General features: G+C 71.2%; 52 protein-coding genes and 2 pseudogenes (1 of these 54 running past the window's edge). 30 read left to right on the forward strand and 24 right to left on the reverse strand.

The window, feature by feature from the left end:
- Positions 1-185: 185 nt before the first annotated feature.
- Positions 186-308, forward strand: a pseudogene (locus tag ACF09J_RS31320) (IS110 family transposase); the annotation flags it as partial.
- Between the two features lie 698 nt (positions 309-1,006).
- On the opposite strand, the gene ACF09J_RS31325 reads toward ACF09J_RS31320, so the two are convergent.
- Entirely contained in the window at positions 1,007-1,813 is an 807-nt protein-coding gene (locus tag ACF09J_RS31325; protein ID WP_392308836.1) for an SDR family NAD(P)-dependent oxidoreductase, read from the reverse strand.
- Between the two features lie 48 nt (positions 1,814-1,861).
- Here ACF09J_RS31325 and ACF09J_RS31330 point away from each other — a divergent pair, with 48 nt between their 5' ends.
- The 3 genes from ACF09J_RS31330 (at position 1,862) to ACF09J_RS31340 (ending at position 5,121) form a co-directional block, all read left to right on the forward strand.
- On the forward strand, positions 1,862-2,914 hold the full coding sequence (locus ACF09J_RS31330) for an alcohol dehydrogenase catalytic domain-containing protein (protein WP_392308837.1): 1,053 nt from the start codon (positions 1,862-1,864) through the stop codon (positions 2,912-2,914).
- A 192-nt stretch (positions 2,915-3,106) separates the two neighbouring features.
- Entirely contained in the window at positions 3,107-4,072 is a 966-nt protein-coding gene (locus ACF09J_RS31335; protein ID WP_392308838.1) for an alpha/beta hydrolase, read from the forward strand.
- A gap of 53 nt (positions 4,073-4,125) precedes the next feature.
- Positions 4,126-5,121, forward strand: coding sequence for a hypothetical protein (locus ACF09J_RS31340; RefSeq protein WP_392308839.1), 996 nt, complete (start codon positions 4,126-4,128; stop codon positions 5,119-5,121).
- 315 nt (positions 5,122-5,436) lie between these two features.
- Here the strand turns inward: ACF09J_RS31340 and ACF09J_RS31345 are convergent, their stop codons facing one another.
- Complete coding sequence (locus ACF09J_RS31345; RefSeq protein WP_392308840.1) at positions 5,437-6,207, reverse strand: IclR family transcriptional regulator; 771 nt, start codon at positions 6,205-6,207, stop codon at positions 5,437-5,439.
- 71 nt (positions 6,208-6,278) lie between these two features.
- On the opposite strand from ACF09J_RS31345, the gene ACF09J_RS31350 reads away from it, so the two are divergent.
- The 5 genes from ACF09J_RS31350 to ACF09J_RS31370 are packed head-to-tail and all read left to right on the forward strand — an operon-like array spanning position 6,279 to position 11,161.
- A complete protein-coding gene (locus tag ACF09J_RS31350; RefSeq protein ID WP_392308841.1) occupies positions 6,279-7,439 on the forward strand; it encodes a cupin domain-containing protein in 1,161 nt (386 codons plus the stop codon).
- A gap of 2 nt (positions 7,440-7,441) precedes the next feature.
- The gene (locus ACF09J_RS31355) at positions 7,442-8,269 is read left to right on the forward strand and encodes a fumarylacetoacetate hydrolase family protein (protein WP_392308842.1); all 828 of its coding nucleotides are present in this window, start codon (positions 7,442-7,444) and stop codon (positions 8,267-8,269) included.
- Positions 8,266-8,898, forward strand: a complete 633-nt coding sequence (locus ACF09J_RS31360) for a maleylpyruvate isomerase N-terminal domain-containing protein (protein WP_392308843.1) — start codon at positions 8,266-8,268, stop codon at positions 8,896-8,898. The genes ACF09J_RS31355 and ACF09J_RS31360 overlap by 4 nt, the downstream gene beginning before the upstream one ends.
- 12 nt (positions 8,899-8,910) lie before the next feature.
- Complete coding sequence (locus ACF09J_RS31365) at positions 8,911-10,179, forward strand: FAD-dependent oxidoreductase (RefSeq protein WP_392308844.1); 1,269 nt, start codon at positions 8,911-8,913, stop codon at positions 10,177-10,179.
- Complete coding sequence (locus tag ACF09J_RS31370; RefSeq protein WP_392308845.1) at positions 10,166-11,161, forward strand: hypothetical protein; 996 nt, start codon at positions 10,166-10,168, stop codon at positions 11,159-11,161. Before ACF09J_RS31365 ends, ACF09J_RS31370 begins: the two co-directional genes overlap by 14 nt.
- A gap of 315 nt (positions 11,162-11,476) precedes the next feature.
- On the opposite strand, the gene ACF09J_RS31375 is transcribed toward ACF09J_RS31370, so the two are convergent.
- From ACF09J_RS31375 to ACF09J_RS31405, 7 genes are all read right to left on the reverse strand, one after another.
- A complete protein-coding gene (locus ACF09J_RS31375; protein WP_392308846.1) occupies positions 11,477-12,430 on the reverse strand; it encodes an MBL fold metallo-hydrolase in 954 nt (317 codons plus the stop codon).
- Between the two features lie 319 nt (positions 12,431-12,749).
- On the reverse strand, positions 12,750-13,769 hold the full coding sequence (dmpG, locus tag ACF09J_RS31380; protein WP_392308847.1) for a 4-hydroxy-2-oxovalerate aldolase: 1,020 nt from the start codon (positions 13,767-13,769) through the stop codon (positions 12,750-12,752).
- Positions 13,766-14,749 carry an acetaldehyde dehydrogenase (acetylating) gene (locus tag ACF09J_RS31385; protein ID WP_392308848.1) on the reverse strand — a complete coding sequence of 328 codons (984 nt, stop codon included), beginning with the start codon at positions 14,747-14,749 and terminating at the stop codon, positions 13,766-13,768. The genes dmpG and ACF09J_RS31385 overlap by 4 nt, the downstream gene beginning before the upstream one ends.
- Positions 14,746-15,609, reverse strand: a complete 864-nt coding sequence (locus ACF09J_RS31390; RefSeq protein ID WP_392308849.1) for a 2-keto-4-pentenoate hydratase — start codon at positions 15,607-15,609, stop codon at positions 14,746-14,748. Before ACF09J_RS31390 ends, ACF09J_RS31385 begins: the two co-directional genes overlap by 4 nt.
- Positions 15,602-16,459: an alpha/beta fold hydrolase gene (locus tag ACF09J_RS31395; RefSeq protein WP_392308850.1), complete on the reverse strand. Its 858-nt coding sequence runs from the start codon at positions 16,457-16,459 to the stop codon at positions 15,602-15,604. The genes ACF09J_RS31390 and ACF09J_RS31395 overlap by 8 nt, the downstream gene beginning before the upstream one ends.
- Entirely contained in the window at positions 16,459-17,409 is a 951-nt protein-coding gene (locus ACF09J_RS31400; protein ID WP_392308851.1) for a VOC family protein, read from the reverse strand. The genes ACF09J_RS31395 and ACF09J_RS31400 overlap by 1 nt, the downstream gene beginning before the upstream one ends.
- Before the next feature lie 35 nt (positions 17,410-17,444).
- On the reverse strand, positions 17,445-18,992 hold the full coding sequence (locus ACF09J_RS31405) for a bifunctional 3-(3-hydroxy-phenyl)propionate/3-hydroxycinnamic acid hydroxylase (protein WP_392308852.1): 1,548 nt from the start codon (positions 18,990-18,992) through the stop codon (positions 17,445-17,447).
- Between the two features lie 187 nt (positions 18,993-19,179).
- Here ACF09J_RS31405 and ACF09J_RS31410 point away from each other — a divergent pair, with 187 nt between their 5' ends.
- The 6 genes from ACF09J_RS31410 (at position 19,180) to ACF09J_RS31435 (ending at position 24,043) form a co-directional block, all read left to right on the forward strand.
- Complete coding sequence (locus tag ACF09J_RS31410) at positions 19,180-19,839, forward strand: TetR/AcrR family transcriptional regulator (protein ID WP_392308853.1); 660 nt, start codon at positions 19,180-19,182, stop codon at positions 19,837-19,839.
- A gap of 76 nt (positions 19,840-19,915) precedes the next feature.
- A complete protein-coding gene (locus ACF09J_RS31415; protein WP_392308854.1) occupies positions 19,916-20,308 on the forward strand; it encodes a tyrosine-type recombinase/integrase in 393 nt (130 codons plus the stop codon).
- 390 nt (positions 20,309-20,698) lie between these two features.
- The gene (locus tag ACF09J_RS31420; RefSeq protein WP_392308855.1) at positions 20,699-21,994 is read left to right on the forward strand and encodes an alpha/beta fold hydrolase; all 1,296 of its coding nucleotides are present in this window, start codon (positions 20,699-20,701) and stop codon (positions 21,992-21,994) included.
- A gap of 55 nt (positions 21,995-22,049) precedes the next feature.
- Entirely contained in the window at positions 22,050-22,685 is a 636-nt protein-coding gene (locus tag ACF09J_RS31425; RefSeq protein ID WP_392308856.1) for an MBL fold metallo-hydrolase, read from the forward strand.
- A 58-nt stretch (positions 22,686-22,743) separates the two neighbouring features.
- Positions 22,744-23,526: an exodeoxyribonuclease III gene (locus ACF09J_RS31430; RefSeq protein WP_392308857.1), complete on the forward strand. Its 783-nt coding sequence runs from the start codon at positions 22,744-22,746 to the stop codon at positions 23,524-23,526.
- 67 nt (positions 23,527-23,593) lie between these two features.
- On the forward strand, positions 23,594-24,043 hold the full coding sequence (locus tag ACF09J_RS31435; protein ID WP_392308858.1) for a DUF6278 family protein: 450 nt from the start codon (positions 23,594-23,596) through the stop codon (positions 24,041-24,043).
- A 405-nt stretch (positions 24,044-24,448) separates the two neighbouring features.
- On the opposite strand, the gene ACF09J_RS31440 is transcribed toward ACF09J_RS31435, so the two are convergent.
- Positions 24,449-25,210 carry a hypothetical protein gene (locus tag ACF09J_RS31440; RefSeq protein ID WP_392308859.1) on the reverse strand — a complete coding sequence of 254 codons (762 nt, stop codon included), beginning with the start codon at positions 25,208-25,210 and terminating at the stop codon, positions 24,449-24,451.
- Positions 25,211-25,345: 135 nt separating this feature from the next.
- Here ACF09J_RS31440 and ggt point away from each other — a divergent pair, with 135 nt between their 5' ends.
- A complete protein-coding gene (gene ggt / locus ACF09J_RS31445; protein ID WP_392308860.1) occupies positions 25,346-27,157 on the forward strand; it encodes a gamma-glutamyltransferase in 1,812 nt (603 codons plus the stop codon).
- Positions 27,158-27,217: 60 nt separating this feature from the next.
- Here the strand turns inward: ggt and ACF09J_RS31450 are convergent, their stop codons facing one another.
- Positions 27,218-29,806, reverse strand: coding sequence for an ATP-dependent Clp protease ATP-binding subunit (locus tag ACF09J_RS31450; protein WP_392308861.1), 2,589 nt, complete (start codon positions 29,804-29,806; stop codon positions 27,218-27,220).
- A 155-nt stretch (positions 29,807-29,961) separates the two neighbouring features.
- Positions 29,962-30,729 carry a type I methionyl aminopeptidase gene (gene map / locus ACF09J_RS31455; protein WP_392308862.1) on the reverse strand — a complete coding sequence of 256 codons (768 nt, stop codon included), beginning with the start codon at positions 30,727-30,729 and terminating at the stop codon, positions 29,962-29,964.
- A 43-nt stretch (positions 30,730-30,772) separates the two neighbouring features.
- On the opposite strand from map, the gene ACF09J_RS31460 reads away from it, so the two are divergent.
- Entirely contained in the window at positions 30,773-31,024 is a 252-nt protein-coding gene (locus ACF09J_RS31460; RefSeq protein ID WP_392308863.1) for a helix-turn-helix domain-containing protein, read from the forward strand.
- Between the two features lie 199 nt (positions 31,025-31,223).
- On the opposite strand, the gene ACF09J_RS31465 is transcribed toward ACF09J_RS31460, so the two are convergent.
- Both ACF09J_RS31465 and ACF09J_RS31470 read right to left on the reverse strand, forming a co-directional pair.
- Positions 31,224-32,006, reverse strand: coding sequence for an HAD family hydrolase (locus tag ACF09J_RS31465; RefSeq protein ID WP_392308864.1), 783 nt, complete (start codon positions 32,004-32,006; stop codon positions 31,224-31,226).
- 268 nt (positions 32,007-32,274) lie between these two features.
- Complete coding sequence (locus ACF09J_RS31470; RefSeq protein ID WP_392308865.1) at positions 32,275-33,225, reverse strand: ScbA/BarX family gamma-butyrolactone biosynthesis protein; 951 nt, start codon at positions 33,223-33,225, stop codon at positions 32,275-32,277.
- A gap of 110 nt (positions 33,226-33,335) precedes the next feature.
- Between ACF09J_RS31470 and ACF09J_RS31475 the strand changes: the two genes are divergently transcribed.
- The 8 genes from ACF09J_RS31475 to ACF09J_RS31510 all read left to right on the forward strand — a co-directional run bounded on the left by ACF09J_RS31475 (position 33,336) and on the right by ACF09J_RS31510 (position 43,053).
- Positions 33,336-33,971, forward strand: coding sequence for a ScbR family autoregulator-binding transcription factor (locus ACF09J_RS31475; protein WP_392308866.1), 636 nt, complete (start codon positions 33,336-33,338; stop codon positions 33,969-33,971).
- Between the two features lie 160 nt (positions 33,972-34,131).
- Positions 34,132-34,974, forward strand: a complete 843-nt coding sequence (locus ACF09J_RS31480; protein ID WP_392308867.1) for a nitrilase-related carbon-nitrogen hydrolase — start codon at positions 34,132-34,134, stop codon at positions 34,972-34,974.
- Entirely contained in the window at positions 34,971-36,254 is a 1,284-nt protein-coding gene (locus ACF09J_RS31485) for an aspartate aminotransferase family protein (RefSeq protein WP_392308868.1), read from the forward strand. The genes ACF09J_RS31480 and ACF09J_RS31485 overlap by 4 nt, the downstream gene beginning before the upstream one ends.
- A 92-nt stretch (positions 36,255-36,346) precedes the next feature.
- Entirely contained in the window at positions 36,347-37,933 is a 1,587-nt protein-coding gene (locus tag ACF09J_RS31490) for a PucR family transcriptional regulator (protein WP_392308869.1), read from the forward strand.
- A 155-nt stretch (positions 37,934-38,088) separates the two neighbouring features.
- Positions 38,089-38,931, forward strand: a complete 843-nt coding sequence (locus ACF09J_RS31495; protein ID WP_392308870.1) for a nitrilase-related carbon-nitrogen hydrolase — start codon at positions 38,089-38,091, stop codon at positions 38,929-38,931.
- A 49-nt stretch (positions 38,932-38,980) separates the two neighbouring features.
- Entirely contained in the window at positions 38,981-40,381 is a 1,401-nt protein-coding gene (gene hydA / locus ACF09J_RS31500; RefSeq protein WP_392308871.1) for a dihydropyrimidinase, read from the forward strand.
- An 11-nt stretch (positions 40,382-40,392) separates the two neighbouring features.
- The gene (locus ACF09J_RS31505) at positions 40,393-41,412 is read left to right on the forward strand and encodes a TIGR03842 family LLM class F420-dependent oxidoreductase (RefSeq protein ID WP_392308872.1); all 1,020 of its coding nucleotides are present in this window, start codon (positions 40,393-40,395) and stop codon (positions 41,410-41,412) included.
- A 111-nt stretch (positions 41,413-41,523) separates the two neighbouring features.
- A complete protein-coding gene (locus ACF09J_RS31510) occupies positions 41,524-43,053 on the forward strand; it encodes an NCS1 family nucleobase:cation symporter-1 (RefSeq protein WP_392308873.1) in 1,530 nt (509 codons plus the stop codon).
- Between the two features lie 46 nt (positions 43,054-43,099).
- Here ACF09J_RS31510 and ACF09J_RS31515 read toward each other — a convergent pair whose 3' ends face one another.
- From ACF09J_RS31515 to ACF09J_RS31540, 6 genes and pseudogenes are all read right to left on the reverse strand, one after another.
- Positions 43,100-43,792 carry a hypothetical protein gene (locus tag ACF09J_RS31515; protein ID WP_392308874.1) on the reverse strand — a complete coding sequence of 231 codons (693 nt, stop codon included), beginning with the start codon at positions 43,790-43,792 and terminating at the stop codon, positions 43,100-43,102.
- Between the two features lie 260 nt (positions 43,793-44,052).
- Positions 44,053-45,117, reverse strand: coding sequence for a biotin/lipoate A/B protein ligase family protein (locus tag ACF09J_RS31520; protein WP_392308875.1), 1,065 nt, complete (start codon positions 45,115-45,117; stop codon positions 44,053-44,055).
- 82 nt (positions 45,118-45,199) lie between these two features.
- A complete protein-coding gene (locus tag ACF09J_RS31525; protein ID WP_392308876.1) occupies positions 45,200-46,351 on the reverse strand; it encodes a DUF4190 domain-containing protein in 1,152 nt (383 codons plus the stop codon).
- A gap of 126 nt (positions 46,352-46,477) precedes the next feature.
- The gene (locus ACF09J_RS31530; protein ID WP_392308877.1) at positions 46,478-46,699 is read right to left on the reverse strand and encodes a DUF397 domain-containing protein; all 222 of its coding nucleotides are present in this window, start codon (positions 46,697-46,699) and stop codon (positions 46,478-46,480) included.
- Positions 46,683-46,823: pseudogene (locus tag ACF09J_RS31535) on the reverse strand (Scr1 family TA system antitoxin-like transcriptional regulator); the annotation flags it as partial. The gene ACF09J_RS31530 and the pseudogene ACF09J_RS31535, both read right to left, overlap by 17 nt.
- 124 nt (positions 46,824-46,947) lie before the next feature.
- On the reverse strand, positions 46,948-47,457 hold the full coding sequence (locus ACF09J_RS31540; protein WP_392308878.1) for a hypothetical protein: 510 nt from the start codon (positions 47,455-47,457) through the stop codon (positions 46,948-46,950).
- Positions 47,458-47,931: 474 nt separating this feature from the next.
- Here ACF09J_RS31540 and ACF09J_RS31545 point away from each other — a divergent pair, with 474 nt between their 5' ends.
- From ACF09J_RS31545 to ACF09J_RS31565, 5 genes are all read left to right on the forward strand, one after another.
- Positions 47,932-49,758 (forward strand): gamma-glutamyltransferase family protein, encoded by a 1,827-nt coding sequence (locus tag ACF09J_RS31545; RefSeq protein WP_392308879.1) that lies wholly within the window; start codon positions 47,932-47,934, stop codon positions 49,756-49,758.
- A gap of 134 nt (positions 49,759-49,892) precedes the next feature.
- The gene (locus tag ACF09J_RS31550; protein WP_392308880.1) at positions 49,893-50,762 is read left to right on the forward strand and encodes an inositol monophosphatase family protein; all 870 of its coding nucleotides are present in this window, start codon (positions 49,893-49,895) and stop codon (positions 50,760-50,762) included.
- A 224-nt stretch (positions 50,763-50,986) separates the two neighbouring features.
- Entirely contained in the window at positions 50,987-52,396 is a 1,410-nt protein-coding gene (locus tag ACF09J_RS31555; protein WP_392308881.1) for a phytoene desaturase family protein, read from the forward strand.
- Between the two features lie 2 nt (positions 52,397-52,398).
- Positions 52,399-52,920 (forward strand): O-acetyl-ADP-ribose deacetylase, encoded by a 522-nt coding sequence (locus ACF09J_RS31560; RefSeq protein ID WP_392308939.1) that lies wholly within the window; start codon positions 52,399-52,401, stop codon positions 52,918-52,920.
- A gap of 128 nt (positions 52,921-53,048) precedes the next feature.
- Positions 53,049-53,588 carry a manganese efflux pump MntP family protein gene (locus tag ACF09J_RS31565; RefSeq protein ID WP_392308882.1) on the forward strand — a complete coding sequence of 180 codons (540 nt, stop codon included), beginning with the start codon at positions 53,049-53,051 and terminating at the stop codon, positions 53,586-53,588.
- A 163-nt stretch (positions 53,589-53,751) separates the two neighbouring features.
- Here ACF09J_RS31565 and pqqE read toward each other — a convergent pair whose 3' ends face one another.
- The 4 genes in view from pqqE to pqqB are tightly spaced (at most 5 nt apart) and all read right to left on the reverse strand, a layout consistent with a single transcriptional unit that may run on beyond the window.
- The gene (pqqE, locus tag ACF09J_RS31570) at positions 53,752-54,864 is read right to left on the reverse strand and encodes a pyrroloquinoline quinone biosynthesis protein PqqE (RefSeq protein WP_392308883.1); all 1,113 of its coding nucleotides are present in this window, start codon (positions 54,862-54,864) and stop codon (positions 53,752-53,754) included.
- A complete protein-coding gene (gene pqqD, locus ACF09J_RS31575) occupies positions 54,857-55,180 on the reverse strand; it encodes a pyrroloquinoline quinone biosynthesis peptide chaperone PqqD (RefSeq protein ID WP_392308884.1) in 324 nt (107 codons plus the stop codon). Before pqqD ends, pqqE begins: the two co-directional genes overlap by 8 nt.
- 5 nt (positions 55,181-55,185) lie before the next feature.
- Complete coding sequence (gene pqqC / locus ACF09J_RS31580; RefSeq protein ID WP_392308885.1) at positions 55,186-55,911, reverse strand: pyrroloquinoline-quinone synthase PqqC; 726 nt, start codon at positions 55,909-55,911, stop codon at positions 55,186-55,188.
- A 4-nt stretch (positions 55,912-55,915) separates the two neighbouring features.
- On the reverse strand, positions 55,916-56,390 hold the 3' portion of the coding sequence (gene pqqB / locus ACF09J_RS31585; protein ID WP_392308886.1) for a pyrroloquinoline quinone biosynthesis protein PqqB. The gene runs 413 nt beyond the window's last position; 475 of the gene's 888 nt are visible here — the last part of the coding sequence; its start codon lies beyond the right edge, outside the window — the gene reads right to left on this strand; its stop codon occupies positions 55,916-55,918.

The raw sequence follows: 56,390 nt of genomic DNA on the forward strand, positions 1-56,390 counted from the left end.
GCGTGCTCGAAGACGGTCATGTTGCGGCCGATCTCACCCAGGCCGCCCAGGGCGATGACCCGCAGCCCTCCTTCGGGAAGAGGCGGGGCGGCTTTTAGTTCGGGGTGCGGATGACTCATACCCTGACGGTACCTGGAGAGCGGGACAGGGTGATCCATCGCCTGTGTGATCCAACGAGGGGCCGGCCCCGCCGGGCGTCCTCGGGAAGTCGGCGGTACCGGCGTCTCAACCGTGGCGGCGACCGGCAGGCCGACGCCGCCCTGCACCGGATCGTGCGGACTCGCCTGCGCGTCGACGCACGCACCCGGCCCGCAAAGTCATGCCCCACATGGTGGGCAGTCGTGAGAGATGAGAGGGTCTGACGGGTGAGCGAGACACCACCGAACACCCTGCAATACCGCTTTGACGGGCCAGAAGACGCACCTGTCCTGATCCTGGGTCCCTCCCTGGGCACCACATGGCACAGGTTGTAGAGACCGTCCAGGGACGTCCAGCGCTTCCAGGGCAGGCACGAATCTGCAGGTCAGGGCCTTTTAGTTTGAGAGGGTCCGCCGAGTTCGTGACAGCTGTGTGATAGCGGGTGGTACGGCGAAGCCCTGCCAGGGACCATCTTTCGGGGGAACCTCTTTGCGGAGCCGTGTGACGACGAAGCCGCACCGGAGCGTTCCGGTGCGGCTTCGTCGTGAGATGGGCTGCGCTGGCCCGGGCAATCGGTCAGCGCCTCATGCAGTCCGGGTCCCAGTGACGATTCAGGGTGCGCCTGATTTGCGATCGCACGCGCTCACTCGTTCGTAGGGATCCGCGCTCATGGCGCGCCCCGGCCACGCCTGGGTGGAGCATGACTGACCGGATCGTCCAGCTGCGCAGGTCTGCTCAGTGCCCAGCCTGGACAGTTGCTCGGCTCCAGGAGCGACCACCGCCTGTGACGGGGACGACATCGCACGGGACCGACATCGTCGGAGAGGCGCTCCAGCACGACTTGCCCGCTCTCCGCGGACCGGGTGCACTACGACGAGACCGGATTCCTGCCTTCCAGCAGCATTCGTGCTGCCGCGTCCGGTCCGTGCCGGCCGTCGAACTCACGGAACGCTCGCTCGATCTCGGCGTGTACGCGGCTGACGAGCGGCTCGAAGTCGCGATGGGTGACGATCAGGAACTGCCGTTCCCGCATGGCTTCGAGCACTTGCGCACCGACACGGTCCGGATCGGCTCCCTGAGCGAGCACCGCGTTGTTCGCAGCCACTACCCCGGACTTCACGTCCTGCCCGAGCAGTCTCGCCTCGGCCTTCGCGGCGGTGGCATTGATACGGGTGGCCATCGTGCCCGGCACGAGCAGGGATACTCCTACGCCGGTTCCCCGAAGCTCGTCCCTGAGCACCATCGAGAACCCGACGCTGGCGAACTTCGACGAGGCGTAGGCACCCACGTGGATCACCGGCACGATCCCCGCCATCGAGGCGGTGTTCACGATGTGCGCTCGACGGCCGCGCTGCTTGAATCGCGGGAGGAATGTCGAGACCCCGGTGAACTGCCCCTCGATGTTGACCGAGAACACCCAACGCCACACCTGGAGCGGTGTCTCGTCGATCGGTCCGCCCCCGTTCACGCCCGCGTTGTTGCACAGGATCCATCGCGTGACGACACCGCCGTTCGCGGCGCATGCCGACCGCTCGACCCGCCGTTCACGCGCTTGGCGCGGAGGCCCTGGCCCTACCCCGGCTCTCGACGGAAGTACGGCGCGCGGATGGCGGGGGAACTGCCCGACATCTGCCCTGCGCGGCGGTGCCACCGGCCTGTTCTCCCGTCGAACCATTGCCGGAGCTCGCCCGGACGTGCACGTGACAGATACCGAAGGAGAAACATGAAGGCAGCACGGTTCTACGGCAAGGAAGACATCCGCATCGAGGAGGTGCCGGAGCCCAGCCCAGGCCCGGGGCAGGTGAAGCTGCGCAACGCGTTCGCCGGTATCTGCGGCTCCGATCTCCATTTCTTCTTCTATCCCGAGTCGCTGCCGTTCTCCCTGGACGAGCCGCACCCCCTGACTGGGGCCACTTTGCCGCAGATCCTGGGGCACGAGTTCTCCGGCACCGTCGTCGAGATCGGTGACGGCGTGGCGGATGTGCAGGTCGGTGACCGCTGTGCCGTCTTTCCCTTGGCGGTGTCCTGCGGCACGTGTGCGGCCTGCCGCCGGGGGCTGCCCTTCTCGTGCCGGCTGATGGGCTCGCTGGGGTCGAACGTGGAGGGCGGTGGTCTGTCGGAGTTCACCGTGTGCGACGCGTCGAAGGTGCACGTGCTGCCGGACGGTGTGGATTTGCGGATGGGTGCGCTCGTCGAGCCGATGGCGGTGGGCTGGCACGCTGTCGCGCGCAGCGGTGTGGAAGCGGGTGGCAGCGCGCTGGTGGCGGGGGCCGGGCCGATCGGTATCGGTGCCTGGTTCGCGTTCAAGGCCCGTGGGGTGGAGAAGGTGCTGGTGTCCGAGCCGAGCGCGGACCGACGCGCGATCATGGCGGCGCTGGGTGCGCGTGTCATCGACCCGGTGAACCAGGATCTCGCGGATGCCATTGCCTTGCTCACCGATGGTGACGGTGTGGACGCGGCGGTGGACGCCGCCGGCGCGGGCGCGGCGGTCACCTCCGTCATGGCGGGTCTGGTGCCCGGCGGTCGACTGGTGGTCGCAGCGCTGCACGAGCACACCATGGACTTCCAGCCCACCGGGCTGATGATGGGCGAGACCGAGGTCGTGGGCGCGGTGGGCTATCGCCGCGAGGAGTTCGACGAGGTCATCGCGGCCATGGCGGACGGGTTCTACGACACGACCGGCTGGGTGCGGGAGCTTCCGCTGGACGGCGTCATCGATGCCCTGCACACACTGCGCCAGGGCATCGGCGGGAAGACGCTCCTGCGCCTCGGCTGAGCGTCCCGAACGCCCCGGTACGGACGGCCTGCGGGCTGGTCCGTACCGGGGCTGGGCCCTTCCGGCGGGCCAGGCGCGCGTACGGCGGAGGACGTCGCCCGAGACTGCGGCGTTCGGCGGTTCCTCACGCGGTGGCTCGCCCAGAACGATTGATCCGCACCGCGATCACGCGGTGCGGAAGAAGGAGTCCCCATGTCCATCAGCATTCCGCGCCCCCCGTTCGACCCGGAGCTTGAGGCCGTACTCGCGGTCCTCGGGGATCAGATACCGCCGACCATGACCGCGGAGATGATCCCCGACATGCGTCGTGCAGCACCGGCAGAGGTCACCGGCGAGATGCTCAAGGCTTCCGGTCTGACCCGGCGCGACGTCCAGGTTCCGGGGTATTTGGGCGACGAGATCACCGTCTCGGTGATCGCCCGGGAGGATCACCGGGGACTCGGGCCGGGGATCTACCACACGCACGGCGGTGGCATGGTCTCCGGTGATCAGTTCTCGGGTCTGGTCCAGGCCCTGCCGTGGGTCGTCGAGCACGACGCCGTCCTGGTCACCGTCGACTACCGGCTGGCACCCGAGCACCCCGATCCCTACCCGGTCGAGGACTGCTACGCCGGTCTGCTCTGGACGGCTGACCACGCCCGAGAGCTCGGAATGGACCCCGACAGGCTGATCATCGCCGGGCAGAGCGCCGGGGGCGGTCTCGCCGCCGGTATCGCGCTGATGGCACGAGACCGGCAGGGACCTGCCTTGATCGGTCAGGTCCTCATGTATCCGATGCTCGACGACAGGGACCGGACGCTCTCCTCGGCGCAGTTCGACGCTGTCGGCGTGTGGGACCGCGGGAGCAACGTCATGGGCTGGACCGCGCTCCTGCAAGAACGGCGCGGCACCGACGACGTCTCCGTCTACGCCGCGCCCGCCCGCGCGACCGATCTCACGGGGCTGCCGCCAGCGTTCATCGACTGCGGTTCGGCCGAGGTGTTCCGGGACGAGGACGTCGCGTACGCGACCGCCCTCTGGCACGCGGGCGTGCAGGCCGAGCTGCACGTCTGGCCCGGCGGATTCCACGGCTTCGACCTGACCGCGCCGCACACCGCGCTCGCACACGCCATGACGGCCGCTCGCAACGCCTGGGTGGCCCGCACCCTGGGATCCTGAGGACCCCCCTCCCCAGCGCCCGATACACTCCCAGAAGGAGCAAAGGAAAGCAATTGCACCATTTGGTCGGTCGGCTGAGCGCACTCGACCCGGAGGCGAGCGAAAGCCTGCGGATCGTGTCGTACTTCGACGTCCTCATCACCCGGGGCGCCGGACTCGACGGGCTCCTGCGGGGTGCCGCGGTCCTTTCCGGCACGGTCGCGGGCGCCGAGATCCGAGGACGCGTGAGCCGACGCGACCCCGATGGGCATGCGGTCACCAAACCTGTCGAAGTCCGGCGTTTCCCAAAGATGTCCCACGGCGACTGGACGGTGTGGCTCGAGAGAGACGAGGAACCGGAACCCCACGACGCGATGATCATGGAGCGCCTCGCGCTGGGAGTCGAGCTGCTCGAGGGGCGCCGCCGTCCCGACGGCGGCCTCGACGCGGTCATCGACCCAGCCCGTCCGATCGCCGAGCGGGTGCCACACCTCGCCAGGCACCGGATCGATCCGGCAACGCCGGTGCGGATCCTGGCCACCGCCGCGGACACCGCCGAGATCGGCGCGCCCTCCGCGATCGTGCCGACCCGGTACGGGCTGCTGAGGGCTACACTCGATGTCTTCGGCAAGCTCGATCCTCCAAAGCCGGTCGGGTTCGGAACCTGGGTGCGCGCCGACCGTGCTCCCGATTCCTGGGACGCGGCGATCATCGCCCTCCGGCTGACGGACGACTCCGCACCGATCGTCGACGCGACCGACCTTGGAGCGATGGTCCTGCTCGCCCAGGCATACGACCCGCAGAATCCGCACGAGGACGTGCGCGCCCTCGCCGGGCTCGACACGCGTTCCGCGGACGTACTCCGCACGCTGGTGGAAGCCGACAGCATCCGCTCCGCCGCCGCCGCACTGGGCATGCACCACTCCACCGTGCAAGCACGCCACGAGGCACTGACACAAACCCTGGGCTACGACCCGCGCACCAACGTCGGCCAGATGCGATACATCGCCGCGGCACTGCTGCTACGCCTCACCGACCCGATCATCCCGGCGCGCTCCAAGCCGGCGTAACCGGTCCCGCGACGAAGGTACGGACAGAACGCGCGCCGGGCTCACGGCTCGGATCGCCCGTGACCGCTGTGGCGTAATCACGATAGTTCGTCAGTAGGGAGAAGGAGCCTTTGAAGGAGACCACTCGGTCGCCGCATGATCACTGACTCGTTCAGTCCATCGTCGTGCGCCTGCGCTCCTGACTGCGCCAGCTTGGCCAAGTCGACGCGTTCGCGAACGTGTCGCTCGTTTCCGAGGCAACCTCTGCCGGTGCCCACTGCCGCCACGACGAGGTGCTGCGTCCTCCCGGCCGAAGGCCGTCGACTTGATCGCGCTTCAGAACTGGTCGGCCAAGTCTTCCTCGAGGGCCTGCACTGCCGCCTCCAGCGTGGCGACCAGCGACTGCAAACGCTTCGGGTCGTAGCGCACGCTGGGCATCGACACCGACAGACCGGCCAGCGCGGTGCGGTCCCGGTCACGCACCGGGACGCCAACGGCGATCAAACCCCGCTCGGAGCGCTCCTTGTTGACGGCGAACCCGTTGCGGCGCAGCCGCCTCAGCTCGGTCCGCAGCCGGGGGAGGTCCGGCCGCTCGGCCGGGCGGTCGTGGTAGCGCTCCGGCGCGTACACCTCGTCCAGCTCCTCGTCGGTGAGGTCCGCGAGCAGCAGCAGCCCCGCCGTCGTGCGGTGGGCCGGGAACACCATGCCCTCCCGGGAGCCGACCCTGAGCGCCTGCCGGCACTCGACGCTGGCGATGAACCGGGCCGTGTCCCCGGTGCGCACGATCAGGTTCGTCGTCTCGTCCAGCAGGTCGACGACCCGATGCAGATGCGGCAGGGCCGCCGCGCGCAGCCGCGACACCAGGGACTGGGAGTGCGCGGCCAGCACCGGCCCGGCGCGGTAGACGCGGTCCTCGTCCTGCACGGCGAAGTCCCGGTAGACGAGCATCGCCAGGAGCCGGTGGGCGGTCGACCTGGCGACGCCCAGTCGCTCGGCGATTTGCGACACGGTCGCGCCGCCCTCCATCTGCAGGATGGTCGCCGCCCGAAGCGCGTGGTCCACGCTGGCGATGGGGTAGGGCGGCGGTGTCTTGAGCGGATTGTCCATGGCGTGCCCTTCCCGTTCTGTTCTCCAGAATCTACATGTCCTCCAGGAAGACAGGGTGCACGCTGAGGTCTGTGACTCAGTCCTCCATCGCCCAAGACATCGCCACCGGTTCCCCGGTCCGGCTCCAGGCCGTTTCCGCGGAGGGGCAACCCGAGGTCACCCCGGCGCTCGAAGAGCTGTACCGGGGCTTCGAGCAGGAGTTGCTCGTTCCGCTGTGGACCGAGATCGGCGACCTGATGCCGGCCCATCCGCGCTCGCGTGCCGTGCCGCACCTGTGGCGCTGGGAGCGACTGCGGGAGCTGGCGGACCGGGCCGGTGACCTCGTCCCCGTCGGCCGCGGCGGTGAGCGTCGGGCCATCGCGCTGGCCAACCCCTCCCTCGGCGGCAGGCCCTTCGCCACGCCGACCCTGTGGGCCGCCATCCAGTACCTCATGCCGGGTGAGGACGCCCCCGAGCACCGCCACACCCAGCACGCCTTCCGCTTCGTCGTCGAGGGCTCGGGTGTGTGGACGGTCGTCGGCGGCGACCCGGTGCCGATGAACCGCGGTGACTTCCTCCCGCAGGCCGGCTGGAACTGGCACGCCCACCACAACGCCAGCGCCGAGCCGATGGCCTGGATCGACGGCCTGGACATCCCCTTCCAGTACGTCACCGAGGCGCAGTTCTTCGAGTTCGGCCGCGACGAGATCAACGACGCCGAGCGGATCACGCCGCAGCGGTCACGCTCCGAGCGCCTGTGGGGCCACCCGGGCCTGCGCCCGCTGTCGGCCGTCCCGGCCACGCCGGGCAGCCCGCTGCTGTCCTACAAGTGGGAGTACACCAACGCCGCCCTGGGCGACCAGCTGCTGCTGGAGAAGGAGGGTTTCGGCGGCACCGTCGAGCCCGGCCACGCCGCGGTGCGCTACTCCAACCCGCATGACGGCTCCGACGTCCTGCCGACCGTTCGCGCCGAGTTCCACCGAATCGCCCGCGGCGCCGAGACCGCGCCGGTGCGTGAGACCGGCTCCTCCGTCTACCAGGTCTTCGACGGTTCCGGTGTGGTGACCGTCGGCGAGAAGTCCTGGACGGTCAGCCGCGGCGACCTGTTCGTCGTCCCGTCCTGGGAGCCGTTCTCCGTCAGGTCCCAGGCCGGCGCGACCGACTCCGACGAGGGCGCCCTCGACCTCTTCCGCTTCTCCGACGCGCCCGTCTTCGAGGCGCTCAAGCTCGACCGCACCCAGAAGGACGCCTGAACATGAAGCTCGCCACCCTCCGCACCGCCGACGGGACCCGGGCGGTCCGCCTCGACGGCGACGTCCTCGTCGACCTCGGACACGCCGACCTGGGCGAGCTGTTCGCCGAGGACGGCTGGCGCGAACGGGCCGCCGTCGCGACCGGCACCACGTACCCACTGGACGGTGCGGACTTCGCGCCGGTCGTCCCGAACCCTTCCAAGGTCGTCTGCGTCGGCCACAACTACACCAACCACATCAAGGAGATGGGCCGCGACCTGCCGAACTACCCGACACTCTTCCCGAAGTTCGCCGAGACCCTGCTCGGCGCGCACGACGCCATCGTCAGGCCCGCCGAGACCGAGGCGTTCGACTGGGAGGTCGAGCTGGCCGTCGTCATCGGCAAGCGGGTGCGCCGCGCCGACGAACGGCAGGCCGCCGAGGCCATTGCCGGCTTCACCGTCATGAACGACATCTCGGTGCGGGACTGGCAGTTCCGCACCATCGAGTGGACCCAGGGCAAGATCTGGGAGGCCACCACCCCCGTCGGCCCCTACGTCGTCACCCCCGACGAGGTCGGCGGCGTCCGCCCCTCGCTCGAAGTGAAGACGACCGTCGACGGCCAGGTCATGCAGCGCGACGACACGGGCACGCTGCTGTTCGACCCGGTCTTCCTCGTCCAGTACATCTCGACCGTCATCACCCTGCGCCCGGGCGACATCATCGCCACCGGCACCCCGGCCGGCGTGGGCAACGCCCGCGATCCCAAGGTCTTCCTGGTCCCCGGCCAGACCGTGGTCACCGAGATCACCGGCCTGGGCGCCTGCACCAACAAGGTGGTCGAGGCATGACGGACGGCACGCAGACGCCCGCCGACGCCTGCGCCTGGGCCCGCATCGGCACCGAGCTGATGCTCAATGCCGTCGCGGGCTTCGACGAGGCCGGCTTCTCGGCCCCCAGCGTGCTGCCGGACTGGACGCGCAAGCACCTCGTGGCGCACGTCGCCGCCAACGCCGACGGCCTGCACAACCTGGTGCACTGGGCGGCCACCAGCGAACCCACGCCGATGTACGCCTCCCCCGAGGAGCGCGCCGCCGGTATCGCCAGGGGCCCCTCCCTGTCGGCCGGCGAGCTGCGCTCCTGGCTGACCGGCTCGTCCGAGAAGCTCGCCGTGGCCCTGGACCGGCTGACCGGCGAGCAGTGGCACCGCGAGGTCGTCACCGCCCAGGGCCGCACCGTCCCCGCCACCGAGCTGCCGTGGATGCGCGCCCGCGAGGTCTGCGTCCACGCCGTCGACCTCGGCACCGGCGTCACCTTCGCCGACCTGCCGGACGGCTTCCTCGCCGCCCTGGCCGACGAGATCCGCGACCGGCGCCAACTGACCGAGCTGCCCGACGGACCGCTGCCCGAGGTCACCGCCTGGCTGGCCGGCCGCCCCCACTCGCTCGCCGACGCCCCCGAACTCGCTCCCTGGCTCTGAGAGGTGAGTCCCATGTCCCAACCTGATGTGATCGTCGTCGGAGGCGGCATAGGCGGCCTCGGCGCGGCGTACTCGCTGACCCGCCAGGGCCTGAGCGTCCGCCTGCTGGAGAGCGCCCCCGCCTTCGGCGAGGTCGGCGCCGGCATCCAGCTCGCCCCCAACTGCACCCGCATCCTCGACGACTACGGCCTGCTGGACGAGGCCAAGAGCCTCGGCATGGTCCCCGACGCGATGGTCATGCGCGACGCCGTCGACGGCAGCGAGCTGACCCGGCTCGACCTGCGCGACCTGGAGAAGCGCTACGGCTACCCGTACCTGGTCATCCACCGCAGCGATCTGCACGGCCTGCTGCTGCGCGCCGGCGAGCGCGCCGGCGTAGAGCTGATCACCGACGCCCAGGTGGACGCGTACGAGAACACCGGGGGCGGCGCCCGCGCGACCCTCGCGTCCGGCGCCACCCACGAGGCCGCGCTCGTGATCGCGGCCGACGGCCTGCACTCCGCCGCCCGCAAGCTGCTCGTCGACGACGAACCGGTCTCCTCCGCGTACGTCGCCTACCGCGGCACCGTATCCGCCGAGTCGCCCCGCGTGGCCCCCGTCGACCTCGGTGAGGTCGCCGTCTACGTCGGCCCCGGCTGTCACTTCGTCCACTACGGCCTGCGCGGCGGGAAACTGCTCAACCAGGTCGCGGTCTTCGAGTCCCCCAAGGCCCTGGCTGGACAGGAGGACTGGGGCACGCCCGACGAGCTCGACGCCGCCTTCGCCGAGACCTGCGACTTCGTCCGGGACGGGCTGCCGTTCATGTGGCGGGACAAGTGGTGGCGGATGTTCGACCGCGACCCGATCATGACCTGGGTCGACGACCGGATAGTGCTCCTCGGCGACTCCGCGCACCCGCCGCTGCAGTACATCGCGCAGGGCGCGATCATGGCCATCGAGGACGGCTGGGTGCTGGGCGAGCACGTCGCCCGCAACCGCGCCGAGGACGGCACGATCGACTGGGACGCCGCCCTCGCCGCCTACGAGGCCGTCCGCCCGGAGCACTGCCGCCGCGTGCTGACCACCTCCCGCAAGTGGGGCGAGCTGTGGCACCTCGACGGTCTCGCCCGCGAGCAGCGCAACGCCCTGCTGCGCGCCCGCGACACCTACGACTACGCGTTCACCGACTGGCTGTACGGGCCGACCGCGCTGACGCCGGACCAGGAACCGGAGATGTTCACGCCGGTCCCGCTGTCCTCGGCGGCCGTCGGGGAAGCGGTGCTCACGGGTGGGACGGCATGAGCAACGCCTGCCTCTAGCGGCGGCCCGCACCCCGTTCGGCCGGTTCGGCGGGGCTCTGGCCGACGTACGCCCCGACGACCTCGCCACGCCGCAGGCGAACTCGACGTCGTCCTGGACGAGAAGCTGCCGGCTGACCGGGTGGCCGTCGGCACTGGACCGCAAGGACGCCGTCACCGCCGGTGCACCCGAGAAGATCGCCGCCCGCGGCGCCCGTGTCGTCCTCGACCACGTCGGCATCGAGGACGACGAGCACCTCACCGACGCCGAGCGCGCCGCCTTGGTCGCCGACCTCGTGCCAACCGGACACACCGACCGGATCCTGCTCCCCGTCTGCGCGACAGGGGTGGCCAAGTGGCACCCCGCGAACGACCTGCCGTACAGCCATGCATCTACCGTGCCGCCGCCGCGCCGCGTTCGCCACAGGCGTGCCGATCCCGTGCTTCTTCCGCGGCGCGCATCGCGATCGGGTCTAGCGGCCCCGCGCCACCGTGGCCAGGTGCCCTTCGACATCGCCGCCCTGTGCCCGAACGGCACCTGGGCGCCCACCACCAGGGCCAGGGCTCGAACTCCGCCGTCGAGGCCGCCGACGCGCTCGCCGACGCATCCAAGTCGCTGTCGGCGAAGACCGGCCCACCTCGCCGCCTGCACCGGCTTCGTCGGTGGCGACAAGCCGCAGCAGGTGGGTCTTCGTACCGCGGCCGATGGTTGTCTCCACCCTGCCGCACTCCGCCCGCGCCGACGTCGACTATCACGGCGCGCACGCCCTGTGAGCCGCGGCGACTTCATCGAGTTCCTGCTCGGCGTGCTGCCCGAGGGCATGATGCGGCTCGGCCACCGGCTGGAGTGCGTCGAGGACAAGGACGACACCTCGGTCCTGCCCCGGCGAACACGCCTACCGCGCCGTCATCTCCGTGGACGACCCAACGGCATGGTCACTCCCCCTATACGATTCCGGCGTGGGGCACTGTTGAATCCCCGCTGATCGTCCGGCGGAAGGGGACCGCACCTCCGCGACCTGAAAGTCATCGTGGACATCGACAAGAAGTTCATCGGGGTGCAGCTCATCGACCTGGTCGCCGAAAACGGCACGGTCGTCCCGGTAAAGGGCGTCGGACCAGCACCGGTCCTGCCACCGGGTGCCGGTCCGACGACCCTCACGCCCTCTGATGTCCACGCTGACAGGCGTCTGCTCGGACGCCGGCAGTGCGTCCCATGCAGAGTCGGTGCAGAGCGTGTTCTGGCCGGCTTCACGGCCTGGCCGATCCCCCGTCGACGAAGAAGAGCGCGCCAGTAACCCCTACTTCACGGTGAGGTATTGCAGGTCGGAGCCGACGACGACTTCGCCGTCGTAGCCCTGTTTGGCCCAGCGTCGCCATTGCGGCGCGTCGAGGGAGTCGTGGGCGAAGTCGACGAGGTGACTGAGAACGAGCCGCTTCGCACCGGCCTCGTGGGCTACGGCGCCCACTTTCTGCACCTCGACATGCGATTCGAGCATGTGGTTGTGCAGGGCGGGCGAGAGCTGGGCACCCTGCAGGTTGATCGCTTCGTGCACGAGCAGGTCGGTGTTCTTGGCGAGGGCAGGGATGTTGGGGGTATGGGTGGTGTCGCCGGAGAAGGTGACCGACCCGTACTCGGTGTCGAAGCGGAACGCGAAGGAGGGGAACACCGGTCCGTGTGGCACGAGGACCGCGCTGACCTTCACCTTGTCGTCGCTCATCACCGGAAATGGCTGCATCAGGGGGGCGGTGTTCGTGAAGTCGGCCCCGACTTCGGGGAGTTCGATCTCCCGGACTTCCAGCAGCGTGTTCGGATCTCTCACGCCGGAGTCGCGTATGAAGACGTTGCTGGAGTAGGCGACGGCCTCGGTCCACTTCTGTGTCAGCGTACGCGTGCCCGGCGTCGGGTCCGAGGGAGCTACCACCGGTGCTGCGCCCCCGCCGAACTTCGGTGGAAGCCCGCCCGCAGGTCCAGGTCCATAGACCTGGACCGGGCCACGGCTGCCCAGCCCGCCGTTGACCTCGGCTCCGCCCAGGACGATGTAGTTGTAGTAGTCGGCGATGTGGTCGATGTGCAGGTGGGTGAGGAAGATCGACCGGATTGCGGAGAAATCGAGGCCCGCCCTGGCGAACTGGGTGACCGAGGAGCGGCCGCAGTCGATCAGGTAGATGTGGCCGTCGACCAGCAACGCCGTGGAAATCCCGGCGCGATCCGGCGTCGGTGGCGGCCCGGCCTGAGTCCCGAGCAGCACCACCTGGAGCTTCGCTTTCCGCTCGTTCGCGACGGGGCGCGCAGGGATGGCGGCCGCGGGCGCGCCCGGTGATCCGCAGGCAGCCAGCCCGAAGGCGAGTCCCGCTCCTCCCATGGCCGTCAGCAGACCACGCCGCCCGATTGCGGAGCGATCCCCGGCGCCCTCGGTAGGTCCACACGATAGGCACATACTGGGCCTCCTTGATTGTTCTTGGCCGTCGTATCGGACTTGCCGGTCGTCTCGAAGTCCTGGACTGGTCGTTGAGTTCAGAGGGCAGCCGGTGGGAGGGCGGTGTGGTTGCCGGCAGCGATTGACCGCCTGGTCAGCCGGCCGCGCAGCGGCCGGCCAGGGTGAGGGCCACGTCGACGATCATGTCCTCCTGGCCGCCTACCAGGCCCCGTCGGCCGCACTCCAGCAGGATGGCGCGGACGTCGACGCCGTAGCGGTCGGAGGCGATCTCCGCGTGGCGCAGGAAGGAGGAATAGACGCCGGCGTAGCCCAGCGTGAGGGTTTCGCGGTCCACGCGGACCGGGCGGTCCTGGAGCGGGCGGATCAGGTCGTCGGCGGCGTCCTGCAACTGGAACAGGTCGCAACCATGCTGGAGGCCCGAGAGGTTCGCCACCGCGATGAACGCCTCCAGGGGGCAGTTGCCCGCGCCCGCGCCGTGGCCCGCCAGGGAGGCGTCGACACGGCGCACCCCGTGTTCCACGGCGACGATGCTGTTGGCCACCGACAGCGAGAGGTTCTCGTGGGCGTGGATGCCGATCTCGGTGCCGTCGTCCAGGACGTCGCGATAGGCCCGGACCCGGTCGGCGACGTCCTTCATGGTGAGTCGGCCGCCGGAGTCGGTGACGTAGACGCAGTGCGCGCCGTAGGACTCCATCAGCCGGGCCTGCTCGGCGAGTCGGGCCGGTTCGGCGCGGTGGGAGAGCATCAGGAAGCCGGAGACGTCCATACCCAGTTCGCGGGCCGCGGCGATGTGCTGTGCGGAGATGTCCGCCTCGGTGCAGTGGGTGGCCACCCGGACCGAGCGCACCCCCAGGTCGTAGGCGGTCTTCAGGTCGTGGATGGTGCCCACGCCCGGCAGCAGCAGGGTGGTCAGCCGTGCCCGCTCCAGCACCGAGGCTGCCGCCTCGATCCACGCCCAGTCGGTGTGGGAGCCGGGGCCGTAGTTGAGCGAGCCGCCCGCCAGCCCGTCGCCGTGGGCGACCTCGATGGCGTCGACGCCGGCGGCGTCCAGTGCCCTTACGATCCGTTGCACGTCCGCCGGGGTGATCCGGTGCCGGACGGCGTGCATCCCGTCCCGCAGGGTCACGTCCTGGACGAAGATGCTGCTGCTCATGCTGTCACCTCGCAGGCACCGGCCGTACGGGCCGCGATCCGCTCGGCCACCCTGAGTGCGGCCGAGGTCATGATGTCGAGGTTGCCCGCGTAGGCCGGGAGGTAGTGGGCCGCGCCCTCGACCTCCAGGAACACGGACACCTGGTGGGTCGGTAGGCCGGCCGCGCCCTCGGCCAGCAGGGTCTGTACCGGCTGGTCCCCGGGGACCGGGGTGATCTGCACCTGCTGCTTCAGCCGGTAGCCGGGGACGTAGGCCGCCACCTCGGCCACCATCGCGGCGACGCTCTCCTGGATCGCGGCGTGCCGGGTGGTGTCGGGCGCCTCCACCAGGCAGAGCACGGTGTCCCGCATGATCAGCGGCGGCTCGGCCGGGTTGAGGATGATGATCGCCTTGCCGCGGTCCGCGCCGCCCACCTCGACCAGCGCCCGGGACGTGGTCTCGGTGAACTCGTCGATGTTGGCGCGGGTGCCCGGACCGGCCGACTTGGAGGCGATCGAGGCGACGATCTCCGCGTAGTGGACCGGGACCACCCGGGAGATCGCGGCAACCACCGGGATGGTGGCCTGGCCGCCGCAGGTGACCATGTTCACGTTCGGGGCGTCCAGGTGTTCCTCCATGTTGACCGCCGGGACGACGTACGGGCCGATCGCCGCCGGGGTCAGGTCGATCAGCCGCTTGCCCAGCGGTGTCAGTTTCGCCGCGTTGGCCTGGTGGGCCCCCGCCGAGGTGGCGTCGAAGACGATGTCGATCTCGTCGAAGCCGGGCAGGGCGATCAGCCCGTCCACGCCCTCGTGCGTGGTGGCCACGTTCAGGCGCCTGGCACGCGCCAGGCCGTCGGATGCCGGGTCGATGCCGACCAGGGCGCCCATCTCCAGGTGTTGGGCGGTGCGCAGCACCTTGATCATGAGATCGGTACCGATGTTGCCCGAGCCGATGATCGCGACCTTGGTGCGCGGCGCACCGTCTGCGCGCGTTGTCATACCGTTCCTTCCCCGATGGCGGTGGTGACCGTGCCGAGCCCGCCGATCACCGCGGTGACCTGTGCGCCCGGTGCGAGCGGGCTCATCGGACCGAGCGCACCGGAGAGCACCACATGGCCGGCCCGCAGCGGATCGTCCAGGTCACGTGCGGTGCGGGCCAGCCAGAGCACCGCGGCGAGCGGGTCGCCCAGACAGTCCGCGCCGGTGCCCTCGGACACGGTCCGGCCGTCGACGGACATCTCCATCACGGCCGTCCGCGGTTCGAACTCGGCGAGGCTGTGGCGCTCCCGGCCGAGCACGAAGGCGCCCGCAGAGGCGTTGTCGGCGACCGTGTCGGACAGGGTGATGTCCCAGCCCGCGACACGGCTGCCGCAGATCTCCAGGGCGGCCACGGCATGGTCGACCGCGGCCCGCACCCGGGCCAGGTCCAGCTGGCCTTCGGCCAGGTCCGCGCCCAGCACGAACGCGATCTCGGCCTCGACCCGGGGCTGGAGCACGGACGCGTACGGCACGGTGTCGCCGTCCGCGTATCCCATGTCGTCAAGCAGCACTCCGAAGTCCGGCTGGTCCACGCCGAGTTGACGCTGCACAGCGGGCGAGGTCAGCCCGATCTTGTGGCCCACGACGCGTGCGCCACGCGCCAGGCGCGCCGCCGTGACCCGCTGCTGCACGGCGTACGCGGCACCGGTGTCGGCGGTGCCGATCAGATCCCGCACCGGCGCGCACGGAACGCGGGTGGCGTCAGCCTCCAGCAGCCGAGCGGCCGCCTCCGCGACCCCCTGCGGCACCTGCCGGGCGCCGGCCTCCTGCGGCACATCCTGGGCAGCAGCCGCCCGCTGCACCCGCCTGGTGTCATTCATCGCCGGGATTCCCCCGGACGAAGTCGATGACCAGCCGGTTGAACTCCTCGGCGTGCTCGATCATCGCCCAGTGACCGCAGCGGTTGAGCAGGACCAGCCGGGAGTCGGGGATGTTCGCCAGCAGGAACAGGGAGCTCTCGAAGGAGACCACACGGTCGTCGCGGCCGTGGATGAGAAGGGTGGGCACCGCGATGTCGCGCAGCCGGGCCGGGTCCACCCAGCGCGGCAGCGGCGCCCCGTGCGGCAACCCCGCCACATAGTTGGCCAGGTGCTCGGGCCGGGCGAGGGCCGCCTGCGAACGGGCCTCGCACAGCTCCGGCGTCGCAAAGCGCGCCTTGTCGTAGCACATGATCTCGACCAGCCGGCGCATGTTCTGCGGGCTCGGGTCCTGGTAGGCCTCGATGAGGACCTTCAGCCCCTCGGACGGCCCGTCACCGGCCCCGAACAGGCTGGGCATGCGCCCCACCGGCGGCCCCATGGTCACCAGGTGGCTGATCCGCCCGGGGTGCTCGGTGGCCAGCCGGAGCGAGGTCTGGCCGCCCATGGAGTTCCCCACGAACGCGGCCCGTGGAATGCCCAGCGCGTCGAGGAACTGGATCGCGGCGTCGACGTGGTCCAGCTGGTCGACCGTGGCCGGGTCCGACTCTCCCCAGCCGGGCATGTCGACGGCGTACACGTGGAAGTGCTCGGCGAGCGCCTCGATGTTGCCGCGGAAGTTGCTCCAGCCGGTCGCCCCCGGGCCGCTGCCGTGCAGCAGCACCAGCGGATGGCCGGAGCCGGCCTCGTAGTAGCGCAGCGACCAGTCGCGGGTCCTGACCATGCGCGCGGTCTGTTCCTTGGCGAGTGCCATCAGCGCTCTCCTCCTTCGGTTCCTTCGGTTTCCAGCGGGGATGGCGCCGCGGCGAGCAGCTCGGCCACCGCGCCCGGCGGGCGGTGGCCCCAGCTGTGCAGCCGGTCGAGGGTGCGCACCTGCCAGGTGGCGTCGTCGATGATGAGCCCGCCCCAGCCGTACTCGACGGAGAAACCGGAGGGGGTGAAGACGTAGAAGCTGAACATGTGGTCGTTGGGGTGCATCCCCAGCGTCATCTCGAACGGCTGCTTGGCGTCCATGCAGCGGTCGTAGGCCAGGCCCACGTCCCGGATGTCGGTGACCTCGACCATGAAGTGGTGGGTGCGCTTGGGGGAGGGCATGTCGCCGAACGCGACGGTGTGGTGGCGGCCGTTGCAGTGCAGGAAGATCAGGTCCGCGACGATGCCGGGGGCCAGTTCCTCGACGATGATGTCGCTGATCTTGAAGCCGAGCAGGTCGCGGTAGAAGCCGAGGTAATCCTCACGGCTCACCCCGTGGGCCAGCAGCACCTGGTGTCCGGCGCCGCCGGCCCCGGTGACGAACTCGCCGAGCAACGCCTTGGAGGCGAACGGGGTGTCGGCGTCGGACAGCCCGGTGACCAGTTCGACGCGGTTGCCCATGGGGTCGGTGGTGGCGAAGATCCGCTCCACCCGGCGGTCCGCGGCGAGCGCCGCGTCCTCCTCGTCGACCTGGAGGCCGGCGGCCCGCAACCGCTCGACGAGCGCGTCGAGTTCGGCGTCGCCGTCGACCTCGTACCCGCTGACGACCAGGTCGTCGGCCGGCCCCCGGGTGACAATCCAGCGGTGCGCCTTCTCGTCCAGGCGCAGGGTGAACCGTTCCTCGCCGCGCTCACCTAGCTGCATACCGAGCAACTCGACCCCGAAGCGCTCCCAGTCGGCGAGATCGCCGACCTCGTAGACGACGTACGCGAGTTCCTTGACTCCGCTCATGGAAGATCTCTCCTTGAAGGTGGGTGGACGGACGGTCAGGCGGGGACGGCGAGCCCGCTGGTGTCGGCGGCGGCCACGAAGCGGTCGGGGCGCAGGGCCACCGCGCGCACCCCGTACCGGCGCAGCCAGGAGCCGAGCACGCCGTCCAGGTCGACGAGTTCGTCGGGCCCCTGGGTGTAGGCGTTCTGCGGGCGGACCGCGCGGTAGCGGGCGCCGAGCGCGTCCCACTGCCGACGTTCTTCCTCGGTCAGCAGCGTCGAGGGGTGGACGTCATCGCCCAGCAGCACGAAGGTGTCGCCGAGCAGTTCGTCCAGCAGCGCCATCCGGCCGACGGTGTCGCCGACCACCGGCTGCGGCACCATCCGGCCGACGATGCTGGCGTCGCCGAGCGGGCCGCGCAGCCAGCCGGCCTCCAGCAGCGGCGGCGCGATCAGTGGCGGCTCGAAGGGGGTGACGAGTCCCTCGGGCGGCGCCGCGGACAGGGCGGCCCGCTCCTCGTCGGAGATCTCCTGCTTGATCACCCGGCCGAGCTGCACCGCGAGCCCGGTGTAGAAGGCGGCGTTCGGACGGCGCTCGGCCTCATAGGTCTCGAGCCAGGACTCGGGCAGCTGTCCGGCCAGCACCCGGCCGAGCTTCCAGCCCAGGTTGTGCGCGTCGCGCATCCCGGTCTGCATCCCGGCGCCCGCCCAGGGCGGCATCAGGTGCGCGGCGTCGCCGGCCAGGAAGACCCGGCCGGAGCGCCAGGTCTGCGCCATCCGTACGTGGTGCCGGTAGAAGGCGTGCTGGTGGATCTCGACGTCGTCCTCGCTCACCCCCAGCGCCTTGAGCAGGGGCCACACCTCGGTGCTGGTGGGAAAGTCGGCCTCGGTCTCGCGCGGCTTGAGCGGGATCTCCCAGCGGTGGTTGCCGGCCGACAGGGCGATGTCGACGACCGGCCGCTCCTTGTCCGTCCAGAAGGTGAGGAAGTCGCGGTCAGGCCACCAGCGCTTGACCCGGCAGTCGACGACCACCCAGGTGACCTCGTTGGTGTCGCCGAGCAGCTGGATGCCCAGCCGCTGCCGGGTCCTGCTGCTGCCGCCGTCCGCGGCGATCGCGTACCGGGTCCGGTACCTGCGGACCTCGCCGGTGGCCGTGTCGGTGGTGGTGACCGTGACCCCGGAGTCGTCCTGCTCGATTTCCGTCACCTCGGCGCCGTAGCGCACCGATATCAGGTCCCCTCGGTCCTGCGCGCAGGCCCGCAACTCGGTTTCCAAGGTCGGCTGGTAGATGTTGTAGAAGCGCGCCCTCGTCCCGAGCGCCGACGGCGGATGCTCGATGCGCATCACCTCGTGCCCGTCGTACGTGACCCAGCGCAGTGCGCGCTGCGGGTCGATCACCTTCTCGATGCGCTCGCCGATGCCCAGGCTCTGGAAGATTCGCACGGTCCAGTCGTTGACCGTGACCGCCCGTGCCCGGGAATAGATCTCTTTGTCCCGTTCGAAGGCGATCACTCGCGCACCCTGCTGAGCGAGGGTGAGAGCACCGACGACGCCCGTAGGGCCGTAGCCGATGACGGCGACATCCGCGTCGAAGTCCTGGGGCATGACGGCCTCCTTGCCGATCGTCCTCAAGGTTTTGGACCGGTCGTTCAGTCCAATAGTGGGGACTGTCACACGGCCGAAAAGGTCGGTCAAGGGGGGTGCCTCACGGATTCCGCACAGCAGAATTCCCACCCGTATCGCCGCCGACCGCCTAAGATCCGGCCTGGTGAGCGTGGGTATGCTGCAGCGCGTGGAGACCAGACGCGACAACACCGGCAACCGCAGGGGGCGACGCTCCCGTGAGGAGATCCTGGAGACCGCATCGCGTCTGATGGCGGAACGGGGATTCGCGGCGACCACGCTGTCGGACCTCAGCCGTGAGTCGGGGTTGCCCAGGAGCGCGGTCTACCACCACTTCCGTTCCAAGGCCGGACTGCTCTCCGCCGTCATGGAGCACGGGGCCTACGCCTTCTTCGAGCACATGGCGCGGGCACAAGCGCATCCGCCGCGCGAGGGGAGCGCACGGGAGCGGCTGCGCTGGTACCTCCAGCGCACCGGTGACGTCTTCCTCGCCCACCCGGACTTCCTGCGGCTGCACCTGATCCTCGTGATGAACGCCGAGGTGGCGGAGGCCGCGGAGGCCGCGGAGGTGAACCGCATCATCGAACGGGTGCGGCGGGACGGCCGCGCGCACATGAACCACATGATCGCGGACTCGTTCGCCGAGTACGGCCCTGAGGTCGCGCGGACCGTGGCCGACCGGCTGGACTACTTCGCCATCGCGGGCTTCGACGGGGCCTTCGTCGCCTGGCAGGCCGACCCTTCCCGCTCGATGGCTGAGGCAATGGACCTGCTCACCGATGCGGTGGCGACCCTCGGCGAGTCCATCGCCGTGCGCCTGCGCTCCTGACGGCGGGCAGCCCAGCCCGGCTTCAGGGGCATGGGTGCGGGCACAGCGGCGGGCCGCCCCCAGTGACCATCTGCCCTTGCCGGCTCCGGTGCTGGCTGCCCTCCAGTCGTTCAAGGCTCTCCAGGACAAGGAGAAGCTCGTCCTCGGTGAGGCTTACTTGGACTCCGGGTACGTCGTGGTGCACGAGACCGGGGAAGCCTTCACGATCAAGCAACTCCGTAGACGCGCGTACCGGCTCATGGAGATCCTTGGTCTTCGCCGAGTACGCCTGTACGACGCTCGCTCGTCCTGTCTCACCTATCTCGCCAACAACGGCGTGCCGGATCACATCCTCGCCCGATGGGCTGGGCACACGAACGTCAGGACCACGAAGAAGAAGTGGTACGTGAAGCCGGACGTGGAGGACCTCCGCGGAGCCGCGACCACGTGGGATGGCCTTCACGGTTTTGCGGCGGAGAAGCAAGCGTGAGTCAGGAAGCCTGGCAGCGGGGCGATTGGTCTCCTACGAGGGAAAGACACAGCTTGTCCACTGTGTGGTGTTCCGGCTGCTGATCGGTGAGATCCCGGAAGGCTTTCAGGTGGGTCATGCTGATCCTTGGAGCCAGCAGCATACGCTTTGCTGCAAACCGGACCGCGTGAAAGCAGTGCCGAAGCAGGAAGCTCTGCGGAGCAGGGACTGGGCGAGCGCGCGTGTCAGGAGGATGCACTGTCCGGGCGGCCACGCGTACACGTCGGAGAACTTGTACCTGGGTCTTCGAGGGTTCCGGCAGCGCCGGCGGTGTGGCGCTGTCAGGCGCGGGAGTCGCTGGGTTTTTCCCCGGCCGTGTGACAGCTCGTGACACGTGAGAGGGTCTGGGGCGTGAGCGAGACACCACCGAACACCCTGCAATACCGCTTTGACGGGCCAGAAGACGCCCCAGTCCTGATCTTGGGTCCCTCACTGGGTACCACATGGCACATGTGGGACCGGCAGGTCCCCGAGCTGACGAAGCAGTGGCGTGTGTTCCGGTTCGATCTGCCGGGACACGGGGGAGCGCCCGCGCACCCCGCCGACTCGGTCTCCGACCTGGTCACCCGTCTGCTGGCCACCCTGGACGGACTGGGAGTGCAGCGCTTCGGGTACGCCGGGTGCGCGCTCGGCGGCGCGATCGGCGTCGAACTGGCGCTGCGCCACCCGGAGCGCCTCGCCTCCCTCGCGCTGATCGCCACCTCACCGCGGTTCGGCACCGCCGACGAGTTCCGGCAGCGCGGGGTGATCGTCCGGACGAACGGGCTCGACCCCATCGCCCGCACCTCCCCGGAGCGGTGGTTCACCACCGGTTTCGCCGCCGCGCAGCCCGCGATCACCGAGTGGGCCGTGCAGATGGTGCGCACCACCGACCCCGGCTGCTACATCGCCGCCTGCGAGGCCCTGGCCGTCTTCGACGCCCGCGCCGACCTCGGCCACATCGGCGTGCCCACGCTGGTCCTGGTCGGCTCCGACGACCAGGTCACCGGCCCCGCCGAGGCGCGCACCCTGGTCGCCGGCATCCGCGACGCCCGCCTGGCCGTCGTGCCCGGCGCCTCCCACCTGGTGCCGGTGGAGCAGCCCGTCGCCGTGACCGACCTGCTGGTGCGGCACTTCTCCAGCGCCTGGCACCCCGGCATCGACTCGACCACCGGGCACATGGTGATCGTCGGCCCTCCGGTCAGGCCGGTGCTCGCCGCGCCGCCGCAGTCCGCGCCCATCGCCGAGATCGCCCCGGCGCCCGTACCGGCCCAGGCCACGGGCGGACCGGACCGGTACGGCACCGGTATGAAGACCCGCCGCGAGGTGCTCGGCGACGCGCACGTGGACGGGGAGCTCGCCGAGGCGGAGGACTTCTCCGGGGACTTCCAGGAGTTCCTGACCCGCTACGCCTGGGGCGAGATCTGGGACCGGCCCGGCCTGGACCGGCGCACCCGGAGCTGTGTCGCCCTCACCGCCCTGGTCGCGGGCGGCCAGCTCCAGGACGTCGCCGCGCACACCCGGGCCGCCCTGCGCACCGGCCTGACCCCGGACGAGATCAAGGAGGTGCTGCTGCAGACCGCGGTGTACTGCGGGATTCCCGCCGCGGGCGCCGCCTTCCGGGTCGCCCAGCAGGTCATACGCGAGGAGACCACGCTCACGGAGTGATCCGCCGCCGTGGGCCACCCGCGCGCCCGGCGCACGGGTGGTCCAGGCTGGACGCATGAGACTCACGAAGATGTCGCACGCCTGCGTGCGCCTGGAGAAGGACGGGCGGACGCTCGTCATCGACCCCGGCGGTTTCAGCGAGCGGGACGCCGCGTCCGGCGCCGACGCGATCCTGGTCACCCACGAGCACGCCGACCATTTCGACGAGGGCCGGCTGCGCGCCGCCCTGGAGTCCCGCCCCGGCGCCGAGATCTGGACCCTGAAGTCCGTCGCGGAGCAGATCGCCGCCGCCTTCCCGGGCCGCGTGCACACCGTCGGCCACGGCGACACCTTCACCGCCGCGGGCTTCGACGTGCAGGTCCACGGCGAGCTGCACGCGGTGATCCACCCGGACATCCCGCGCATCACCAACGTCGGCTACCTCGTCGACGGCGGCCGCGTCTTCCACCCGGGCGACGCGCTCACCGTGCCCGAGGTCCCGGTGGAGACGCTGATGCTGCCGGTGATGGCGCCCTGGAACAAGATCTCCGAGGTGATCGACTACGTCCGCGAGGTCGGGCCGCAGCGGACCTACGACGTCCACGACGCCCTCCTGACCGACCTGGCCCGCCCGATCTACGACCGCCAGCTCGGCACCCTGGGCGGCGCCGAACACCTGCGACTGACACCGGGGGCGTCGGCGGAGGTCTGAGCCGGCCCCAGGAGCCGGGCCGAGGGCGTTGTCAGTGGTGCCCGGTAGGTTGTGAGGCATGCGCATCGCGACCTGGAACGTGAACTCGATCACCGCCCGACTGCCCAGGCTGCTGGCCTGGCTGGAGAGCAGCGGCACCGACGTGCTGTGCCTCCAGGAGGCCAAGGTCGCCGAGGACCAGTTCCCGTTCGACCAACTCCGCGAACTGGGCTACGAGGCGGCGGTCCACGCCACCGGCCGGTGGAACGGCGTGGCGGTGCTCTCCCGCGTCGGCCTCGAGGACGTGGTGCGCGGCCTGCCGGGCGACCCCGGCTACGAGGGCGTGGAGGAGCCCCGGGCCATCTCGGCGACCTGCGGCCCGGTCCGCGTCTGGTCGGTGTACGTGCCCAACGGCCGCGAGGTGGACCACCCGCACTACGCCTACAAGATCCAGTGGTTCGAGGCCCTCAGGGCGGCCGTCGCCGGCGACGCGGGCGGCAGCCGCCCCTTCGCCGTCCTCGGCGACTACAACGTCGCGCCGACCGACGACGACGTCTACGACCGCGCCGCCTTCGAGGGCTCCACCCACGTCACCCCCGCCGAGCGCGCCGCCCTGACCGCCCTCCGTGAGGTCGGCCTCTCGGACGTCGTGCCCCGGCCCCTGAAGTACAACCAGCCGTTCACGTACTGGGACTACCGCCAGCTCTGCTTCCCGAAGAACCGCGGCATGCGCATCGACCTGGTGTACGGCAACGAGCCCTTCGCGAAGGCGGTCACCGACTCCTACGTCGACCGCGAGGAGCGCAAGGGCAAGGGCGCCTCCGACCACGCCCCGGTGGTGGTGGACCTCGACGTCCAGTGAGGCCCCGGCCTCCGGCAGGCCCGCGCGCCTGTGGTGCGAACGGGGGTGCGGATGTCACCCTGGGGCCATGGACATCCCTTTCCTGGACAGGTGGCGCAAAAGGCGGGACTCGTCCTTCGGCACCGTGGTGTTCTCGGAGGGATCCGCGGGATCGGAGAGCCGGGCAGGTCTCGCCCAACTCCTCTCCGAGTGCGAGCTGTTGCGTTCCCAGGTGTCCGGGACGGGCCTCCGGCTCGACGACTCGGCCGCCTCCCTCGAGGCGCTGGACCAGTTGCTGCCGCGCTGGCGCGACGACGAGGAGACCCTGACCTGGCTCGGCAACGACGCAGGGCTGTACCTGGGCACGGTCGTCGTACGGACCGTCCCCGGCGCCGGATGGGAGATCGGGCCTGACGGCCGTCCGTTCGTCCGGCTGGCCTCCGGCCGCGAGATCGACGTGGTGACCGCCGGCCACGGCTGGGCCGGCGCCGGCGCACCCGAACTCTCCCAGCTCTACGCGGAGATCGCGGAGGTCTGAGCACCGGCACGAGGGGGACGGAACGGCCGCCGAAGGGCGTTTCCGCACACCGCCGGGACCGGCGGGCCCGACCTCGACTACCATGTTCCGCTCGTCCTTGTGGTGATGGCGCCTCGGCCCACCGCCACCGGGGCGGGGACGCTGCTGCCGGGTGAGGCACCCCCACGGCGGCCCCTCGATCGTAGGGGGCAGCAGGTCACAGAGAGCCATACCCGGCCGGCGGCAGCCGGAGATCACTGCTCGCGCGGCAGGACGGACCGACATGACGGATCGTCCGCCGACGAGGAGAAGGTCAGCTGCGCGCCGGACGGGTTGTGCTCGCCCCGGCCCTCGACGTTGTGCTCGCCCCGGCCCTCGACACGGATTCACGCCGAACGACCGGCTCTCCGGCCGCGCCGCCGTACGTCATGTGCTGGTGACGCCCGTGGAAGGCTCGGCTTCCGGCTCCGGCAGAGGGGTGCGCGCCGCGCGGGTCACGTCCGCGACGAGTTCGACCACGTCAGGACCGTAGGCCTCGGAGTTGATCACCTTCAGCAGCAGTACGAAGGAGCCGCTGCCGTACTTGCGGGACAGCCGCTCGTGGTTGCGGGCCAGATAGCGGGTCCCGGCCTGGTTGTCGATCGCGCGCTGGCCGCAGAACAGGAACACCGGCCGGGTGCCGCTGCGCTCGCCCGCGGTGAGGCGGGCCAGCAGTACGTACTCCGTGACGCCCGGGTCCATGCGGTAGTGCTCGGTGCCGATCTGGAAGGCGCACCGGTCGCGGCCTGCCTTGCGGTCGGTGTTCACCCGCACGCCCGGCAGCATGGCCGCCATGTGGGACACCATCCGGCGATTGGACCCCGGTCCGCCGACGCAGAACTCCGTACGCTCACCGAATCCCTGATGGGCCGTGTCCTGGGTGACCATCTGGGCGTTCGCGCCGCAGCTCTTGATCAGCGCGGCGAGTTCGAGCAGGGCGAACACGTCGAACCGGTGCACCGCGAGTTCCGCCGTCGCCGGGTCGCGGTTGACCACGAGGAGCGACTCGGCGTGGTCGGGCAGCCCCAGGAAGGCCTGCTTGCGGCGCAGTTTGCGCCGCCACAGATAGGTGCGGGCCAGCCAGCCGAACGCGGCGCTGACCGCCGTCGCGGCCACGCCCAGGACGATGTTGCGCACGTCGTCGTTCATGGCCGCGCATGGTAGCCGGTCCTGCGCACCTTTGTTCGACACTCGACTGGCTCTGCCACCCTGACGAGAGCATGGCAATGAATTAAGCTGCGCGAACGATCAGGCAACCGAGCCACAACGAGCGTGGAGGTGCGGATGCGTCGTCCTGTCGCACGGAAACTGGCGGTCCTCGCGGTCTCGGCCGCCGTGGTGTCGGTGGGCGCCGCGGCCCCGCCCACCGCCCCGCAGAAGGCCAAGCCGAGACCGGTCCAGAAGGTCCCCGTGGCGGCCGGCTACGGCGGCGCCGTGGCCAGCGTCGACGCGGACGCCTCCGCCGCCGGTATCGAGGTGCTCAAGCAGGGCGGCAACGCCGTCGACGCGGCCGTCGCCACCGCCGCCGCGCTCGGCGTCACCGAGCCCTACTCCGCCGGCATCGGCGGAGGCGGCTACTTCGTCTACTACGACGCCCGCTCCCGCACGGTGCACACCATCGACGGCCGCGAGACCGCCCCGCTGACCGCCGACTCGAACCTCTTCGTGGAGAACGGCAAGCCGCTCTCCTTCGACGACGCCGTCAGCAGCGGTCTGAGCGTCGGCACCCCGGGCACGCCCGCCACCTGGCAGACCGCGCTGGACCAGTGGGGCACCAAGCGCCTGGGCACGGTCCTGAAGCCGGCCGAGAAGCTGGCCCGCGACGGATTCACCGTCGACGAGACCTTCCGCTCCCAGACCGCCGCCAACGAGACCCGCTTCCGCTACTTCCCCGACACCGCCAAGCTGTTCCTGCCCGGCGGGAAGGTGCCGGCGGTCGGCTCGACCCTGAAGAACCCCGACCTGGCCCGCACCTACCAGCAGTTGGCCGCCAAGGGCGTCGGCGCGATCTACCAGGGCGACCTCGGCAAGGACATCGTCAGGACCGTCAACCACCCGCCCGTGGACCCGAAGTCGGGCTGGAACGCCCGCCCGGGCAAGCTGTCCACCAAGGACCTCGCGGCCTACCGCGCCAAGCTCCAGGCGCCCACGCGGACTTCGTACCGCGGCCTGCGGGTGTTCTCCATCGCGCCCTCCTCCTCCGGCGGCACGACCGTCGGCGAGGCGCTCAACATCCTTCAGCGCACGGACCTCGCCACGGCGAGCGAGCTCCAGTACCTGCACCACTACATCGAGGCGAGCCGCATCGCCTTCGCCGACCGCGGACGCTGGGTCGGCGACCCCGCCTTCGAGAACGTGCCCACGCAGGAACTCCTGTCGCAGAAGTTCGCCGACTCCCGCGCCTGCCTGATCAAGAACGACGCGGTCCTCACCAGCCCCCTCGCCCCCGGCGACCCGCGCCACCCCGCGGCCTGCTCCCGCGGTGGCACGGCCGCGCCGACGACGTACGAGGGCGAGAACACCACCCACCTGACGGTCGCCGACCGGTGGGGCAACGTCGTCGCCTACACGCTCACCATCGAGCAGACCGGCGGCAGCGGCATCACCGTGCCCGGCCGGGGCTTCCTGCTCAACAACGAGCTGACGGACTTCTCCTTCACCCCGGCCAACCCGGCGGTGCACGACCCGAACCTGCCCGGTCCGGGCAAGCGGCCGCGCTCGTCGATCTCGCCGACGATCGTGCTGGACCGGCTGGGCCGGCCGGTGGTGGCGCTCGGTTCACCGGGCGGCGCGACCATCATCACCACCGTGCTGCAGACCCTGACCGGGTTCCTCGACCGGCATCTGTCCCTGGTCGACGCGATCGCCGCACCCCGGGCCAGCCAGCGCAACACCGCGCAGACCGAACTCGAACCCGCCCTCTACGACAGCGTGTTGAGGAAGCAGTTGGAGACCATCGGTCACTCCTTCAAGCTCAACCCGGAGATCGGCGCCGCCACGGGCATCCAGAGCCTGCCCGACGGCAGGTGGCTGGCCGCCGCGGAGAAGGTGCGCCGCGGCGGAGGCTCGGCCATGGTGGTGAATCCGTCACCGTGAACGGTTGCGCGGCGGGGCCCGCCTCCGTAAGGGACGGCGGGCCCCGGCCGTTCACCGCGCTCACTCCGTCGACGAAGGCGGTGCGGGAGGTGCGGGCGGCGCAGGCGCCGGCTCCTCCTCGTTCCGGACGTCGAACGTGAGCCGGTCGTCCTTCGCGTCCACCATGACGCGCCCGCCCTCGCGGACCCGGCCGGCCAGCAGCAGCCGGGAGAGCTGGTTGTCCACCTCGCGCTGGATGGTGCGGCGCAGCGGACGGGCGCCGTACTCCGGCTGGTGACCGCGCCGGGCCAGCCAGTCCACGGCCGCCTCGGTGAACTGCACCGTGACGTCCTGGGCGTGCAGCAGCCTGCGCGTCTTCTCCAGCAGCAGATCGGTGATCTGCCGCAACTGCTCGGCGGTGAGCTGGCGGAAGACGACGATCTCGTCGATCCGGTTGAGGAACTCGGGCCGGAAGTGCTCGCGCAGCGGCCTGAGGATCTGCTCGCGCCGCGCCTCCTCGTCCGCCTCCGCGCCACCCGCGCCGAACCCGATGCCGGCCCCGCGCCGGGTGATCGCCTCCGAGCCGAGGTTACTGGTCATCACGATGACGGTGTGGGTGAAGTCCACCGTGCGGCCCTGGGAGTCGGTGAGCCGCCCGTCGTCGAGCACCTGGAGCAGGATGTTGAAGACGTCCGGATGCGCCTTCTCCACCTCGTCCAGCAGCAGCAGCGAGTACGGGTGCCGGCGCACCACCTCGGTGAGCTGGCCGGCCTCCTCGTGACCGACGTACCCGGGCGGGGCGCCCACCAGCCGGCTGACGGTGTGCCGCTCCTGGTACTCGCTCATGTCCAGGCGGACCATGCGGTCCTCGCTGGAGAACAGGACCTCGGCCAGCGCCCGGGCCAGCTCGGTCTTGCCGACGCCGGTCGGGCCGAGGAACAGGAAGCTGCCGATCGGCCGGTCCGGGCTGGCCAGTCCGGCGCGTGAGCGCAGCACCGCCTCCGAGACCGCGCTCACTGCCTCCTCCTGGCCGACGACCCGCCGGTGCAGGTGCAGCTCCAGGCCGAGCAGGCGCTCCTTCTCCTCCTGGGTGAGACTGCTGACGGGGATGCCGGTCTGCCGCGACACCACCTCCGCGATCGCCTCGGCGGTGACCTCCAGATGCTGTCCCTCGTCGGCCTCGCCGTCCCCGCCGGCCTCGCCGATCCGCTGCTTCAGCTCGGTGATCCGGTCGCGCAACTCCGTCGCCCGCTCGTACTGTTCGTCCGCGACCGCCTGGTCCTTGTCCAGCGCGAGCTGCTCCACCTCGCGCTCCATGGCCCGTACGTCGGTGCCCTTGGTGCGCGCCCGCAGCTTCACCCGGGCACCGGCCTGGTCGATCAGGTCGATCGCCTTGTCGGGCAGACGGCGCTCCGTCAGATGGCGGTCGGACAGGTCCACGGCGGCGGCCAGCGCCTCGTCGGTGTAGCGCACCTGATGGTGGGCCTCGTAGCGGTCGCGCAGCCCGCGCAGGATCTCCAGCGCGTCCGCGGCGGACGGCTCGGGCACCAGGATCGGCTGGAACCGGCGGGCCAGCGCCGCGTCCTTCTCGATCCGCCGGAACTCCTCCAGCGTCGTCGCGCCCACGATGTGCAGCTCGCCGCGGGAGAGGGCGGGCTTGAGGATGTTGCCCGCGTCCATCGCGCCGCCCTCGCCGCCCGCGCCGGCGCCGACCACGGTGTGCAGCTCGTCGATGAAGACGATCAGCCGCTCGGAGTTGGTGCGGATCTCGGTCACGATGTTGTTCAGCCGCTCCTCGAAGTCGCCCCGGTACCGGGTGCCCGCGACGACGCCCGTCAGGTCCAGGGCCACCACCCGGCGGCCGATCAGGATGTCGGGCACGTCCCCGTCGGCGATCCGCTGCGCCAGACCCTCCACGATGGCGGTCTTCCCGACGCCCGCGTCACCGATGAGCACCGGGTTGTTCTTGCCCCGCCGGGAGAGCACCTCGATGGTCTGCTCGATCTCCTGCTCCCGCCCGATCACCGGGTCGATGCGCCCCTGCCGGGCCAGCTCGGTCAGGTCGCGCCCGTACCTGTCCAGGGTCGGTGTGGAGGTGGACCGCTGCCGCTCCGTCCCGGGTGGCGCGGCGGCCTCCGGGGTCTCGGGCGGCATGCCGGACGAGGCGAACCGGGCCGCGTTCAGGATGTGCCCGGCCGCCGAGTCGGGGTTCGCGGCGAGCGCGCTGAGCACGTGCTCCGGGCCGATGTAACCGGCGCCGCTGGCCCGCGCCATGTCGTGCGCGTCGAGGAAGGCCCGTTTGACGGCCGGGGTGAGCGAGAGGGAGGTCGGCGGGGGCACCTCGCCCGGCGGGTGCTGCACGGGGCCGGCCCGCTCGTCGATCTGCGTCGCGAGCGAGTCGGGGTCCGCGCCGGACCGGCTGAGCAGACTGCGGGTGGGCTCGGTGGAGAGCGCGGCCCGCAGCAGGTGCTCGGTGTCCAGATCCCGGCTGCCGTGCTCCGCGGCGTACAGCGCCGCTCCCCGCACCAGCTCCCGGGCGGGCTGGCTGAGCAGCCGGCCGATGTCGATGTGCCGGGGGCCGGTGCGTGGTCCGCCGAAGAAGCGGGCGAAGAGTTCACCGAAGGGGTCGCGGTCGCGGTCGCCCTCCGGGCCGTTGAAGCCGCTGGTCATCGCTGTCCGTTCCCTCGCTGACAGTGGCTCCCGCCGGGTAACCGGGTGGGGGGCGTTTCATGCCACGATGGCATGGTCCGGTTCCTGGGGCATGTTCGGAGCGCCTGTGAGCTCGGGAGCCGCGCCCCCTGGTGGGTGGCCTCACCGCTTGCCGTTCACCGTTCCGTGAGGATGCGCGGGCCCGATTCCGTGATCGCCACCGTGTGTTCCGCGTGGGCCGCGCGGGTGCCGTCGTCGGTGCGCAGGGTCCAGCCGTCCGGGGCCGCGTGGTAGCCGTCCGTGCCGCCGGCGATCAGCATGGGCTCGATGGCGAGGACCATGCCGTGCCGCAGGGGCAGGCCCCGGCCAGGACGGCCCTCGTTCGGCACGCCGGGGTCCTCGTGCATGTGGCGGCCGATGCCGTGGCCGCCGAACCCGTCCGGGATGCCGTAGCCCGCCGCGCGGCACACCGAGCCGATGGCGTGGGCGATGTCGCCGATGCGGTTGCCGACCACGGCCGCCTCGATGCCCGCGGCCAGCGCCCGCTCGGCGGTCTCGATCAGCCGCAGGTCCGCGGGGCGCGCCCGGCCCACGACGAAGCTGAGCGCCGAGTCGCCGACCCAGCCGCCGAGCTTCGCGCCGAAGTCGAGGGAGACGAGGTCGCCGTCGCGCAGCCGGTATTTCGTGGGGATCCCGTGCACGATCGCGTCGTTCACCGAGGCGCAGAGCACGGCCGGGAACGGGGTCGGGGCGAAGGAGGGCCGGTAGCCCAGGAACGGCGAGGTCGCGCCCGCCTCCCGCAGGACGTCGTGGGCCACCTCGTCCAGCTCCAGCAGGGACACTCCCACGCCCGCGGCCTTGCGCGCGGCGGTCAGGGCCCGCGCCACGACCTGGCCGGCTTCGTACATCGCGTCGATCGACGTGTCGGTCTTCAGTTCCACCATGCCAATTACTATACCGGTATTTGAATCACGGTAGACTGCCCCTATGGTGCGCACCCCCCTGACCCCCGAGGAGCGCGAGCGCGGCGAGCGGCTCGGCCGTCTGCTGCGCGCCGCGCGCGGCGACCGCAGCATGGCCCAGGTCGCGGCGAGCGCGGGCATCTCGGCCGAGACCCTGCGCAAGATCGAGACGGGCCGGGCCCCGACCCCGGCGTTCTTCACCGTCGCCGCGCTGGCCGGAGTGCTGGGCCTGTCCATGGAGGAGCTGGCCGAGCAGAGCGCACTGGCCGGAGTGTGAGGACGTCCGCACCGCCCACGCCGCCTGCACCGCCGGGGGTGTGAGGGCGCCCACGCCACCGGTACGCCCGAGCCGCCCGGCGCGTGAGGACGTCCGCGTGCCAGTGCAGGTGCCAGCCGCGCCGGCAGGGGCGTGAGGGCGTCCGTACCGCCCGCGGTGGTCGTCGGCGTGGGTTGGAGCACCGCGGGCGGTACGGGTCTCAGGGGGCGGACGGCGTGTCGGAGCGGGCGGGGCCGCCCGGGGGCGGAACCGACGGGCGGGCCGGCGCCGTGCCGGGCGTGCCGGTCGTGCGCCGGACGGTCCTCGGACGGCTGGCCGCCCAGGCCATCAGGCCCGCGTTGTCCAGCGCGCCCACCCACAGGTGGGCGAGGGCGGCGGCCTCGGGGCCCGGACGCGGCCCCACTCCCACCGCCTTCAGTCCGGCGCCCGCCGCGGCCCTGAGTCCGTTGACGGAGTCCTCCACGGCCAGGGCGTTGCCGCCGGCCACGCCCAGGCGGCGCACGGCCTCCGTGTAGGTACCGGGGTGCGGCTTGGGGCGTACCTCCTCGTCGGGCACGACGATGTGCCGGAAGTGGTGCCGTAAGCCCACCGCCTCCAGGGAGAACTCCACCACGTCCGCGGGGCAGTTGCTGGCCACGGCCAGCGGTGCCACCCGGCTCAGGATCGTCACCAGACCCTTGGCTCCGCGCGCGATCACCGGCTCGCGCGCGACGAGGGCGCGGAAGGTCGTCAGCAGCCGCTCGGTCATCTCCCCGGCGGCGTCCGGTTGCCCGGCGACGCGCGCCATGAGGGCGCCGCACTCGGTGTAGTGCAGTCCCTTCGCGCGCTCCGTGAAGTCCGGGCCGGGTGCGCAGCCGAAGTCCCGCAGGACGCTGATCCGGGCCTGCTGCCAGTGCTGTTCGGAGTCCACCAGCGTGCCGTCGCAGTCGAAGACGACGGCTTCGGGGGTCCAGTCGAGGTCGAACATGTGATGTGTGGCCATGTGCTCTTGCCGTTCTGGCGCGGGACGGACCTGCCGGAGGGCGGCACGGTCCGCCGGTCGTGGACGTCGGCGCCTGCTTGCGTCACGCGCGCTTCAGGGCAGCGTGAAGTCGCAGGCGGACAGGGATGGTCGAGGAGTGAGGTGGGCACACGCACCGCACTGCGTGGTTTCCGGGAATTCATCCGGAACCGGAAACATAATGAACGTTACGCTCCACTTGACCGGTCGTGGATATTCACTGCCGCAATACGCACGTGTGGGTGACACCTCACGGGTATCGCAATACGCCTTCGGCCGTGGTGGTGCCGTCCTGCCGGAAAAGGAACGCGCCGGTGCGGCCCTGGGCGGAGCAGTGAATGACGGCGGGCGGGGCATGTTCGGTGAACCGCAGCGCCGACATCCGGCAGGCGACCGGCCTCACCAGCCGCCCTCCGCTGCGCAGGGCGATCGCCTGCCGCGCCGCCTCCAGCAGGGCCGTTCCGGGCACGTGGTCCGTTCCGTGGTCGAACAGGAACGGGTGACGCGGATCGGCGGGGCACACCAGCAGCTCCTCCCCGGCCACGGCGACGACGGCGTCCGCCTCCGACACCAGCCCCAGCAGGGCGGGTTCGGGCCGCGGTCCGGCCGGGGACGGCACGGCCGCGCCGGCCCCGGTACGGAGCCGGGCGTAGCGCTCGGCGTCGAGGAAGCGCGCCCCGCCCGCCGCGCGGGCGAACGGCCGCCGTCCGGCCAGGAAGTCGACCCGCATGCGCAGTCCGGTCAGCGCGCTGCCGTCGCGGTCGGTGCGCAGGCCGCCGACCTGCACCAGGCAGGTGACCTCGCTGGCCCCGTGGGGTGCCGTCGGCTCCGCGTCCACGTCCAGGGCGTAGGAGAGGTCGTCGATCAGGAAGCGGGCGGTGGGGGGCACGTCGAGGTGGCGCAGCGGGATGTAGATGCCGAGCTGGCGCAGGGTTTCGACGATCATCCAGGGGCTGTGCCGGTCGTCGCGTCCGCGGGGGAACGTGGGGTGCGAGCGCGGCCACGCGGCTGCGGCGCAGTAGGAGAGCGGACCGTGGGGGCGGACGTCGGTCAGCAACACCTCGGCCACGGAGGTCCGGTGGACCAGTTCGCGCTCGACCGTCCGGGACCGGCCGAGGGAGGAGAGGGTGGCAAGGCCGGTGGGGCCGTCGGACCCGGTCGACGGTGTGCGGGAATCCCGTGTGCGCGATCCGGAGTCCATGGAAAAATGCTAATAACACTATTAAGAGTTTCGCATGTTGGGCTCTCCCGGCCGTGCGGCAAAGGCCGATAGATTCCTCCTCGCGACGCACCGACGGACGAGGGAGACGCGTGCAGGAACGGGCGGAGGAAACCCGCAGAGCCGTATTGCAGGGAGCAGCTCACCTGTTCTTCGAACGGGGTTACGCGGGGACCAGTATCGCCGACATCAGCGCACGGTCCGCCCGTACCAGCGGGGCCATCTATTTCCACTACGGCAGCAAGGAACAGCTCGCCCTCGCCGTCGTCGAAGCGCATTTCGCCGCCTGGCCCGCCCTGGTCGCCCGGCACGAGTCGGTCGCCGAGCCCGCCCTGGAGAGGCTGGTGCGGCTGAGCTTCTCGGTGGCGCGGGCGTTCCGCGACGACGTCGTCGTACGCGCCGGAGCGCGGCTGTGGGCGGAGCGGCGGTCGATCGACGTGGAGATGCCCCCGCCGTTCGTGGACTGGATCACCACCGTCGAACGCATGCTCGCCGCCGCCCGGAGCGAGGGCGGCCTGGCCCCCGGGGCGGAACCCGGCCGGGACGCCCCCACCCTGGTCGCCGCCTTCTTCGGCCTCCACACGCTCTCCGACGTCCTCGACGACCGGCTGCTGATCGAGGACCGCCTGACCGCCCTGTGGCTGCTGTTGCTCCCCGGCCTCCAGGCCGACCCCGCGCCCCGCGAGCTGCTGGCCAGGGTGAGCGCCCCGGTCCCCGCCTCGCCGTGACGCCCCTCGCACCGGCGCTCACCCACCGGAGTGCGAAACACGATCGACTTCGCGGGTTGGCGACAATGGTCTTGGCAAGCCAGGAGAAGAGGCTTACGTTCATCCCTCTAGGCCTGTTCTACGGGCGTAGAGGCTCTGACGTACGTCGAAGGAGCAGCTCATGGCCAACGTCGTCCGTGCGGCCCTGGTCCAGGCCACCTGGACCGGCGACACCGAGTCCATGGTCGCCAAACACGAGGAGCACGCCCGCGAGGCGGCCCGTCGGGGTGCCCGGATCATCGGGTTCCAGGAAGTCTTCAACGCGCCCTACTTCTGCCAGGTCCAGGAGCCGGAGCACTACCGCTGGGCCGAGCCGGTGCCCGACGGGCCCACGGTCCGGCGCATGCGGGAACTCGCCCGCGAGACCGGAATGGTGATCGTCGTCCCGGTGTTCGAGGTCGAGCAGTCCGGCTTCTACTACAACACCGCCGCCGTGATCGACGCCGACGGAAGCTATCTGGGCAAGTACCGCAAGCACCACATCCCGCAGGTCAAGGGCTTCTGGGAGAAGTACTACTTCAAACCCGGCAACCTCGGCTGGCCCGTCTTCGACACCGCGGTCGGCCGGGTCGGCGTCTACATCTGCTACGACCGCCACTTCCCGGAGGGCTGGCGGCAGCTCGGCCTGAACGGCGCCCAGCTCGTCTACAACCCCTCCGCCACCCACCGCGGCCTGTCCGCCTACCTGTGGCAGCTCGAACAGCCGGCCGCCGCCGTCGCCAACGAGTACTTCGTCGCCGCGATCAACCGCGTCGGCCGGGAGGAGTACGGCGACAACGAGTTCTACGGAACGAGCTACTTCGTCGACCCCCGCGGACAGTTCGTCGGAGACGTCGCCGGCGACGCGAAGGAGGAACTCCTCGTCCGCGACCTCGACTTCGACCTCATCGAAGAGGTGCGGCAGCAGTGGGCCTTCTACCGCGACCGCCGCCCCGACGCCTATGAAGGGCTGGTGCAGCCGTGAGCGACCTGTACGACCGTCACCGGGCCGTCGCGCCCGACTGGCTGGCGCTCTACTACGAGGACCCGATCGAGATCACCCACGGCGAGGGCCGCCACGTCTGGGACGCCGACGGCCGGCGCTACCTCGACTTCTTCGGCGGCATCCTCACCACCATGACCGCCCACGCGCTGCCCGAGGTCACCAAGGCGGTGACCGAGCAGGCCGGGCGGATCATCCACTCCTCCACGCTCTACCTCAACCGACCGATGGTCGAACTCGCCGAGCGCATCGCCCAGTTGAGTGGCATCCCGGACGCCCGGGTGTTCTTCACCACCTCCGGCACCGAGGCCAACGACACCGCCCTGCTGCTCGCCACCACCTACCGGCGCAGCAACACGATCCTGGCCATGCGCAACAGCTACCACGGCCGTTCCTTCAGCGCCGTGGGCATCACCGGCAACCGCGGCTGGTCCCCGACCTCCCTGTCCCCGCTCCAGACGCTGTACGTCCACGGCGGCGTACGCACCCGCGGGCCCTTCGCCCACCTGAACGACGCCGAGTTCACCGCCGCCTGCGTCGAGGACCTCAGGGACCTCCTCGGCCACACCCGCCCGCCCGCCGCGCTGATCGCCGAACCCGTCCAGGGCGTCGGCGGCTTCACCTCCCCGCCCGACGGCCTGTACGCCGCCTTCCGCGAGGTGCTCCAGGAGCACGGCATCCTGTGGATCTCCGACGAGGTGCAGACCGGCTGGGGCCGCACCGGCGACCACTTCTGGGGCTGGCAGGCGCACGCACGCAGCGGACCGCCCGACATCGTCACCTTCGCCAAGGGCATCGGCAACGGCAGCTCCATCGGCGGGGTCGTCGCCCGCGCCGAGATCATGAACTGCCTCGACGCCAACAGCATCTCCACCTTCGGCGGCACCCAGCTCACCATGGCCGCCGGCCTCGCCAACCTCAACTACCTCCTGGAACACGACCTCCAGGGCAACGCCCGGCGCGTCGGCGGACTCCTCATCGAGCGGCTGCGGGCCGTCGCCGCCCAACTGCCCGGCGTACGGGAGGTCCGCGGACGCGGGCTGATGATCGGCGTCGAGCTGACCCGGCCCGGCACCGACGAGGCCGACCCGCAGGCGGCCACCGCGGTGCTGGAGGCGGCCCGGCAGGGCGGCCTGCTCATCGGCAAGGGCGGCGGGCACAACACCAGCGCCCTGCGCATCGCCCCGCCGCTGTCCCTGACCGTCGCGGAGGCCGAGGAGGGCGCCGCGATCCTGGAGGGCGCCCTGCGCGCCGCGTACTAGTGCCACGGCACCGGCACCACGCGCCGTGTGCTGGTGCCACGGCACTGGCGCCCCGGAGGCGAACCGAACCGCACGCAGAGGGGAACGTCGCCATGACCACCGCCTCGGACACACCCCCGACCACCTGGAACCCGCCGGAACCCGCCCTGTCGGTGCGCCAGGTCCTCACCCTGGAGCGGGTGCTCGCGGGGGAGCCCGAGGTGGTGGCCGGCGCCGGCCCCCTCGACCGGCCCGTGCGCTGGGTGCACGTCGCCGAGGCCGCCGACGTCGGCGTGATGCTCAGCGGCGGCGAGATGGTCCTCACCACCGGCGTGCTGCTCGCCGGCGACGAAGAGAAACAGGCCGAGTACATCCGCTCCCTGCACCGCGCGGAGGCCGCGGCCGTCGTCCTCGGCCTGGGCCGGGCCTTCCCCACCCCGCCCGACGTGATGCGCCGGGCCGCCGAGCGGTGCCAGCTCCCCCTGGTCGTCCTGCACCGCCCCTTCCCCTTCGCCGAACTGACCGAGGAGGTCCAGTCCCGGCTGGTACGGCGCAAGTTCGCCTCCGTCAGCCTGTCGGAGGCCGTACGCACCGCCCTCACCGCGCTGATCACGGCGGGCGCCCCCCTCCAGGCGCTGCTCGACGAGATCGCCCAGCACAGCGCCTGCCCCGTCGTCGTCACCAACCTCGCCCACCGCGTCCTGGCCACGGCGGGGGAGCGGCCGGCGGTCGACGACGTGCTGCGGGACTGGGAGCGCATCTCCCGGCAGGCCGGCGCCGGCCAGGGCGACGGCTGGATCCGCGCCGAACTCGGCGGGCGCGGCGAGCGGTGGGGACGCATCGTGCTGTGCGGCCACCGCGGCGACCACGCCACCGGACGGCTGCTGGCCGACCGCGCCGCCGAGGCCCTCGTGCTGCACCGCATGCTCGGCGGCAACGCCGGCTGCTCCTGGGAGGAGCAGTCCGCGCAGGGCCTGCTCACCGACCTCGTCGGCGGAGCCGTACCCGCCCGGCAACTGCTGCCCCGGGCACGGGCCGCCGGACTGCCGGTCAACCGGCGCACCTTCGTACCCCTGGTCGTCCCCGACGGCGACGTGGGCGCACTCGACCGGCTGCTGCGCCTGCTCGGCCTTCCCGGGCTGGTCGCCGAGGTCGCCGAGGGCGCCACCGCCGTGCTGCTCAGCCTCGCCCGCGACCAGGACGCCGACGCCCTCACCGGGCACTTCGCGGCCCGGCTGCGCGACGGCTCCGGCGCGGAGCGCACGGTCGTCGCCGCCGCGGACGCCCGCACCGTCTGGGACGACGTGCCCGCCGGGCTGCGCGAGGCCCGGCACGTCGCCCAGGCCGTCGCCGACTCCGCCGACGTGCTGGACCTGCCCGCCGTCGTACGTCTGAAGGACGTGCACCTGCGGGGCCTGGTCCGGCTGCTGCGCGACGACCCGCACGTGCAGTCCTTCGCCGAGCGCGAGCTGGACGGACTGCTGTGCCGGGCCGACGACGACCTGCTGTCCGTGCTGCGCACCTACCTCGCCACCGGCCGCAACAAGTCCCGCACCGCCCAGCTCCACCACGTCTCCCGGCCCGCGCTCTACCGCCGCCTGGAGTCCATACAGACGTGCCTCGGGGTGGACCTCGACGACTTCGAACAGGCCGCCTCGGTGCACATCGCGCTCCTCGCGCACGACGCGCAACAGGAGTGAGTCGGAAGAACGGCCGGGAGAACGGCGGTGAGACATGGGACGGACCCGGAGTGACACGGTGGCACGCCCCGCCCCCGCAGACGTGACACGGTGCACCTCAAAGCGGAGCCGCAGGCTTTCTACGCTCCCGGCACATCCAGCGAGTGGAGGTCCCGATGAGCAAGGTGATCCGCGCCGCCATCTTCCAGACCGCGTGGACCGGCGACAAGGAATCGATGATCCAGGTCCACGAGCAGGCGGCCCGCGACGCGGCCGCGCAGGGCGCCCAGGTGCTCTGCTTCCAGGAACTGTTCTACGGACCGTACTTCTGCCAGGTCCAGGACCCCGCCTTCTACGAGTACGCCGAGCAGATCCCCGAGGGCCCGATCGTCCGGCGCTTCCAGGCGCTCGCGAAGGAACTCGGCCTCGTCCTGGTCCTGCCGATGTACGAGGAGGAGCAGCCCGGCGTCCTCTACAACACCGCCGCCGTGATCGACGCGGACGGCTCCTACCTCGGCAAGTACCGCAAGACCCACATCCCGCAGGTCAAGGGCTTCTGGGAGAAGTTCTACTTCCGACCGGGCAACAGCGGCTGGCCGATCTTCGACACCAAGGCGGGCCGGATCGGCGTCTACATCTGCTACGACCGGCACTTCCCGGAGGGCTGGCGGGCCCTCGGACTGGCCGGCGCCGAGATCGTCTTCAACCCGTCGGCCACCTCGCGCGGACTGTCGGGCTACCTGTGGCAACTGGAGCAGCCGGCAGCGGCCGTCGCCAACGAGTACTTCGTCGGCGCGATCAACCGGGTGGGCGTCGAGGAGTACGGCGACAACGACTTCTACGGCACCTCCTACTTCGTGGACCCGGAGGCGCAGTTCGTCGGCGAACCGGCGAGCGACAAGGAGACCGAACTGGTCGTGCGCGACCTGGACCTGGCCAAGCTGCGCGAGGTCCGCGACCGCTGGCAGTTCTACCGCGACCGCGCCCCGGGCACGTACGAGCCGCTGACCGCGCCCTGACCGGGGACCCGCGCCCCACCGTGCACACCCGACCGGAAGGAGAGGGAGCATGAGCCGCACCGTCATCCGCGGCGGCCTCGTCATCACCGCCGCCGACGAGATCCACGCCGACGTCCTGATCGAGGACGGCCGCATCGCCGCCCTCGCCGCCTCCGGCACCCCGGCCGCCGAGGCCTTCACCGCCGAACGGACCATCGACGCCACCGGCAAGTACGTCATCCCGGGCGGGGTCGACGGCCACACCCACATGGAGATGCCGTTCGGCGGCACCTACGCCGCCGACACCTTCGAGACCGGCACCCGCGCCGCCGCCTGGGGCGGCACGACCACGATCGTGGACTTCGCCATCCAGACCGTCGGCGGAGGCTTGCGCGAGGGCCTGGACGCCTGGCACGCCAAGGCCGAGGGCAACTGCGCGATCGACTACGGCTTCCACATGATCGTCTCCGATGTGAACCAGGAGACGCTGAAGGAGATGGACCTGCTGGTGGAGGAGGGCGTCACCTCCTTCAAGCAGTTCATGGCCTACCCGGGAGTCTTCTACAGCGACGACGGGCAGATCCTGCGCGCCATGCAGCGGGCCGCCGACAACGGCGGGCTGATCATGATGCACGCCGAGAACGGCATCGCCATCGACGTCCTGGTCGAACAGGCACTGGCCCGCGGGGAGACCGACCCGCGCTACCACGGGGAGGTCCGCAAGGCGCTGCTGGAGGCCGAGGCCACCCACCGCGCCATCCGGCTCGCCCAGGTCGCGGGCGCGCCGCTGTACATCGTGCACGTCTCGGCGCAGGAGGCGGTCGCCGAACTGGCCAGGGCGCGCGACGACGGGCTCAGCGTGTTCGGCGAGACCTGTCCGCAGTACCTGTTCCTGTCCACCGACAACCTCGCCGAGCCCGACTTCGAGGGCGCCAAGTACGTGTGCTCCACGCCCCTTCGCCCCAGGGAGCACCAGGCGGCCCTGTGGAAGGGCCTGCGCACCAACGACCTCCAGGTGGTCTCCACCGACCACTGCCCCTTCTGCTTCACCGGCCAGAAGGAACTCGGCCGCGGCGACTTCTCCAAGATCCCCAACGGAATGCCGGGCGTCGAGAACCGTATGGACCTGCTCCACCAGGCCGTCGTCGACGGGCACATCTCGCGCCGCCGCTGGATCGAGATCGCCTGCGCCACCCCGGCCCGCATGTTCGGCATGTACCCGAAGAAGGGCACCATCGCGCCGGGCGCCGACGCCGACGTCGTCGTCTACGACCCGCACGCCGAGCAGGTCATCTCCGCCGAGACCCACCACATGAACGTCGACTACTCGGCGTACGAGGGCAGGCGGATCACCGGCCGGGTGGAGACCGTGCTCTCCCGCGGCGAACCCGTCATCACCGAGCGGGAGTACACCGGGCGCGCCGGGCACGGCGTCTACACCCCGCGCTCCACCTGCCAGTACCTCGACTAGGAGTGCCGCCCATGGACTTCGGACTCGTCCTCCAGACCGACCCGCCGGCCTCGCGCGTGATCGGCCTGATGCAGCGCGCCGAGCGCAACGGCTTCAGCTACGGCTGGACCTTCGACTCCGCCGTGCTCTGGCAGGAGCCGTTCGTGATCTACAGCCAGATCCTCGCGAACACCGAGAAGCTGACCGTCGGTCCCATGGTCACCAACCCCGGCACCCGCACCTGGGAGGTCACCGCCTCCACCTTCGCCACCCTCAACGACATGTTCGGCAACCGCACGGTCTGCGGGATCGGCCGCGGCGACTCCGCGATGCGGGTGGCCGGCCGCAAGCCCAACACGCTGGCCCGGATCAGCGAGGCGATGAAGGTCGTCCGGGCACTCGGCAGGGGAGAGGAGGCCGACCTCGGCGGCACGGTGATCAAGTTCCCCTGGGTCAGGCCCGGCGCCCAACTGCCCGTCTGGATGGCCGCGTACGGGCCCAAGGCGCTGAAGATGACCGGAGAGGAGGCCGACGGGTTCATCCTCCAGCTCGCCGACCTGTACCTGACCGAGTACATGGTGAAGGCCGTGAAGGACGCGGCCGTCGCGGCCGGGCGCGACCCTTCCGACGTGAGGATCTGCGTGGCCGCCCCCGCGTACGTCACCGCCGACGACTCGCCCGAGGCGCTCGCCCACGCCCGCGACCAGTGCCGGTGGTTCGGCGGCATGGTCGGCAACCACGTGGCCGACCTGGTCGCCCGCTACGGCGAGCACTCCGCCGCCGTGCCCGAGGAACTCACCGACTACATCAAGGCCCGCCAGGGCTACGACTACGCCCACCACGGGCGCAGCGGCAACCCGGACACGCAGTTCGTGCCCGACGAGATCGTCGACCGGTTCTGCGTGATCGGACCGGTCGAGAAGCACATCGAGAAGCTGAACGCGCTGCGCGAGCTGGGCGTGGACCAGTTCGCCGTGTACGACATGCACGACGCGCAGGAAGCCGTGATCGACGCGTACGGGCAGCAGATCATCCCGGCCGTCAACTCCTGAGTCCCCGAGCGCAGTTCCCATCCCCCCTCTGTCCCCCCTCCCCGCCTCCCCGGGGAGGGGCCGGGCGCCCGCACCGCCCCGTTTCGACCCGTCTCATCGATTGGGCTGCCCATGACCGACACCGCTCCCCCGGCCATACCGCCGTCCGCGCAGGTCACCCTCCCCGACGGGCGCGTGGAGATCGCCCCCGGCACCCCGCCACCCAGCGGCCCTTACGCCAACGCCGACCTGCTGCCCGTCCCGGTCGCCCAGCGCACCTGGACCACGTACAACTTCTCCGCGCTGTGGGTCGGCATGGCCCACAACACGGCCTCCTGGACCCTGGCGTCCGGTCTGATCGCCGTCGGCATGGACTGGAAGCAGGCGGTGTTCACCATCGCCCTGGCCAACCTGATCGTGCTCGTCCCCATGCTGCTCACCGGGCACGCGGGACCCAAGTACGGCATCCCCTTCCCGGTCTTCGCCCGCGCCTCCTTCGGCGTGCGCGGCGCCAACCTGCCCGCCGTCGTACGGGCGTTGGTGGCGTGCGGCTGGTTCGGCATCCAGACCTGGATCGGCGGCGAGGCGATCTACTTCCTCGCCGGGAAGCTGATCGGGAGCGGCTGGACGGACGCCGCGAAGGTGGGCGGCCACGCCTGGACGATGTGGCTGTCGTTCGCCATCTTCTGGGCGATCCAGGTCGCCGTCATCTACCGGGGCATGGAGACCATCCGCCGGTTCGAGAACTGGGCGGCGCCCTTCGTCCTCGTCGGCGCCTTCGTGATGCTGTGGTGGATGAGCAGCAAGGCCGGCGGGTTCGGACCGCTCTTCGACCAGCCCTCGAAGCTGGGCTGGGGAGCGGACTTCTGGAAGCTGTTCGCGCCCTCCCTGATGGGCATGATCGGCTTCTGGTCCACCCTGTCCCTGAACATCCCGGACTTCACCCGGTACGGCAGGAGCCAGAAGGCGCAGACCCGGGGCCAGGCGCTCGGACTGCCCACGACCATGACCCTGTTCGCGTTCCTGTCCGTGCTGGTCACCTCCGGCTCCCAGGCCGTGTACGGCGAACCGGTGTGGGACCCGGTGCAGTTGGCGGCGAAGACCGACAACGTGGTGGGCCTGGTGTACGCGCTGGTGACCGTGCTGGTGGCGACCCTCTCGGTCAACATCGCGGCCAACATGGTCTCCCCGGCCTTCGACTTCTCCAACGTCGCGCCGCGCAGGATCAGTTTCCGCACCGGCGCGCTCGTCACCGCCGTGCTCGCCGTGGTGATGTGCCCGTGGAAGCTGTACGCCGACCCGCAGGGCTACATCTTCACCTGGCTCGGTCTGGTCGGCGGACTGCTCGGCACGGTCGCCGGCATCCTCATCGCCGACTACTGGGTCCTCAGGCGCTCCCGGCTGGACCTGGCCGACCTGTACCGCCCGGGCGGCGGGCGCTACTGGTACGAGGGCGGCTGGAACTGGCGGGCGGTCGTGGCCTTCGTGGTGGGCGGCGTGCTGGCCATCGGCGGCGCGGACTTCCACCCGCTGATCGACGGCCGGCCCATCCCGGCCCTGAAGTCCCTCGCCGACTACGGCTGGGCGGTGGGCCTGGGCACCTCGCTGGTGCTGTACCTGCTGCTGATGGCCGCGCGTACCCGGCAGCGGGCCTCGGCCTGACGCGCGTCACCGGCTGCGGTGCCGCGTCGCCGTCCCCGGGGAAGGGTCAGCCCGCACGGCCCTTCTCCAGGGCGGCCATCGCCTCCTTGGCGGCCTTGATGGCGCCCTTGTTGATCTCGTCCGTGCTCGGCGCCTTCTTCGACTCGAAGTCGCTGCCGTTGTACGTGACGACCACGATCGCGTTGGCGGCGCGGGCCAGCACCACGCCCTCCCGGGTCTCCTGCTTGTCCTCGGTGGTCAGGTTCACCACCGAGTAGGCGCTGTCCCCGAGACCGGGCACGGCCCCGCCGCCGCTCTTGTCGGTGGTCCGCTGCTGGTACGACTTCAGCGCCGCCTCGTCCGTCGCCATGATCTCGAAGGACACGTCGAGCCAGCGGTAGTCGTAGCCCTTGAGCGCGTTCCACGAGCAGGTGCGGCGCACCTTGGTGTCCGTCGACGGGATCTCCTTGCCCGTCGTCCTGGCCCCCGGCACCAGGGACGTGATCGTCTTCTCCGTGATGCTGGTGCACGGCACCGGGGCGGACGCGTACGTCTTGGTCACCGCGGTCGACGACGGCGCGGACGGCTCGGAGGACGACCGGTCGTCGGCCCCGCGCTCCTCCTGCTGCGTGGTCCTGGGACCGGCGGCGGCCGGGGAGGCGGCGAACGGGCCGGACGTCAACGCCCAGCCCGCACAGGCGAGCACGACGACCGGACTCAGACGCGCGGTGAGCGCGAGAGGCAGAGGAAGTTCACGCACGGCGCACTTCTCGTGTGGGGGACGGACGCGGAGCGATTCCACACCGCGGACGGGACCTCAGTGTCACACGAGTCCCCGTGTGGCGGAAGCGGTACTCCGTTCCGTGGCCGTGCGGTCACGGCCACTTGCTCCTGACATACCGTTTGCCCTTTATGTTCGGTGGGGAAAGCAGGCCCCGTGGCCCGCTCGCCCGGCAACTCCTCCTCGTGGCACGGGAGTCGGGACCGGGCTCGGGGCCGGTGTCGGCGCGCGCGTGAACGCTAGGGCACCCGCGCCGTCCACTGCTCCGCGCCGAACTTCGTCCGCGCCAACTCCCGCGCGCGGGCCAACTCCTCGTCGGTCGCCTCGCCGGCGGTCAGCCCGTACCGGGCGCGGAAGGACTCCACCATCCGCGCGATGACCGCCTCGCGCGCAAGCCCGGTCTGCCGGCGCAGCGGGTCCACCCGCTTCTTCGCGCTCCCGATGCCCTTGTCGGACAGCTTCTCCCGTCCGATCCGCAGCACTTCGAGCATCTTGCCGGCGTCGATGTCGTACGACATGGTCACGTGGTGCAGCACCGCGCCGGGCCCGCCGCCCGGCCCCACCATCCGCTTCTGCGCGGCGCCCGCGATCTTGCCCTGATCGGTGGCGATGTCGTTCAGCGGCTGGTACCAGGCCCGGATGCCCATGTCGCCGAGGGCGCCGAGCACCCAGTCGTCCAGGTAGGCGTAGCTGTCCTGGAAGGAGAGCCCCTGCACCAGCGCCTCCGGCACCGACAGGGAGTACGTGATCGTGTTGCCGGGCTCGACGAACATCGCGCCGCCGCCGGAGATCCGGCGCACCACCTCGACGCCGTGCCGCGCCGCCCCCTCGGGGTCCACCTCGTTGCGCAGCGACTGGAAACTGCCGATGATCACCGCGGGGGCGGCCCACTCCCACACGCGCAGGGTCGGCGGGCGCCGGCCAGCGGCGACCTCCGCGGTCAGCACCTCGTCCAGCGCCATGTGCAGGGCGGGCGACTGCGGGCCGTCGTGGACGAGCTGCCAGTCGTAGTCGGTCCAGTCCGTGGCGTGGGCCAGCGCGCGGCGCACCGCGACACCGACGCCCTCGGACGTCAGCCCGTACATCACGGTGCCCTCGGGCAGCCCCGCGTCGATCCGGGCGGCCAGACCCGCCGCGTCGGTGTCCGCGGGGGCGCCCTCCAGCGCGCGGTTCACGGCGTCCAGCGCCTCGTCCGGCTCCAGGAAGAAGTCACCCGCCACGCGCACGTGCCGCAGCGCGCCGTCCTCCACCTCGACGTCCACGACGACGAGCTTTCCGCCGGGCACCTTGTACTCACCGTGCACTGTCCGACCTCCGATCCGCCGCAGTAGACCAACACCGCGGGCCCCCGCGGTGTTCCCGGGGGCCGCGGGGGAGCGGGGAAGGTCACACGGGTCCCGGAGCGGACGCTTCGTGGCGTGCCTGCGTCGGCGCTGTGCCGGGCAGGGGGAGGTCCAGCAGCTTGCGTATCCGGCGGACCTGGGCGTCCCCGTTGTGCTGGTCCACCGACCGCAGATGCCCGAGGAAGGTGTCCGCGTCGGACGCCTCGGCGGCCTGCCGCCAGAACGGCAGCCCCGCTTCGAGCTCCGCCACCAGCTGCCCGGCCGGCCGCTGCGCCCCGGGCAGATCGGTGTCCTTCAGCAGCCGGATGGACTCGGCCTGCGCCTCGGCCATCCGGCCGGCCCAGGCCTTGGCTCCGTCGAGGTCCTCCCGGGGACCCCGCACCGGACGGAGCACGCCCGCGGCGTTGATCGGCTTCACGGCGGAGAGGAAGGCCAGTTGACCGGAGTCCAGGTTGGACGCGTCGCGCCTGACCGAGGTGTCGAGTTTCGCGTCGCCCTTCGGACCCACCCAGCACCGCACGGTGCGGTCTCCGGTGGCCCAGTTCCGTTCGCTCGGATAGTAGTAGAAGGTCTGCAGCGGTCCGAAGGCCACCGGGTCGAGCGAGTAGTCGAGGAAGAGCTTCGCGCAGCGCGGCGTCGCGATCGCCGCGATCCCGTCGGCGCCCGGGAAGTCCCGTTGCCCGGAGAGCCTGAAGGAGGCGTACGCCTCCCCGCGATGCGACGTGTCGCAGGGCACCAGCTCCACGCTCACGTCATTCAGTGTCGACTGGTCCCGCTTTATCTCGGTCCCCGGGTTGAAGCAGTCACCGGTCCGGAGCGAGAGGATCGTGGTCCACCCGCTTTTCGTGACGTCGCCGTCGCCGTCCCTGCCGGGAAGCGTCCACACCTTGAAGTCGGCCGTCCCCGCGACGAGGGCGGCCAGCAGCAGGACCGCGCCGGAGACGGAGATCCCGGCGATCGCGAGCCCCTTGCCCCGCTGCCCGTTCCTCGATATCTGCACCAGCGCGACGATGCCGAATATCAGCCCCAGGGGGGCGAGGCACACCAGCGAGGTCACCAGCGCCGTGACCGCGAAGCCGTTCAGCGTCGGCTGAACCGGCTGTCCCGCCGGGTTCCACTGCGGCCCCCAGGGCTGTCCCGGGCCGGGCGCGGACGCGGGCGGCTGAGGGGGAGGGGACGGCGGGGGGAACGACATGGATTCCGAGCCTTTCTCGATACGGCGGAGACCCGCACCAGTCCATGCGCGTAGAAAGACGTGGTGAAGGCAGACCACGCCCCAGTGGATGGCGACGAGCCGTCGTGTTGAAGCGCCTGCCGGCGCCTACGAAGTCCGTGCGGCGGGGGCGTTCTTGAGAGCCGTGACGAACGACGTCCAGGCGGGGGCCGTGACCGTGAGAACCGGGCCGTGGGAGAGCTTGGAGTCGCGGACGGGAACGATCCCCGTGAGCCCGTCGGCGACCTCGACGCAGTCCCCGCCGTCGCCGTTGCTGTAGCTGCTCTTGCGCCAGACGGCCGTGCTCAAGTCGATCCCGTTGCTTGCCATTTCGGTCATCCTCAGCCGCTTCCTCAATCAGGGCGAGGGACGCCTCCGGAGGCAGTGCGGCGGCCCTCAGCAGATCGTACGACCTGCGGTACTCCTTCACGAGGCCTGGATCGTCGATGGTGTCCCGGCGAATGTGCACTGAGATGACGTCGTTGCCCCGGAACCACGGATGGGCGCTGACGCCGTCCTGGAAGTCAGTGTCGATCGGGGTGTCGCCGGCGCAGACGAGCCACTCACGGGAGTACACCCTATTCGGCAACTTTGAGTTCGAGCTCGCAGTCCAGTGTCTGGACGTACGCCCGACCACCCTGCTCATATTCGAAGCGGCACTTACGTGCTATCTCTTTCGGTGGTGCAGTGATTTTCATTTTGGCCAGGTAGAAGATGTCGCTGCCTTTCCCGGCCGGAACCTTGACGGGCTTCGCTGCATAGTTCTTCAGCTTCGCGAATTCAGGCGTGTATGATTCGCCTTCCTTCGCCAGAAGCGGGAGGCCTTCGGTGTCGTTCAGGTCGTACGCGCCGTACTCCAGGACCTTGATGCCGGAAGGGATGTGCACGACAGCCACCTTCGTTATCTCGATGGGCTTCGAGGAGGTGTTGTACGGCACCGGGAGGGCGAAGTACCAGATGTCCCCGACACGGGCGTGCTCGTTGCCTACGGTGCCACTCGACTGGGCACCGTCGGCCGCGAGGGCCCTTCCTGGTTCTGCCTGTCCGGCTTCCTGCGCCGGCGAGCATCCGGCCAGGAGCGCCGTCACGCACACCGTGTGCACGGTGACGCGACGGGAGGGCGAGGGGGGCTTTGTTCGGTACCGACGATTCACTATCGTGGTCCTTCGGGTAAGTCGGTGCGGGCGCTGCTTCCCACGCACACTGATGGCCTGGAAACCGAGTGCGTCGGGCGGCGGCGCCTGCGCCCCCGGACCGGTTCCGGAGGCAGCAGGACAGTAACCCTGGGTTTGGTCCCCTGCCAGATCATGCCGACCGCGTGGCCGGGAACACTCGAGATGGGCAAAGCGGATATACGACTCCATTGATCTCGCGGCCGGGGGAAATTTGGGACTGACCCGCACGAACGGAAGCACGCACCGTAAGCGGAATGACTGATACGCACCTCATTGGAACCTCATATTCTGCTCAAAGCGCCGCAGGCCAGAGGCGCGAACGCCCTCTTTGAGCCGACCTTCTCCAGGACGATCCGATGCAATCCGCGCGAAGAAGTGAAAGGCCCTATGTTCACCACCCGCCCCACCCTCCAGGGCACCTTCGGCATGGTGTCCTCCACCCACTGGCTGGCCTCGCAGTCGGCGATGGCCGTGCTGGAGGACGGCGGCAACGCCTATGACGCGGCCGTGGCCGGCGCCTTCGTGCTGCATGTGGTGGAGCCGCATCTGAACGGGCCCGCCGGTGAGGTGCCGATCCTGCTCGCCCCGGTGGGCGGCGAGGTGCGGGTGCTGTGCGGGCAGGGTGTCACCCCGGCCGGGGCGACGGTCGCGCACTATCGGGCCCTGGGCCTGGACCTCGTACCCGGCACCGGGCCGCTGGCCGCCGCCGTGCCGGGCGCGTTCGACGCGTGGATGGTGCTGCTGCGCGACCACGGCACGAAGTCCCTCGACGACGTCCTGAAGTACGCCGTCGGATACGCCGAGCACGGGCACGCGCCCGTGGAGCGCGTCGGGGAGACCGTCGAGACCGTGCGGAGGCTGTTCGAGACCGAGTGGACCTCCTCCGCCGAGGTCTATCTGCCCGGCGGACGCCCGCCGCGCCCCGGCGCGCTGCTGCGCAACCCCGCGCTCGCCGCCACCTGGAAGCGGCTGCTCGCCGAGACCGCGGGCGCGGGGGACCGGGAGGCGCGGATCGAGGCCGCGCGGGAGGTGTGGCGCACCGGTTTCGTCGCCGAGGCGCTGGTGCGGCAGGCCGGACGGCCGACGCTGGACACCAGCGGCGAACGGCACACCGGCACCCTGACGGCCGCCGACCTCGCCACCTGGTCCGCGGCCTACGAGCCCCCGGCGTCGTACGACTGGAACGGCTGGACCGTGTGCAAGGCCGGCCCCTGGAGCCAGGGCCCGGTGCTGCTCCAGCAACTCGCCCTGCTCCCGGACGAGTTGCCTCCGTACGGCTCCGCCGACTACGTCCACCTGCTCATCGAGGGCTGCAAGCTCGCCATGGCCGACCGGGAGGCCTGGTACGGGGACGCCGCCGAGGTGCCGCTGGCGGACCTGCTGTCGGCGCCGTACAACGCCGAGCGGCGCAAGCTGGTCGGCGCGAACGCCTCGTACGAGCTGCGGCCCGGCAGCCCCGGCGGGCGCGTGCCGCTGCTGAGCACGTACGCGCACGTGGTGGGCGCAGGGGAGGGCGAGTTCGACGCGATGGGGGTCGGGGAGCCGACGTTCGCCAAGGGCCCCTCGTCGCCCGTGCCGGGCGAACCCGAGGTGGCCGCCGACGGCGGCACCCGCGGGGACACCTGCCACATCGATGTCGTCGACCGGTGGGGCAACATGGTCGCGGCCACGCCCAGCGGCGGCTGGCTCCAGTCCAACCCCGTCGTGCCCGAGCTGGGTTTCCCGCTCGGCACCCGGCTCCAGATGGCCTGGCTGGCGGAGGGCCTGCCCAACTCGCTGACGCCGGGCCGCCGTCCACGCACCACCCTCACGCCCTCCATCGCGCTGCGCGACGGAGTGCCCGTCATGGCGTTCGGCACGCCCGGCGGGGACCAGCAGGACCAGTGGCAGACGCACTTCTTCCTCGCGGTCGCGCTGCGCGCCGCCGTCCGCGGCGGTCTCGACCTGCAGGGCGCCGTCGACGCCCCGAACTGGCACAACGACAGCTTCCCCGGCTCCTTCTACCCGCGCGGGACGCGGCCCGGCAGCGTCACCGTCGAGTCCCGCATGGACGCGGAGGTCGTCCGTGAGCTGCGGCGCCGCGGTCATGACGTGACCGTGGGCGGGCCGTGGTCCGAGGGACGCCTGTGCGCCGTCGCCCGCTGCCCCGAGACCGGCATCCTGTCCGCCGCCGCCAACCCGCGGGGGATGCAGGGGTACGCGGTCGGCCGGTGAGGCGGGCGGCACGCGCCGGCCGCGGGCGTCCACCCGGCCGTCCCCGGATGTCCGATGACGGGTGTTCACGTCGATTCCACCCGGAGTGCACCGGCCCGGCGGGGAATGTCAGTGGGGCATGTTCTCATGGAGGCATGATCGAAGAGACGGAAACCATCGAAGAGTTTCTCGCACGTCACTCGGCCGACGTGGAGGAGGCGGTCCGCGAGGCGGCCGCGGCCGAGATCATGCCCCGCTTCCGCCGGCTGGCGGAGCACGAGGTGGACCAGAAGGCGGGCCCGCACGATCTGGTGACGGACGCGGACCGGCTGGCCGAGCGGTACCTCACGGACGCGCTCGGCGCCCTGCTGCCGGGCTCGGTCGTGGTCGGCGAGGAGGCGGTGCACGCCGACCCGGCGGTGTACGAGGCGATACAGGGCGACGCCCCGGTCTGGATCGTCGACCCGGTCGACGGCACCCGGCAGTTCGTGCACGGCGACCCCGGCTTCTGCACCCTGGTCGCCCTGGCCCGGCACGGGGTCCTGCTCGCCTCCTGGACGTACGCGCCGGCGCGCGGCCAACTCGCCACGGCCGTACGCGGTCGGGGCGCCTTCCTCGACGGCGTGCGCCTGCGCTGCGGTGCGCCCGAGCCGGGGCGGCCCCTCGAAGTCGCCACGTCCCACCCCGACTACACGACGGACGAACAGAAGCGGGACCTGCTCGGCCTGTGGGCGGACGGGGTCGCACCGCGTCCCTGCGGCTCGGCGGGACTGGAGTATCTCGCGGTGGCCCGGGGCGAGTTGGATGCCACGGCCTTCTGCTGGGAGGCGGCCTGGGACCACGCGGCGGGCCTCCTCCTGGTCGAGGAGGCCGGCGGCGCCCACCGCACCCTGACCGGCTCCCCCTTCCGCATCACGGGCGGCAACACCCTGCCCTTCACGGCAGCCCGGGACACGGCGACGGCCCGCCGCATCACGGACCTGCTCTCGGCCCCGGACAGGGAAGGAGCGGCCCCGGCGCACTGATCGACGGCGAGTACGGCACGGCGGGCCTGGCCCCCGTCCCTGGGAGAGCGTGCGCCCTCGCCTCCGGCCAAGGCCGCCCCGGCACCCGGGCAGCCCCCTCCCGCACCGACCTGCCCCCGTCACCGCACTGCCCGTCCGTCCACCCGCCCTCGTCGTGTCGGAGGTGCGGCATATCCTGGGGCCGAGTGGCCATCGGCTGACTAGGGGGTCCGAAGGTGCCGTCGATGCTCGATGCGGTCGTGGTGGGTGCGGGGCCGAACGGACTGACCGCTGCCGTGGAGCTCGCCCGCCGCGGCTTCGACGTGGCGGTGTTCGAGGCGCGGGACACCGTGGGCGGCGGTGCCCGCACCGAGGAGCTCACCCTGCCCGGCTTCCGGCACGACCCCTGCTCCGCCGCTCACCCCCTCGGCATCAACTCGCCCGCGTTCCGCGCCCTGCCTCTGGAGCGCTACGGCCTCGAATGGCTGCACGCCGACCTGCCCATGGCGCACCCCTTCCCGGACGGCACCGCCGCCGTGCTGTCCCGTTCCGTCGCCGAGACGGCCGCCTCCTTCGGACCGCGCGACGCGGGCACGTACCGCAGACTGGTCCAGCCGTTCCTCCCCAGGTGGGACACCCTCGCCCGCGACTTCATGTCGCTGCCCCTGACCGCGCTCCCGCGCGACCCGGTCACCCTGGCCCGCTTCGGCCTGGTCGGCCTGCCCCCGTCCACCTGGCTGATGCGCCGCTTCCGGGACGAGCGGGCCAGGACCCTCTTCGCCGGACTCGTCGCCCACGTCATGGCCCCCCTCGGCGGCTTCGCCACCGGGGCCGTCGGCCTGATCTTCGCGCTCGCCGCGCACGCCCGGGGCTGGCCGGTGGCCCGCGGCGGCTCCCAGTCGATCTCCGACGCCCTCGCCGCGTACCTGAAGGACCTCGGCGGCGCCGTGCACACCGATTACGAGGTCAAGCGCCTCGACGACCTGCCGCCCGCGCGGGCGTACGTCTTCGACACCTCGCCCACCGCGCTGGCCCGCATCGCCGGCCTCGGCCGCTACTACGACGGCTACCGCTACGGCCCCGGCGTCTTCAAGATCGACTACGCCCTGGACGGCCCGGTGCCGTGGACCGCCCGGGAGCCCCGCGGCGCCGGCACCGTGCAGATCGGCGCGGACAGCGCCGAGATCGGCACCGCGCTGCGCGCCGCGTCCCGTGAGGGCCGCGCCCCCGACCGGCCCTTCCTCATCACGGTCCAGCCCAGCGTCGCCGACCCCACCCGCGCCCCCGAGGGCAAGCAGGTCTTCTGGGCGTACGGCCATGTCCCCAATGGCTGGACCGGCGACCTCACCGACGCCGTGGAACGCCAGCTCGAACGCTTCGCCCCGGGCTTCCGCGACCGCGTACTCGCCCGCGCCACCGCCGGACCGCCCGAGGTCGCCGCCCGCAACGCCAACTACGTCGGCGGCGACATCGCCTCCGGCTCGGTCTCCGGGCTCCAGCTCCTGCTGCGCCCGAAACCGTCGCTGTTCCCGTACAGCACCCCGCACCCGGCCGTCTTCATCTGCTCGTCGGCCACCCCGCCGGGCCCCGGTGTGCACGGCATGTCGGGGCACAACGCCGCGAAGGCCGTCTGGAGGAGGCTGCGCCAGACATGACCATCACCGCCATCACCCTCGTCCAGGGCGACATCACCAGGCAGCGCGCCGACGCGATCGTCAACGCCGCCAACTCCTCCCTCCTCGGCGGCGGTGGCGTCGACGGCGCCATCCACCGCCGCGGCGGCCCCGCGATCCTCGAGGAATGCCGCGCCCTGCGGGCCTCCAGGTACGGCAGAGGCCTGCCCACCGGCCAGGCGGTCGCCACCACGGCCGGCGAACTCGACGCCCTCTGGGTGATCCACACAGTCGGCCCCGTCCACAGCGGCGCCGAGGACCGCTCGCACCTGCTGGCCTCCTGCTACCGCACGTCCCTCGGCGTCGCCGACGAGCTGGGCGCCCGCACCGTGGCGTTCCCGGCCATCTCCACCGGCGTCTACCGCTGGCCGATGGACGACGCGGCGAGGATCGCGGTGGAGACCGTGCGAGAGACAGTGCGGGAGACCGGCACCTCGGTCGAGGAGGTCCGCTTCGTCCTCTTCGACGACCGGGCCTACGAGGCGTTCGCGGCGCGGGTCGGCTGACCTGGGACGACGCCCATTCGGGGCGAAATTCCGGCAAACTGCCCTATATCATTGCGAATTATGGCGGGTAGAAGCCGAGACAGAGTCGCTCACCCCGGCGTCGGTCGTCTGCGGGCAGAGACGTCGCCATGATCTGGGAGATGCTGGGCCTGGGTTTCGTGCTCAGCCTGGACAACTTCCGGGTGGCGATCGCGCTCGGCACCGTCCCCTTCGGGCTGAAGCGCGCGGTGCAGGTCGCCCTGACCTTCGGCCTGTGGGACGCGCTCATGCCCCTGGTCGGGCTGCTGATCGGCCACGAGATCGGGGAGGCCGTCGGCGGTGTCGCCGACGTCGTGGGCGCGGCCGCGCTCGGCGGATACGGCCTCTACCTCGTCATCTCGGCCCTCCGGAACCCCGAGCCGGACGAGCTGGACCACCCGTGGGCGCTGTTCGGCATCCCGCTGACGCTGAGCCTGGACAACCTGGTCGCCGGGGCGAGCCTCGGGATCCTCGGACTCTCGCCGTGGGTCTCTGCCCCCGTCTTCGGCCTCATCACGGCGGTGATGTCGCTGATCGGGCTCCAGCTCGGGCGGGCCGCCGCGCGCCTCATCCGGATCCGCGCGGACCTGGTGAGCGGGGTCAGCCTGATCATCGCCGCCGCGGTGCTGCCGCTGCTGTTCGGTGGCTAGTGCCCCGACAGGCAACGTTCGCCCCGTCGCGACGCCCGGCACGCCCTCTCGCCGCACCGGCCGAAAGCCCAGGTACGTCCAGTACGAGGACTTCCGGCCGGCACTCCCCCAAGCTCTTCGAGCAGGGGGTACCCCCAGAGAGCACGCACCGGACGCCGCTCCTTCACGGGCGAACGTTGCCTGCCGCGGCACTAGTGGCACTGGCCCGGTGCGCGCGGGGGACCAGCGGGAGAGCCCGCGAGCCGGAGTTGGCGGCCTCGACCGCCCGGGCGACCAGGTCGTGGTCGGGCGACAGATGGCAGACCGGGTCGGTGCGGGCGGCGTCGCCGGTGAGCAGGAACGCCTGGCAGCGGCACCCGCCGAAGTCCACCTCCCGCCGGGGACAGCTCCGGCAGGGCTCCGGCATCCAGTCGGTGCCCCGGAACGCGTTCATCACCGGGGAATCGGCCCAGATCCGCCCCAGCGAGTCCTCCCGCACACTGGCCCGCGGCAACGGCAGGGACTGGGCGGCCGGACAGGGCAGCACGTCACCGTTCGGCGTCACGGTCAGCAGCCGGGAGGCCCAGCCGCCCATGCAGGGCTTCGGATAGCGGCTGTAGTAGTCGGGGAGGACGTAGATGATGTCCATGCGGTCCCGCAGCCGCTCGCGGGCGGCTCGTGCGACGGTCTCGGCCGCCTCCAGCTGGGCCCGGCTCGGCAGCAGCGCGGCACGGTTGCGCCAGGCCCAGCCGTAGTACTGGGTGTTGGCCAACTCCACCCGGTCCGCGCCCGCCTCCTCGGCCAGGGCGAGCACCTCGGCGAGGCGGTCGATGTTGTACCGGTGCAGCACCACGTTCACGGTGAGCGGCCAGCCCAGCTCCTTGACCAGGCCCATCGCCTCGATCTTGCGGCGGAAGGACGGGATCCCGGCGATCCGGTCGGACACGGCCGGCTCGTCGGCCTGGATGCTGATCTGCACATGGTCGAGGCCCGCGTCCCGCAGCAGCTCGGCCCTCGGACGCGAGAACCCGACGGCGCTGGTGATGAGGTTGGTGTAGAGACCCTGGTCGTGGGCGTCCGCCACGATCTCCACCAGGTCGCGCCGCAGCAGCGGTTCCCCGCCGGACAGATGGCACTGGAGGACCCCCAGGTCGGCGGCCTCGCCCAGCACCCGCCGCCACTCCTCTCTGGCCAGCTCGTCCCGGTAGTCGCCCAGGTTCAGCGGGTTGGAGCAGTACGGGCAGGCCAGCGGGCAGCGGTAGGTCAGCTCGGCGAGCAGTCCGTACGGGCTATCCATCGGCGAGCTCCACCCAGCGCCGGGCGACGAGCCGGGCCAGGAACCGCCGCACCTCGTCGCCGGGAACGGACTCGTAGCGCGCGCCCAGTTCGCCCACGATCTCGGCCACGGTGTGCCGCCCGTCGCACAGCTTGAGGATGTCCGCGCCGCTGCCGTTCAGCACCACCACCGTCTCGGGGTGCAGCAGGACCGGACGCTGCCTGGTCCGGGAGAAGGCCAGCCGGACATGGCGCGCGAGGCGCGGCCGGTCCGAGGCGGACACCTCGGCGGCGGTGCGGGCGGTGGTCTGCTTCGTTCCGGTGGGGGTCGGGTCCATGGTGGTCACTCCGGATAGGCCTGGTCGACGGCGTCCATCAGGCTCCACAGGACGTCGCACTTGAACGACAGCGCGTCGAGGGCGCGCGCCTGGGACTCGGCGGAGAGGCAGTGCGCCGTGACCACTTCGAGGGCGTGCTCGCAGTCGCGGGGCGCCTGCTCCAGACGGGCCCGGAAGTAGGCGAGGCCCTCCGGGTCGATCCACGGGTACCACCGCTCGAACGCGGCGAGCCGCGCCGCCATCAGGTCCGGCGCGAACAGCTCGGTGAGCGAGGACGCGACCGCCTCCACCCATGGGCGGGTCCGGGCGAAGGTGACGTAGGCGTCGACGGCGAACCGCACTCCGGGCACCAGGTGCCGGTGGTCCCGGACCTCCTCGCGGGTCAGTCCGGCGGCCTCGCCGAGACGGAGCCACGCCTCGATTCCGCCCTCGCCCGCGGCGGTGCCGTCGTGGTCGAGGATCCGCCGGACCCAGCGCCGCCGTACCTCCACGTCGGGGCAGTTGGAGAGGATCGCGGCGTCCTTGCGGGGGATGTTCTCCTGGTAGTAGAAGCGGTTGGCCACCCAGCCCCGGATCTGCCCGCGGCTCAGCCGGCCGTCGTTCATCCGGACGTGGAACGGGTGCTGGTCGTGGTAGCGCCGCGAGTGGGCCCGCAGCGCCTCGACGAAGCCGTCGGCGCCGGTCCGCGTGCTCGTTGGCGTCGTCGTCGGCGTTGTGTTCGTTGTCGTCACGGCTCTACACCTGGACTTCCAGGCCGTCCACGGCCACTTCCATGCCGTTCTCCTCCACGGTACGCCGCTCGGGCGTGTCCTCCAGAAGGACCGGATTGGTGTTGTTGATGTGCACGAAGACCGTCCGGCCCACGCCCAGCGACGGGAGCTGCGCCAGGCTGCCGTCCGGGCCGCCGATGGGCAGATGGCCCATCTCCCGGGACGTCTTGGCGGCCAGGCCGAGCCGTACGAGCTCGTCGTCGCGCCAGCAGGTGCCGTCGATCAGCAGGCAGGCGCAGCCCTCGATCTCCGCGCGCAGCTCCGGCGTCAGCGACTGCACCCCCGGCAGGTAAACGAGAGTCCCGCCGCTGCGCTCGTCGGTCAGCCGGTAGCCCACGACGCGGCCGCCGTCCGCCCCGGTTCCGAACCGGTCGCGCTTGCTGGTGGGCACGTCGAACGCCCGGCAGGACAGTCCGTCCGCCAGGGAGAGGCCGGTGCCG

The organism is Streptomyces sp. NPDC014889 (assembly GCF_043081205.1).
Lineage (GTDB): Bacteria > Actinomycetota > Actinomycetes > Streptomycetales > Streptomycetaceae > Streptomyces.

Bases quoted from the DNA above. Each gene is read 5' to 3' on its own strand.
- ACF09J_RS31325 (WP_392308836.1), bottom strand. From the start codon at position 1,813: ATGGTTCGACGGGAGAACAGGCCGGTGGCACCGCCGCGCAGGGCAGAT.
- ACF09J_RS31330 (WP_392308837.1), top strand. From the start codon at position 1,862: ATGAAGGCAGCACGGTTCTACGGCAAGGAAGACATCCGCATCGAGGAG.
- ACF09J_RS31335 (WP_392308838.1), top strand. From the start codon at position 3,107: ATGTCCATCAGCATTCCGCGCCCCCCGTTCGACCCGGAGCTTGAGGCC.
- ACF09J_RS31345 (WP_392308840.1), bottom strand. From the start codon at position 6,207: ATGGACAATCCGCTCAAGACACCGCCGCCCTACCCCATCGCCAGCGTG.
- ACF09J_RS31355 (WP_392308842.1), top strand. From the start codon at position 7,442: ATGAAGCTCGCCACCCTCCGCACCGCCGACGGGACCCGGGCGGTCCGC.
- ACF09J_RS31360 (WP_392308843.1), top strand. From the start codon at position 8,266: ATGACGGACGGCACGCAGACGCCCGCCGACGCCTGCGCCTGGGCCCGC.
- ACF09J_RS31365 (WP_392308844.1), top strand. From the start codon at position 8,911: ATGTCCCAACCTGATGTGATCGTCGTCGGAGGCGGCATAGGCGGCCTC.
- dmpG (WP_392308847.1), bottom strand. From the start codon at position 13,769: ATGAGCAGCAGCATCTTCGTCCAGGACGTGACCCTGCGGGACGGGATG.
- ACF09J_RS31385 (WP_392308848.1), bottom strand. From the start codon at position 14,749: ATGACAACGCGCGCAGACGGTGCGCCGCGCACCAAGGTCGCGATCATC.
- ACF09J_RS31390 (WP_392308849.1), bottom strand. From the start codon at position 15,609: ATGAATGACACCAGGCGGGTGCAGCGGGCGGCTGCTGCCCAGGATGTG.
- ACF09J_RS31395 (WP_392308850.1), bottom strand. From the start codon at position 16,459: ATGGCACTCGCCAAGGAACAGACCGCGCGCATGGTCAGGACCCGCGAC.
- ACF09J_RS31400 (WP_392308851.1), bottom strand. From the start codon at position 17,409: ATGAGCGGAGTCAAGGAACTCGCGTACGTCGTCTACGAGGTCGGCGAT.
- ACF09J_RS31405 (WP_392308852.1), bottom strand. From the start codon at position 18,992: ATGCCCCAGGACTTCGACGCGGATGTCGCCGTCATCGGCTACGGCCCT.
- ACF09J_RS31425 (WP_392308856.1), top strand. From the start codon at position 22,050: ATGAGACTCACGAAGATGTCGCACGCCTGCGTGCGCCTGGAGAAGGAC.
- ACF09J_RS31430 (WP_392308857.1), top strand. From the start codon at position 22,744: ATGCGCATCGCGACCTGGAACGTGAACTCGATCACCGCCCGACTGCCC.
- ACF09J_RS31435 (WP_392308858.1), top strand. From the start codon at position 23,594: ATGGACATCCCTTTCCTGGACAGGTGGCGCAAAAGGCGGGACTCGTCC.
- ACF09J_RS31440 (WP_392308859.1), bottom strand. From the start codon at position 25,210: ATGAACGACGACGTGCGCAACATCGTCCTGGGCGTGGCCGCGACGGCG.
- ggt (WP_392308860.1), top strand. From the start codon at position 25,346: ATGCGTCGTCCTGTCGCACGGAAACTGGCGGTCCTCGCGGTCTCGGCC.
- ACF09J_RS31450 (WP_392308861.1), bottom strand. From the start codon at position 29,806: ATGACCAGCGGCTTCAACGGCCCGGAGGGCGACCGCGACCGCGACCCC.
- map (WP_392308862.1), bottom strand. From the start codon at position 30,729: ATGGTGGAACTGAAGACCGACACGTCGATCGACGCGATGTACGAAGCC.
- ACF09J_RS31460 (WP_392308863.1), top strand. From the start codon at position 30,773: ATGGTGCGCACCCCCCTGACCCCCGAGGAGCGCGAGCGCGGCGAGCGG.
- ACF09J_RS31465 (WP_392308864.1), bottom strand. From the start codon at position 32,006: ATGGCCACACATCACATGTTCGACCTCGACTGGACCCCCGAAGCCGTC.
- ACF09J_RS31470 (WP_392308865.1), bottom strand. From the start codon at position 33,225: ATGGACTCCGGATCGCGCACACGGGATTCCCGCACACCGTCGACCGGG.
- ACF09J_RS31480 (WP_392308867.1), top strand. From the start codon at position 34,132: ATGGCCAACGTCGTCCGTGCGGCCCTGGTCCAGGCCACCTGGACCGGC.
- ACF09J_RS31490 (WP_392308869.1), top strand. From the start codon at position 36,347: ATGACCACCGCCTCGGACACACCCCCGACCACCTGGAACCCGCCGGAA.
- ACF09J_RS31495 (WP_392308870.1), top strand. From the start codon at position 38,089: ATGAGCAAGGTGATCCGCGCCGCCATCTTCCAGACCGCGTGGACCGGC.
- hydA (WP_392308871.1), top strand. From the start codon at position 38,981: ATGAGCCGCACCGTCATCCGCGGCGGCCTCGTCATCACCGCCGCCGAC.
- ACF09J_RS31505 (WP_392308872.1), top strand. From the start codon at position 40,393: ATGGACTTCGGACTCGTCCTCCAGACCGACCCGCCGGCCTCGCGCGTG.
- ACF09J_RS31510 (WP_392308873.1), top strand. From the start codon at position 41,524: ATGACCGACACCGCTCCCCCGGCCATACCGCCGTCCGCGCAGGTCACC.
- ACF09J_RS31525 (WP_392308876.1), bottom strand. From the start codon at position 46,351: ATGTCGTTCCCCCCGCCGTCCCCTCCCCCTCAGCCGCCCGCGTCCGCG.
- ACF09J_RS31530 (WP_392308877.1), bottom strand. From the start codon at position 46,699: ATGGCAAGCAACGGGATCGACTTGAGCACGGCCGTCTGGCGCAAGAGC.
- ACF09J_RS31545 (WP_392308879.1), top strand. From the start codon at position 47,932: ATGTTCACCACCCGCCCCACCCTCCAGGGCACCTTCGGCATGGTGTCC.
- ACF09J_RS31550 (WP_392308880.1), top strand. From the start codon at position 49,893: ATGATCGAAGAGACGGAAACCATCGAAGAGTTTCTCGCACGTCACTCG.
- ACF09J_RS31555 (WP_392308881.1), top strand. From the start codon at position 50,987: ATGCTCGATGCGGTCGTGGTGGGTGCGGGGCCGAACGGACTGACCGCT.
- ACF09J_RS31565 (WP_392308882.1), top strand. From the start codon at position 53,049: ATGATCTGGGAGATGCTGGGCCTGGGTTTCGTGCTCAGCCTGGACAAC.
- pqqE (WP_392308883.1), bottom strand. From the start codon at position 54,864: ATGGATAGCCCGTACGGACTGCTCGCCGAGCTGACCTACCGCTGCCCG.
- pqqD (WP_392308884.1), bottom strand. From the start codon at position 55,180: ATGGACCCGACCCCCACCGGAACGAAGCAGACCACCGCCCGCACCGCC.